Origin of the sequence: Streptomyces sp. NPDC051921 (assembly GCF_040680975.1) — a bacterium.
GTDB lineage: Bacteria > Actinomycetota > Actinomycetes > Streptomycetales > Streptomycetaceae > Streptomyces.
The window spans coordinates 1-54,567 of sequence record NZ_JBFAXU010000011.1; the positions used below are offsets into that span (position 1 = coordinate 1).

At 73.1% G+C, this 54,567-nt stretch carries 55 protein-coding genes and 2 pseudogenes (1 of these 57 only partly in view); 16 read left to right on the forward strand and 41 right to left on the reverse strand.

Annotation, left to right across the window (positions count from 1 at the left end; genetic code table 11):
• Window positions 1-204: 204 nt before the first annotated feature.
• On the reverse strand, window positions 205-1,296 hold the full coding sequence (locus AB0M16_RS16325; RefSeq protein ID WP_365343242.1) for a LuxR C-terminal-related transcriptional regulator: 1,092 nt from the start codon (window positions 1,294-1,296) through the stop codon (window positions 205-207).
• A gap of 134 nt (window positions 1,297-1,430) precedes the next feature.
• Here AB0M16_RS16325 and AB0M16_RS16330 point away from each other — a divergent pair, with 134 nt between their 5' ends.
• Window positions 1,431-2,135, forward strand: coding sequence for a helix-turn-helix domain-containing protein (locus tag AB0M16_RS16330; protein WP_365343244.1), 705 nt, complete (start codon window positions 1,431-1,433; stop codon window positions 2,133-2,135).
• 89 nt (window positions 2,136-2,224) lie between these two features.
• Here AB0M16_RS16330 and AB0M16_RS16335 read toward each other — a convergent pair whose 3' ends face one another.
• The 4 genes from AB0M16_RS16335 to AB0M16_RS16350 all read right to left on the reverse strand — a co-directional run bounded on the left by AB0M16_RS16335 (window position 2,225) and on the right by AB0M16_RS16350 (window position 7,382).
• Window positions 2,225-4,285, reverse strand: a complete 2,061-nt coding sequence (locus AB0M16_RS16335) for a LamG-like jellyroll fold domain-containing protein (RefSeq protein ID WP_365343246.1) — start codon at window positions 4,283-4,285, stop codon at window positions 2,225-2,227.
• A gap of 160 nt (window positions 4,286-4,445) precedes the next feature.
• Window positions 4,446-4,970 (reverse strand): O-acetyl-ADP-ribose deacetylase, encoded by a 525-nt coding sequence (locus tag AB0M16_RS16340; RefSeq protein WP_365343248.1) that lies wholly within the window; start codon window positions 4,968-4,970, stop codon window positions 4,446-4,448.
• A gap of 55 nt (window positions 4,971-5,025) precedes the next feature.
• Window positions 5,026-6,450, reverse strand: a complete 1,425-nt coding sequence (locus AB0M16_RS16345) for an NAD(P)/FAD-dependent oxidoreductase (RefSeq protein WP_365343250.1) — start codon at window positions 6,448-6,450, stop codon at window positions 5,026-5,028.
• Window positions 6,451-6,512: 62 nt separating this feature from the next.
• Window positions 6,513-7,382, reverse strand: a complete 870-nt coding sequence (locus AB0M16_RS16350; RefSeq protein WP_365343252.1) for an inositol monophosphatase family protein — start codon at window positions 7,380-7,382, stop codon at window positions 6,513-6,515.
• Between the two features lie 128 nt (window positions 7,383-7,510).
• Here AB0M16_RS16350 and AB0M16_RS16355 point away from each other — a divergent pair, with 128 nt between their 5' ends.
• A complete protein-coding gene (locus AB0M16_RS16355; RefSeq protein ID WP_365343255.1) occupies window positions 7,511-8,566 on the forward strand; it encodes a biotin/lipoate A/B protein ligase family protein in 1,056 nt (351 codons plus the stop codon).
• A 70-nt stretch (window positions 8,567-8,636) separates the two neighbouring features.
• On the forward strand, window positions 8,637-9,521 hold the full coding sequence (locus tag AB0M16_RS16360; protein ID WP_365343257.1) for a hypothetical protein: 885 nt from the start codon (window positions 8,637-8,639) through the stop codon (window positions 9,519-9,521).
• Between the two features lie 10 nt (window positions 9,522-9,531).
• On the opposite strand, the gene AB0M16_RS16365 is transcribed toward AB0M16_RS16360, so the two are convergent.
• Window positions 9,532-10,128, reverse strand: coding sequence for a class I SAM-dependent methyltransferase (locus AB0M16_RS16365; RefSeq protein WP_365343259.1), 597 nt, complete (start codon window positions 10,126-10,128; stop codon window positions 9,532-9,534).
• A gap of 182 nt (window positions 10,129-10,310) precedes the next feature.
• Window positions 10,311-10,771 (reverse strand): annotated as a pseudogene (locus AB0M16_RS16370) (cytosine permease); the annotation flags it as partial.
• Between the two features lie 209 nt (window positions 10,772-10,980).
• Between AB0M16_RS16370 and AB0M16_RS16375 the strand changes: the two are divergent.
• Window positions 10,981-11,868, forward strand: coding sequence for a metallophosphoesterase (locus AB0M16_RS16375; protein ID WP_365343261.1), 888 nt, complete (start codon window positions 10,981-10,983; stop codon window positions 11,866-11,868).
• Window positions 11,865-12,518, forward strand: a complete 654-nt coding sequence (locus AB0M16_RS16380) for a 4'-phosphopantetheinyl transferase superfamily protein (protein ID WP_365343263.1) — start codon at window positions 11,865-11,867, stop codon at window positions 12,516-12,518. The genes AB0M16_RS16375 and AB0M16_RS16380 overlap by 4 nt, the downstream gene beginning before the upstream one ends.
• A gap of 74 nt (window positions 12,519-12,592) precedes the next feature.
• Here the strand turns inward: AB0M16_RS16380 and AB0M16_RS16385 are convergent, their stop codons facing one another.
• The 8 genes from AB0M16_RS16385 to AB0M16_RS16420 all read right to left on the reverse strand — a co-directional run bounded on the left by AB0M16_RS16385 (window position 12,593) and on the right by AB0M16_RS16420 (window position 19,749).
• Window positions 12,593-13,606, reverse strand: coding sequence for a TIGR03842 family LLM class F420-dependent oxidoreductase (locus AB0M16_RS16385; protein ID WP_365343265.1), 1,014 nt, complete (start codon window positions 13,604-13,606; stop codon window positions 12,593-12,595).
• A gap of 11 nt (window positions 13,607-13,617) precedes the next feature.
• Window positions 13,618-15,021 carry a dihydropyrimidinase gene (gene hydA / locus AB0M16_RS16390; RefSeq protein ID WP_365343267.1) on the reverse strand — a complete coding sequence of 468 codons (1,404 nt, stop codon included), beginning with the start codon at window positions 15,019-15,021 and terminating at the stop codon, window positions 13,618-13,620.
• Between the two features lie 18 nt (window positions 15,022-15,039).
• The gene (locus AB0M16_RS16395) at window positions 15,040-16,320 is read right to left on the reverse strand and encodes an aspartate aminotransferase family protein (RefSeq protein WP_365343269.1); all 1,281 of its coding nucleotides are present in this window, start codon (window positions 16,318-16,320) and stop codon (window positions 15,040-15,042) included.
• Window positions 16,317-17,159: a nitrilase-related carbon-nitrogen hydrolase gene (locus AB0M16_RS16400; protein ID WP_365343271.1), complete on the reverse strand. Its 843-nt coding sequence runs from the start codon at window positions 17,157-17,159 to the stop codon at window positions 16,317-16,319. Before AB0M16_RS16400 ends, AB0M16_RS16395 begins: the two co-directional genes overlap by 4 nt.
• Before the next feature lie 248 nt (window positions 17,160-17,407).
• On the reverse strand, window positions 17,408-18,655 hold the full coding sequence (locus AB0M16_RS16405; RefSeq protein ID WP_365343273.1) for a UL36 very large tegument protein: 1,248 nt from the start codon (window positions 18,653-18,655) through the stop codon (window positions 17,408-17,410).
• Between the two features lie 69 nt (window positions 18,656-18,724).
• A complete protein-coding gene (locus AB0M16_RS16410; protein ID WP_365343620.1) occupies window positions 18,725-19,111 on the reverse strand; it encodes a PPOX class F420-dependent oxidoreductase in 387 nt (128 codons plus the stop codon).
• Between the two features lie 132 nt (window positions 19,112-19,243).
• Window positions 19,244-19,453, reverse strand: coding sequence for a hypothetical protein (locus tag AB0M16_RS16415; protein WP_365343275.1), 210 nt, complete (start codon window positions 19,451-19,453; stop codon window positions 19,244-19,246).
• 38 nt (window positions 19,454-19,491) lie between these two features.
• Entirely contained in the window at window positions 19,492-19,749 is a 258-nt protein-coding gene (locus AB0M16_RS16420) for a helix-turn-helix transcriptional regulator (protein ID WP_365343277.1), read from the reverse strand.
• A gap of 33 nt (window positions 19,750-19,782) precedes the next feature.
• Between AB0M16_RS16420 and map the strand changes: the two genes are divergently transcribed.
• A complete protein-coding gene (map, locus tag AB0M16_RS16425) occupies window positions 19,783-20,550 on the forward strand; it encodes a type I methionyl aminopeptidase (protein ID WP_365343279.1) in 768 nt (255 codons plus the stop codon).
• A gap of 52 nt (window positions 20,551-20,602) precedes the next feature.
• Here the strand turns inward: map and ggt are convergent, their stop codons facing one another.
• A complete protein-coding gene (gene ggt / locus AB0M16_RS16430; RefSeq protein ID WP_365343622.1) occupies window positions 20,603-22,411 on the reverse strand; it encodes a gamma-glutamyltransferase in 1,809 nt (602 codons plus the stop codon).
• A gap of 117 nt (window positions 22,412-22,528) precedes the next feature.
• Between ggt and AB0M16_RS16435 the strand changes: the two genes are divergently transcribed.
• Window positions 22,529-23,275, forward strand: a complete 747-nt coding sequence (locus AB0M16_RS16435; RefSeq protein WP_365343281.1) for a hypothetical protein — start codon at window positions 22,529-22,531, stop codon at window positions 23,273-23,275.
• Here the strand turns inward: AB0M16_RS16435 and AB0M16_RS16440 are convergent.
• Window positions 23,238-24,503 (reverse strand): cytochrome P450, encoded by a 1,266-nt coding sequence (locus AB0M16_RS16440; protein WP_365343283.1) that lies wholly within the window; start codon window positions 24,501-24,503, stop codon window positions 23,238-23,240. The genes AB0M16_RS16435 and AB0M16_RS16440 overlap by 38 nt on opposite strands.
• 121 nt (window positions 24,504-24,624) lie before the next feature.
• Between AB0M16_RS16440 and AB0M16_RS16445 the strand changes: the two genes are divergently transcribed.
• From AB0M16_RS16445 to AB0M16_RS16455, 3 genes and pseudogenes are all read left to right on the forward strand, one after another.
• A complete protein-coding gene (locus AB0M16_RS16445) occupies window positions 24,625-25,887 on the forward strand; it encodes a hypothetical protein (RefSeq protein WP_365343285.1) in 1,263 nt (420 codons plus the stop codon).
• 352 nt (window positions 25,888-26,239) lie between these two features.
• Window positions 26,240-26,512 (forward strand): annotated as a pseudogene (locus AB0M16_RS16450) (L,D-transpeptidase); the annotation flags it as partial.
• A 180-nt stretch (window positions 26,513-26,692) separates the two neighbouring features.
• A complete protein-coding gene (locus tag AB0M16_RS16455) occupies window positions 26,693-28,243 on the forward strand; it encodes a CocE/NonD family hydrolase (protein ID WP_365343287.1) in 1,551 nt (516 codons plus the stop codon).
• A 328-nt stretch (window positions 28,244-28,571) separates the two neighbouring features.
• Here the strand turns inward: AB0M16_RS16455 and AB0M16_RS16460 are convergent, their stop codons facing one another.
• The 6 genes from AB0M16_RS16460 to AB0M16_RS16485 form a co-directional block, all read right to left on the reverse strand.
• Complete coding sequence (locus AB0M16_RS16460) at window positions 28,572-29,009, reverse strand: DUF6278 family protein (RefSeq protein ID WP_365343289.1); 438 nt, start codon at window positions 29,007-29,009, stop codon at window positions 28,572-28,574.
• Between the two features lie 74 nt (window positions 29,010-29,083).
• Entirely contained in the window at window positions 29,084-29,863 is a 780-nt protein-coding gene (locus AB0M16_RS16465) for an exodeoxyribonuclease III (protein ID WP_365343291.1), read from the reverse strand.
• A gap of 87 nt (window positions 29,864-29,950) precedes the next feature.
• Window positions 29,951-30,583, reverse strand: a complete 633-nt coding sequence (locus tag AB0M16_RS16470) for an MBL fold metallo-hydrolase (RefSeq protein ID WP_365343293.1) — start codon at window positions 30,581-30,583, stop codon at window positions 29,951-29,953.
• A 9-nt stretch (window positions 30,584-30,592) separates the two neighbouring features.
• Window positions 30,593-31,858, reverse strand: coding sequence for an alpha/beta fold hydrolase (locus tag AB0M16_RS16475; RefSeq protein ID WP_365343295.1), 1,266 nt, complete (start codon window positions 31,856-31,858; stop codon window positions 30,593-30,595).
• A gap of 72 nt (window positions 31,859-31,930) precedes the next feature.
• A complete protein-coding gene (locus tag AB0M16_RS16480) occupies window positions 31,931-32,584 on the reverse strand; it encodes a class F sortase (RefSeq protein ID WP_365343297.1) in 654 nt (217 codons plus the stop codon).
• A gap of 72 nt (window positions 32,585-32,656) precedes the next feature.
• Entirely contained in the window at window positions 32,657-33,172 is a 516-nt protein-coding gene (locus AB0M16_RS16485) for a sortase (RefSeq protein ID WP_365343299.1), read from the reverse strand.
• A 390-nt stretch (window positions 33,173-33,562) separates the two neighbouring features.
• Here AB0M16_RS16485 and AB0M16_RS16490 point away from each other — a divergent pair, with 390 nt between their 5' ends.
• Complete coding sequence (locus tag AB0M16_RS16490; protein ID WP_365343301.1) at window positions 33,563-34,627, forward strand: right-handed parallel beta-helix repeat-containing protein; 1,065 nt, start codon at window positions 33,563-33,565, stop codon at window positions 34,625-34,627.
• A 72-nt stretch (window positions 34,628-34,699) separates the two neighbouring features.
• Window positions 34,700-35,731 carry a methyltransferase gene (locus AB0M16_RS16495; RefSeq protein ID WP_365343303.1) on the forward strand — a complete coding sequence of 344 codons (1,032 nt, stop codon included), beginning with the start codon at window positions 34,700-34,702 and terminating at the stop codon, window positions 35,729-35,731.
• 82 nt (window positions 35,732-35,813) lie between these two features.
• On the opposite strand, the gene AB0M16_RS16500 is transcribed toward AB0M16_RS16495, so the two are convergent.
• From AB0M16_RS16500 to AB0M16_RS16530, 7 genes are all read right to left on the reverse strand, one after another.
• Window positions 35,814-36,146, reverse strand: a complete 333-nt coding sequence (locus AB0M16_RS16500) for a TcmI family type II polyketide cyclase (protein WP_365343305.1) — start codon at window positions 36,144-36,146, stop codon at window positions 35,814-35,816.
• A 23-nt stretch (window positions 36,147-36,169) separates the two neighbouring features.
• Complete coding sequence (locus tag AB0M16_RS16505) at window positions 36,170-36,649, reverse strand: SRPBCC family protein (RefSeq protein ID WP_365343307.1); 480 nt, start codon at window positions 36,647-36,649, stop codon at window positions 36,170-36,172.
• A gap of 1 nt (window position 36,650) precedes the next feature.
• A complete protein-coding gene (locus AB0M16_RS16510; protein ID WP_365343309.1) occupies window positions 36,651-36,911 on the reverse strand; it encodes an acyl carrier protein in 261 nt (86 codons plus the stop codon).
• A gap of 26 nt (window positions 36,912-36,937) precedes the next feature.
• Window positions 36,938-38,185, reverse strand: coding sequence for a ketosynthase chain-length factor (locus AB0M16_RS16515; RefSeq protein WP_365343311.1), 1,248 nt, complete (start codon window positions 38,183-38,185; stop codon window positions 36,938-36,940).
• Window positions 38,182-39,450: a beta-ketoacyl-[acyl-carrier-protein] synthase family protein gene (locus AB0M16_RS16520; protein ID WP_365343313.1), complete on the reverse strand. Its 1,269-nt coding sequence runs from the start codon at window positions 39,448-39,450 to the stop codon at window positions 38,182-38,184. Before AB0M16_RS16520 ends, AB0M16_RS16515 begins: the two co-directional genes overlap by 4 nt.
• Entirely contained in the window at window positions 39,447-39,917 is a 471-nt protein-coding gene (locus tag AB0M16_RS16525; protein ID WP_365343315.1) for a cupin domain-containing protein, read from the reverse strand. The genes AB0M16_RS16520 and AB0M16_RS16525 overlap by 4 nt, the downstream gene beginning before the upstream one ends.
• 80 nt (window positions 39,918-39,997) lie before the next feature.
• Window positions 39,998-41,122, reverse strand: coding sequence for a SchA/CurD-like domain-containing protein (locus tag AB0M16_RS16530; protein ID WP_365343317.1), 1,125 nt, complete (start codon window positions 41,120-41,122; stop codon window positions 39,998-40,000).
• A 230-nt stretch (window positions 41,123-41,352) separates the two neighbouring features.
• On the opposite strand from AB0M16_RS16530, the gene AB0M16_RS16535 reads away from it, so the two are divergent.
• On the forward strand, window positions 41,353-43,011 hold the full coding sequence (locus AB0M16_RS16535) for an FAD-dependent monooxygenase (protein WP_365343319.1): 1,659 nt from the start codon (window positions 41,353-41,355) through the stop codon (window positions 43,009-43,011).
• Between the two features lie 173 nt (window positions 43,012-43,184).
• Here the strand turns inward: AB0M16_RS16535 and AB0M16_RS16540 are convergent, their stop codons facing one another.
• From AB0M16_RS16540 to AB0M16_RS16565, 6 genes are all read right to left on the reverse strand, one after another.
• Entirely contained in the window at window positions 43,185-43,694 is a 510-nt protein-coding gene (locus tag AB0M16_RS16540; RefSeq protein ID WP_365343624.1) for a hypothetical protein, read from the reverse strand.
• A gap of 83 nt (window positions 43,695-43,777) precedes the next feature.
• A complete protein-coding gene (locus AB0M16_RS16545) occupies window positions 43,778-44,983 on the reverse strand; it encodes an ROK family glucokinase (RefSeq protein WP_365343321.1) in 1,206 nt (401 codons plus the stop codon).
• Window positions 44,984-45,031: 48 nt separating this feature from the next.
• Window positions 45,032-45,835 (reverse strand): ATP-binding cassette domain-containing protein, encoded by an 804-nt coding sequence (locus AB0M16_RS16550; protein ID WP_365343323.1) that lies wholly within the window; start codon window positions 45,833-45,835, stop codon window positions 45,032-45,034.
• Window positions 45,832-46,887 carry an ABC transporter permease gene (locus AB0M16_RS16555; protein ID WP_365343325.1) on the reverse strand — a complete coding sequence of 352 codons (1,056 nt, stop codon included), beginning with the start codon at window positions 46,885-46,887 and terminating at the stop codon, window positions 45,832-45,834. Before AB0M16_RS16555 ends, AB0M16_RS16550 begins: the two co-directional genes overlap by 4 nt.
• The gene (locus AB0M16_RS16560; RefSeq protein ID WP_365343327.1) at window positions 46,884-47,903 is read right to left on the reverse strand and encodes a sugar ABC transporter substrate-binding protein; all 1,020 of its coding nucleotides are present in this window, start codon (window positions 47,901-47,903) and stop codon (window positions 46,884-46,886) included. Before AB0M16_RS16560 ends, AB0M16_RS16555 begins: the two co-directional genes overlap by 4 nt.
• 88 nt (window positions 47,904-47,991) lie before the next feature.
• Window positions 47,992-48,759 (reverse strand): GntR family transcriptional regulator, encoded by a 768-nt coding sequence (locus AB0M16_RS16565; protein WP_365343329.1) that lies wholly within the window; start codon window positions 48,757-48,759, stop codon window positions 47,992-47,994.
• Between the two features lie 101 nt (window positions 48,760-48,860).
• Here AB0M16_RS16565 and AB0M16_RS16570 point away from each other — a divergent pair, with 101 nt between their 5' ends.
• Window positions 48,861-49,865, forward strand: coding sequence for a Gfo/Idh/MocA family oxidoreductase (locus AB0M16_RS16570; protein WP_365343331.1), 1,005 nt, complete (start codon window positions 48,861-48,863; stop codon window positions 49,863-49,865).
• Here the strand turns inward: AB0M16_RS16570 and AB0M16_RS16575 are convergent.
• The 4 genes from AB0M16_RS16575 to AB0M16_RS16590 are packed head-to-tail and all read right to left on the reverse strand — an operon-like array spanning window position 49,857 to window position 53,403.
• Window positions 49,857-50,273, reverse strand: a complete 417-nt coding sequence (locus AB0M16_RS16575) for a PaaI family thioesterase (RefSeq protein WP_365343333.1) — start codon at window positions 50,271-50,273, stop codon at window positions 49,857-49,859. The two genes, AB0M16_RS16570 and AB0M16_RS16575, sit on opposite strands and share 9 nt — an antisense overlap.
• A 5-nt stretch (window positions 50,274-50,278) precedes the next feature.
• Window positions 50,279-51,460 carry a cytochrome P450 gene (locus AB0M16_RS16580; RefSeq protein WP_365343335.1) on the reverse strand — a complete coding sequence of 394 codons (1,182 nt, stop codon included), beginning with the start codon at window positions 51,458-51,460 and terminating at the stop codon, window positions 50,279-50,281.
• Window positions 51,461-51,469: 9 nt separating this feature from the next.
• Window positions 51,470-52,177, reverse strand: coding sequence for a response regulator transcription factor (locus AB0M16_RS16585; protein ID WP_365343337.1), 708 nt, complete (start codon window positions 52,175-52,177; stop codon window positions 51,470-51,472).
• Window positions 52,174-53,403, reverse strand: a complete 1,230-nt coding sequence (locus AB0M16_RS16590; protein WP_365343339.1) for a histidine kinase — start codon at window positions 53,401-53,403, stop codon at window positions 52,174-52,176. The genes AB0M16_RS16585 and AB0M16_RS16590 overlap by 4 nt, the downstream gene beginning before the upstream one ends.
• 155 nt (window positions 53,404-53,558) lie before the next feature.
• Here AB0M16_RS16590 and AB0M16_RS16595 point away from each other — a divergent pair, with 155 nt between their 5' ends.
• Window positions 53,559-53,777, forward strand: a complete 219-nt coding sequence (locus AB0M16_RS16595) for a hypothetical protein (RefSeq protein WP_365343341.1) — start codon at window positions 53,559-53,561, stop codon at window positions 53,775-53,777.
• 62 nt (window positions 53,778-53,839) lie between these two features.
• Here the strand turns inward: AB0M16_RS16595 and AB0M16_RS16600 are convergent, their stop codons facing one another.
• A complete protein-coding gene (locus AB0M16_RS16600) occupies window positions 53,840-54,328 on the reverse strand; it encodes a MarR family transcriptional regulator (protein ID WP_365343343.1) in 489 nt (162 codons plus the stop codon).
• 71 nt (window positions 54,329-54,399) lie between these two features.
• Here AB0M16_RS16600 and AB0M16_RS16605 point away from each other — a divergent pair, with 71 nt between their 5' ends.
• Window positions 54,400-54,567 carry the 5' end (the start) of an SgcJ/EcaC family oxidoreductase gene (locus AB0M16_RS16605; RefSeq protein WP_365343345.1) on the forward strand. Its footprint extends 369 nt past the window's final position, so 168 of the gene's 537 nt are visible here — the first part of the coding sequence; it begins with the start codon at window positions 54,400-54,402; its stop codon lies off the right edge, out of view.

Genomic DNA, 54,567 nt, shown 5'->3' on the forward strand with positions numbered 1-54,567 from the left:
TCCGACGGCACCCCTCGGGCCCGGTGACACCACCCCCCAGGTCATCCGTTCGACAGGGGGCAACAGTCATGCCGGGCCCGGAGGCCAGCGGCCCCGTTGCAGGATCGCGAAAAACATAACGGGGCCGACGCCTCTGGGGGCCGGCGCCGCCGGGGTGCCGGCGCCCTCCGGGGCCGGCCGGGGGATCGTGGGGCGGCCGACGCCTCAGGCCGGGGCGGCGGCCCCGGCCTCCTCCCGCGCCAGGTCCGGAAGGTAGTGCGGGAAGAAGATCTGGCCCACGAGCTCGCGGCGCGAGCGGACCCCGGTCTTGGCGAAGACCGCCTTCAGGTGGTCCTGCACGGTGAACGGGGACAGGGTGAGCCGGTCCGCGATCTGCGTCGTGGGCGCGCCGCTGACCACCTCGGTCAGGACCTGGCACTCGCGGGGTGTGAGCGCGTAGGCCTCCATCAGCGCGGCGATGCGGTCCGGCGGGGACGCGGGGCCCATGGACAGGGCGACCTGGGGCCGCTCCCCCGTCTCCAGCCGCCAGCCCTCGACGGCGGCCCAGCCGCCCGAGCGGGTCGGCACGCACACCCGGCTGCCGCCCGAGGGGCTGTTCAGGGCCGCGGCGGCGACCCCGTACGCGGCGGCCGGCAGTGCCGTGCCGCGGGCGGGGGTCTCGGACAGTTCGGCGCACCAGGCGGCCGCCGTCGCGGACCGGGTGACGATCTCGTAGTCCGCGCTGAGCACCACGAGCGCCCGGGCCTCGGGGGCGGGCGCCGCGGGCCGTTCGGTCAGGGCGTCCCGCAGCGCGCGGCCCAGGGGGGCGGACAGCCGGGCGGCGAACTCCGTCTCGGCGGCGGAGAACGGCGGCCGGTCGGCGGACCGGGTGAGCACCAGAGCGCCCCACACGCGTCCGGCGTCGCGCAGCAGCAGCCGCATCTCGTCGGCCATGCCGAGCGGGCGGTAGATGTCCTGGTAGCGCAGGCTCCGCTCCAACTCGCCGTCGAGGGCTCCCGCGAGGGTGCCGACGGGCCGCGCCTGGCGGGCGAGGGCGGGCATCGAGAGGGCGTCCCCCTCGCGGTACTCGATGTCCAGCATGCGGGGCAGCCACGCATCGCTGACGCCGTAGCGGTAGCAGCCGCCCACGTTGAGGAGGGTCACCGGGTCGAGCAGCACCCCGGCCCACAGTTCGAAGGGCACGGCGCCGGCGATCGCGGTGGCCGCGGCCTCCAGGACGGCGACGGAACCCCGCGCCTGCCGGGCCGCCCGGACGGTGCGGCCGTGAACGGTTTGCCAGTTGGTGGTGCGGGCCATGTGAAGAAGAGCCTCTCGCCGCCCGCTGAATGTCTGATAAACGCGCAGGTCGCCGTCGTTCACCGGCGGATGGGCCGGCACCCCCCAGATTCCTGGGATGGCGCCGCGGCCGACGGGTTCGCAGACTTCGCTGCATGTCGCACAGAACAACGGACACCACGGGGGAAGGACCCGCTGCCGGCAGAGGCGTGGTCGAGGGCGCGTTCGCGCTGCTCGACGCCCTGCGGCGACGGGGCGGGGAGGCGGGCCTGAGCGAGCTCGCCGCGGCGTGCGGGGTGCCCAAGGGGACCGCGCACCGGCTGCTGGACCAGCTCGGGCCCGTCGGCGCCGTCGAACGGCGCGGCCGCAGGTACGCGTTGGGGCCGCAGCTGTTCCGGCTCGGTCAGTCGTGGCAGCCGTATCCGGGCCTGACGGCAGCGGCCCGGCCGGCCCTGCACCGGCTGCGTGCGGCGACGGGAGCCAGCGTGCTGCTCGCCGTGCTCCGCGACGAACACGCGTTGACCGTCGTCTCGGTGCCGGGGCGCGCGGAGTCGGTCCTACCGGTACGCGACGGCATGGCGTTCCCGCTCGGTTCGGCGCCCGGGCGCCCGCTCGTGGGCCGGGACCCGGGGCCTTCCGTGGACCGGAACGGGCCGGCGGCGGGTCTGACCTGCGTGGCGCTGCCCGTCCGGGGACCGGACCGCCGGGTCGTGGCGTCGCTCGCCGCGCTGACCCCGGCCGACGGGAACGTCCCTGCGGTCGTCACCGCGGTGGCCTCGGCGGCGACGTCCGTCGCCGCCGGTCTCGCCCGGTCGGTCTCCGGCGAACGGGCGGGGCTCGCCGCCGTGTCGGCACGCTGACCCGGCCGCCGGGCTGCCCCGGCCCGTCCGTGGGCTGCGATGCCGTGGTCCGGCCGTCGGGGGGCGGCCGGACGCACGGGGGTCGCCCGCTAGTGCGCGACCGTGAAGTGGCAGACCGCGGCGGTCGGCGAGGGGGCCGAGGTGCCGTCGACCGTCCGGGCGTACCACCCGTATCGGTGTCCGGCGAGCAGCGTCGGCCGGACCGAGACCGTGCCGTTCCCCGTCACCTTGCCGCTCGCGGAACCCGGGCCGCCGAGCCGGATCGGCTGGGGCTGCTGCGGGTCGGTGTTGTCCCAGATGGAGAATTCGGCCCAGACCTCGTGGGAGGGATCCGGATGGGCCACACGGGCGGTCAGATCGGGCGTGGTGGTGGTGACGGTGCCGAAGTCCCCGGCGGAGTAGCTACCGACGTGGCATCCGGGACCGTTCGCCCCCGTCGCGGGGGAGGTGACGGTCCGGCCGGGGGCGGTGAGGGAGCGGGCCGCCGAAGCGGCCTGGGCGGCCGTCATCGGGTAGTCGTACACCTCGACGGACTGGACGGAACCCTTCCAGAAGCCGTTGGAGCGTCCGGCGACTTTGTCCCGGCCGACGGTGAAGGCACCCGTGGCCGCCCAGGTGGCCGCGTGGCCGGCGGAACCGGCCGGCTCGCCGTCGACGTACAGGTCGACGGCGCCGCTCAGCGCGTCGAACGTACCCGTGAGACGGGTCCAGCGGCCGGGTACGGCGGCCGTCCTGGAGATGGCCTGGTCCATGCTCCAGGTGGTGCTGTCGGCCTTCGGCAGGCCGAACCGCCAGGTACGGTCCGGCTGGTTGTACCAGAGCATCATGCCGCTGATGACGGACCCGTCCTGGGCCAGCGCCACCGAGGTGCCCGCGTCCGGGTCGACCTTGACCCAGGCGGAGACCGTGAAGCTCCGGGTGGTGTCCACGACGGGACCATCGGCGACGATCTCCCCGGTGGAGCCGTCCAGTACGGCCGTGCCTCCGTGGTCGGTGCTCCAGACGACACCGCCCTTGACGGTGCCGAAGTGCCCCTCGGCGTCCCTGAGGGGCCAGTTCAGCCGCGGGCCGCCCTTCACCGTGCCGAGCAGCGGGGCGTGGTCGGAGGGGGCGTTCGGCACGCAGGCCGCGCCGGTGTCCTTGGTGCAGTCGGGCTGGACCGCCTTGGAGTAGTCGGCGCTGTCCGCGTACTCGGGCCGGGAGTCGCAGGCCCCGAATCCGGCGGTCGCGAAGAGGTAATCGATCTTGGATGTCTCGGTCGCCCCCTGGACGAGGGAGCCGTCCGGTGCAGGGGTCCACTTGTTCGTGACCTTGGTGATCTCGTTCGGGACGTCACCTGCGTGGTAGGCCTGCTGATCGCATTCGGCCATCGTCCGGTGGAGCGGCTGCAGCAGGTCCCTCTGCCTGGTGTTGAAGTCGCCGCCGAGGATCACCGAGCGGAAGTCGTCGACCTGGCGGGCGACGGTGTCGATCTGCGCCTGGTAGGCGGTCACACCCTCCGGGGAGGCCCCGTAGTTGGTGAGGTGCGTCGTGCACAGATGGGTCTCCCACCCGGCCACCCCCGCACACAGCACCTTGCCCGGCTTCTGCTGCTTGCCCGCCGGCACGGGCAGCGGCGTCTCGCGGGACCACTCGACCTCGCCCTTGACCAGGATCGCCGTGCTCACGTCGCCCGACAGGGTGTTCCGACACGCCGACTCGCCGTCGGACGCGCGCGGGGTGGTCGCCGACACCGCCGTCCAGGCCCCCGTCGGGGTGAGCAGGCGGAGGATCTGGTCGAGCTGGCTGAGGTTGCCCGGCCCGCTGTTCAGCGTGCCCGCGCACACCTCCTGCAGCAGCACGGCGTCCAGGCCCTCGCCGTTGACGAGGCCGGCGACCTCGAACGCCTTCTTCAGGGTGTTCGTGTCGTCGGGCAGCCGCGTGTTGCGTTCCGGGCAGTATCCGGCATCCCATGGCCCGGGTCCGCCGGCCTCGCCGCAGACGTTCCAGGTCATCACGCGCAGCGGCTCGGTGGTGTGGGCGGTGTTCGTCGCGTCGCCGGGGGTGGTCTCCACGGCGGCGACCGGTTCGATCTGCCCGGCGCACAGGAGTACGGCCGCGAGGAAGATGCCCATGGCACGGCGCATCGGCTTCGATCTTCGTATGTGCATGCGTCGGAGAATAGTCATGCGAGCCTCCGGCCCCGCTGGTTGACGGCCCGTCAGAGGCCGGAGCCCGAACGAGGTCGTCGGCGGGACCCGGCCGGGATGCGGGGCGCTGAGCGGGGCCTGGCAGCAGGGGCAGGTCGGCCGAACCCGCGCGGCGCGATGACTACGAGGAGTGAATCCGCTCGGCGAACGCCCGGTACGCCTCCTCGTCGAAGAGGACGAACCTGACCTCTTCGACGTCGGTGTTCGCGTGCCGCACCGCCTCCACGGCGATGCGCGCGGCGTCCCCCATCGGCCACCCGTAGGCCCCGGTCGAGACGGCCGGGAAGGCGACGGTGCGCGCCCCCAGCCCGTCGGCGACCTTCAGGGCCTCCCGGTAGCAGGACGCCAACAGCGACGGGTCGCCGCCGGCGCCCTGATACACCGGACCGACGGTGTGGACGACCCAGCGGGCGGCGAGGTTTCCGGCGGTGGTGGCGACGGCCTGGCCGGTCGGCAGGCCGCGCCCGTAGTGCCCGGCGCGCAGCTCGCGGCACGCGGCGAGGATGGCGGGCCCGCCCTTGCGGTGGATGGCGCCGTCGACCCCGCCGCCGCCGAGGAGCGAGGAGTTGGCGGCGTTGACGATGACGTCGGTGTCCTGCTCGGTGATGTCGCCGCGGACGAGGACGATCTCGGGTCGGGTGCTCATGTCTCCATCCTCCCGCCGTCGGCCGCGTCGGACATCCGCATTCTCGCGCGCGGACTCAGGCCGCTGCGGGGGTGCGCAGCCGGCGCCAGACGGCCTTCGCCGCGTTGTGCCCGGACATGCCGTGCACGCCGGGGCCGGGCGGGGTGGCGGAGGAGCAGAGGAAGACCGCCGGGTGCGCCGTGTGGTACGGGAAGAGGGAGAGCTTGGGGCGGAGCACCAGCTGGAGGCCGCGGGCGGCGCCGCAGGCGATGTCGCCGCCGACGTAGTTGGCGTTGCGGGCGGCGAGTTCGGGCGGGCCGGCGGTGGCGCGGGCGAGGATCAGGTCGCGGAAGCCGGGCGCGAAGCGCTCGATCTGCCGCTCCATGGCCTCGGTGAGGTCGCCGCGCCAGCCGTTGGGGACGTGGCCGTAGGCCCAGAAGACGTGCTTGCCCTCGGGCGCGCGGCCGGGGTCGACCAGGCTGGGCTGGGCCGTGATGAGGAACGGGGTGTCGGGGGCCGTGCCGGAGGAGGCCTGGCGCAGGGCGGTGCCGATCTCGCCCATGGTGGGGCCGATCTGGACGGTGCCCGCCCGGCGGGCGGCCTCCGCGGTCCACGGCACGGGCCCGGACAGGGCGTAGTCGATCTTGAACACGCTCGCGCCGTAGCGGTAGGCGTCGTAGGCGGAGCCGAGGCCGGCGATCCGGGCGAGGGCGGTGGGCGAGGTGTCGAAGACGTAGGCGCGGGCCGGCGGCAGGTCGTCCAGGCGCTTGACCTCGAAGTCCGTGTGGACGGCGCCGCCGAGCTCCTTCAGGTACGCGGCGAGGGCGTCGGAGATCGCCTGGGAGCCGCCCCGCGGCATCGGCCAGCCGGCCGCGTGGGCGGCGAGCGCGAAGACCAGGCCGACGGCGCCGGTCGCGAAGCCGTCGAGCGGGGCGATGACATGGGCGACCAGCCCGGCGAACAGGGCGCGCGCCTTCTCGTCGCGGAACCGGCGCATGAGCCAGGTGGACGGCGGGATGCCGGCGAGGCCGAAGCGGGCCAGGGTGACCGGGTCGCGGGGCAGCGCGGTGAGCGGCAGCTGCATGAAGTCCCGTACCAGAGTCTCCCAGTGGGGCAGGAAGGGCGTGATCAGGCGTCGGTACGCGCCCGCGTCCCTCGGCCCGAAGGAAGCCGCGGTCTCGGCGACCGACCGGGACAGCACGGCCGCGGTGCCGTCGTCCCAGGGGTGGGCCATGGGCAGCCGCGGATGCAGCCACTCCAGGCCGTGGCGCTCCAGCGGCATGGTCCGGAACACGGGCGAGGTGACGCCCAGCGGGTGCACGGCGGAGCAGGGGTCGTGGCGGAAGCCGGGCAGGGTGAGTTCCTCGGTGCGGGCGCCGCCGCCGATCGTCGGCCGCGCCTCGAACACGGCCACGGAGAAGCCCCGCCGGGCGAGCTCCACGGCGGCGGTCAGTCCGTTGGGTCCCGCCCCCACGACGACGGCATCGAGCATCGACGGCACCTTGGACTCCTTCGTCAGCCGACGGCCAAGGATCCCAGCATATTCCCGGCCCGGTAAGGCACTTACGCCGCCCCGAGCAGGGAGCGGATCCGCGCCGCGGTGGCCGCGTCACGGGCGGCGGTGAACGGCAGCGTGTTCCCCCCGGTGATGCGGAAGGGCTCGCCGGTGAGGGTCAGGTCGGCGCCCCCGGCCTCCGCGACGAGGAGGAGACCCGCCGCGTGGTCCCAGGCGTACTCCCAGGAGAAGGCGACGGCATCGAGCCCGCCCCGGGCGATCGCCAGGTACTCGAGGCCGGCAGAGCCGCAGGGGCGGGGGGCGACGCCTTCGGTACGGAGTCCGAGCAGGGCGCGCTTCTGGTCCGGGGTGGTGTAGTCGGGGTGGGACGTGGCGACCTCCAGAACCGCTCCGGGGGCGGGCGCGCCCGCCCGTATCACCGTGCCGTTCAGGGTGGCGCCGCGGCCGCGCACCGCGATCGCGAGCTCGTCGAGGGCGGGGGCGTAGGTCCAGGAGGCGAGCAGCTCGCCGCCGCGGGCGAGGGCGACGAGGGTGCAGAACCCCGCCTCGCCGTTGACGAACTGCCGGGTGCCGTCCACAGGGTCGACGATCCACACCGGGGCGTCGCCCCGGAGGGCCTCGTACACGGTCGGGTCGGCGTGCACGGCCTCCTCGCCGACCACCACGGAGCCGGGCAGCAGGGCGGTCAGGGAGGCGGTGAGGTGGGCCTCGGCGGCACGGTCGGCGACGGTGACCAGGTCGTGCGGTCCGTTCTTCTCGACGATGTCGTCGGCGTCGAGCTGCCGGAAGCGGGGCATGATCTCGGCGGCGGCGGCCTTGCGGACCGCCTCCTCCACCTCGGTCGTGCCGCCGGCGAGGACGTGGGCGAGGAAGTCGGTTTCTCCGGTGGCGTGTCCGGTCGTGCGTCGTTCCGTCATGCGTCCATCCCACCACACCCGTCTGACATCCAGGGGTCCCCGCGGCGACCTGTGGACGACCGGCGGGCGACCCCCGGGCCGCGAGTACGCTTTGATCGACTTCACCCCTTACATCCAGGGAGGGTTCCGTGCACGGCGAGTACAAGGTCCCGGGCGGCAAGCTGGTCGTCGTCGACCTCGACGTGGAGGAGGGCGTGCTGCGCCGGGTCCGGGTCGCGGGCGACTTCTTCCTCGAACCGGACGAGGCGATCCTGGCGATCGACGGGGCCCTGGAGGGCGCCCCCGCCGACACGGACGCCGCGGGCCTCGCCGCCCGCATCGACCAGGCGCTGCCGCCGGGCACCGAGATGTTCGGCCTCACCACGGAGGGCATCGGGGTCGCGGTCCGCCGGGCGCTGGCGCACGCGACCGACTGGACCGACTACGACTGGCAGCTGATCCACGAGGCGCCGCAGTCCCCCGCCCTGCACATGGCGCTCGACGAGGTCCTGACGGCAGAGGTGGCCGCCGGCCGCAGGCCGCCGACCCTGCGGGTGTGGGAATGGGGTGCCCCGGCCGTGGTGATCGGCAGCTTCCAGTCGCTGCGCAACGAGGTGGACCGGGAGGCGGCCGAGCGGCACGGCATCGAGGTGGTCCGCCGGATCAGCGGCGGCGGCGCCATGTTCATCGAGCCCGGCAACACCATCACGTACTCGCTGTCGGTGCCCGACGCCCTGGTCCAGGGCCTCTCCTTCACCGACAGCTACGCCTATCTCGACGACTGGGTGCTGGGCGCGCTCGGCGACATGGGGATCAAGGCCTGGTACCAGCCGCTCAACGACATCGCGACCGACGCCGGGAAGATCGCGGGCGCCGCGCAGAAGCGCATGGTCGCGGGCGCGGGCGCGGTGCTGCACCACGTGACGATGGCGTACGACATCGACGCCGACAAGATGACCGACGTGCTGCGGATCGGGCGCGAGAAGCTCTCCGACAAGGGCACCACGAGCGCCAAGAAGCGGGTGGACCCGCTGCGCCGCCAGACCGGCCTGCCCCGCGAGGCCGTCATCGACCGCATGATCGCGTCCTTCCGGGGCCGCTACGGCCTCGCCGAGGGCCGCGTCACGGAGGAGGAGCTGGCGCTGGCCAAGGAGCTGGCGGAGACCAAGTTCGGGACGACGGAGTGGACGGCCCGGGTGCCCTGACCGGGGTCCGGCCGCTCTCACGGGCCCGCCGCCCCGACCAGGGCCGCCGGAGGTCTCGTAGGCTCCCCGCATGCGGATCGATCACCCGGTGCGGCCGGGGCTGCGGATGGAATGCGCGGACGGCGGACGGCTCGTCCTGGTGCAGGGCGGGCGGCCCGTCCTCTTCGCGCGGCAGCGGGCGAGCCACTACGGGGTGCACTACGCGCGGACCGGCGCCTACGTCTCGCCGCTCACCCCGCTGAAGGCCGCCACGGCCCGTTCCTTCGCCGCGTTCGCCGCTCCCGGTTCGGAGGCCTGGACGGAGCGCTGGGCCGCGCACGCGGAGGCGGAGCTGCGCGGGGCGGCCGACGGGCCACTGCACGCGGGCGACTGGAACCTGGGGCCGATGACGCCGGGCTGGTTCGTGGACGGCAACTGGCCCAAGCCGCTCGCGCACGATCCCGACCGGGGCCATCTGACCTGGTTCGGCTACGGCGACCCGGTCGAGGACGCCCGCGATCTGCTGCCGCTGCGGGCGCTGTCCGATCCCGCGGCGGCCCGGGTCAAGGCGTATCGCCGCCAGTACCGGGAGGGCGTGCTGCCGCCGGTCCTGCTGTGGTGGATCAGCGGACTGAACTCCCCGGTGGTGCTCGACGGGCACGACCGGCTGGTCGCGGCCCTCGCCGAAGGCGGCCGCCCGCCGGTCCTGCTGCTGTCGCGGGCGGTCGACGCCTCCTACGTGGCGCTGTGCTCCGCCCGTCCGGTCGAGGAGTACGAGCGGCGGACGGCCGCGGCCGACGGTCCGCTGGCGGCCGTGCACACCGCGGCGGCCGGCCGGTGGCTCGCGGACGTCCTGGGGTCGGTCGAACGGACCCCGGAGATCACCCGTGCCTGGCCGGTCCCCGGGGGTGTGGCCGGTTGGGAGCGCGCCGCGGCGACCCACGTACCCGGCTGGCGGCCGGACCCGCTCCCCTGATCGGTGCGGCTCAGGCGGCCGGGGTGCGGGCGACCAGGATGAACTCGTTGTACGGGAAGGCCTTGCCGACCGAGCGGGCGAAGGGGAACGAGTAGGTGCGCTCGACCTTCAGGCCGACCTTCTCCGCGTGGGCGCGCAGCCCGTCGAAGTCGACGAACCGCACGTGGGTGGCGTCCGTCTTGTAGCCGGCCTCCTGCGGGCAGATCAGGACGACCGAGCCACCGGGCTTCACCAGGGGCAGGTACTGCTCCAGGATCGTGTTGCCCAGGGTCTCGTCCATGTGCTCCAGGACGTGCGCGCACAGCAGGCTGTCGAAGGAGCCCGGGCCGCAGTCCGGGGCCTCGGCGAGCTCGTCGGGCGTGTACGCGGTGAGGCCGCGCTCACGACAGGTGGCGACGGAGGTCGCGTTGTGGTCGACGCCCACGCTGTCGGGGCCGCAGTTGAGCAGGTTGCGGCCGATGCCGCAGCCGACGTCCAGCACGCGTCCCAGACCCAGGCGCTTCAGGTTCCACCGGTACGGCGCCTGGGTGGGCAGCAGTCGCTTGATCCCCGAGTTCTCCAGCCGGGCGAGCCGCTGGGTGTAGTCGGAGGATTCCGTGCCGGACATCGACGACCGCCTTCTGTTGCTCTGTGTGAACGGAAAACGACACCGTGGGGGGCGGGTTGCGGGCAACAGGCCATGCGTCGACACATGACCGGAGTGGGGTGGATCGCACGCTACCCAGGTGGTCTGTGTCGCCGAGGCTATGTCATGGAGACGGACGGGTAAAGATCAGAGTGTCGCGTGTGTCACTCCGGCCCCCCGGCCGCGCCCCGGTCCCGGTGCCGCGCCATGAGGCCGGTGTGGAGGAGCAGCACGGCGGCGAGCCCGACCGCCCAGCCGTGGTCGGCGAGGGGCCTGAGCAAGGGGATCAGGCCGTCCTCGGGGAACGGGCCGGTGCCGGGCGCCGAGTGGGAGCCGCCGACCGCGAGGACCCCGCCGACGAGGAAGGCGAGGACGGCGGCCGGGTTCCAGCCGCCCCGGTACCCGTAGGGGCCGTCGGCGCGGTAGAGGCCGCCGAGGTCGAGGGCGGTGCGGCGGACCAGCCAGTCCTGCGGTCGGGGATGTCGAGGCTGAGCGTCGCCCAGGAGGCGGTCATGCCCATGAGGGCGGGGAAGAAGACGCGCCGGAAGTCCGTGCCCCAGCCGAGTTCGGACGGCTGGTCGAGGAGGGGCCCGGAGCCGCCCGCCTTGACCGCCATGCAGATCAGCTTGGTGCCCGTGCGTCGGTACGCGTCGGCGTTCGTCGACATTCCGGCCACCCGGGCGCCGGGGCCGGGCGGGCGCCCCGCCCGGCCCCCGGATTCCTGCCCCGGTCCCCGGGCGCGGGCCGGCGAGCGGCAGCGCGGTGCCCGCGTGCCCGGAGCGCGTCTCCCGATCCGCACCGAGCGCCGGCTCCCGCTGATCTAGGGTGAGAAGCATGTCGACACAGGGGGCTCTGCGAGCCATCAGTGACTTGCACGTCGGCTATGCCGACAACCGTGAGGTCGTCGAGGCACTCCGACCTTCGTCCCCGGACGACTGGCTGATCGTCGCCGGTGACGTCGGAGAACGCATGGAGGACATCGTCTGGGCGCTCACCCTGCTCAGCGAACGCTTCGCCCAGGTCGTCTGGGTGCCGGGGAACCACGAGCTGTGGACGCACCCTGACGACCCGGGGGCGCTCCGGGGCGTCGCGCGCTACGAGCAGCTCGTGGCCCTGTGCCGCCGTCTCGGTGTCCTCACGCCCGAGGACCCCTACCCGACCTGGACGGGTCCCGGCGGGCCCGTGCGCATCGCCCCGTTGTTCCTGCTCTACGACTACTCGTTCCTCACCCCCGGCACGACCACCGTGGAGGAGTCGCTCGCCGCGGCCCGCGAGGCCGGGATCGTCTGCACCGACGAGTACTTCCTCCACCCCGACCCCTACCCGAGCCGGCAGGCGTGGTGCGCGGCGCGGCTGGCCGAGACCGAGCGGCGGCTCGCCGAGACGCCGCGCGACCTCCCGCTCGTCCTCGTCAACCACTGGCCCCTGATCCGCCGCCCCACGGAAGTGATGACCCATCAGGAATTCGTCCAGTGGTGCGGAACGGTGCACAGCGCGGACTGGCACCTGCGCTTCGGGGTGACGGCGGTCGTCTACGGCCACCTGCACATCCCCCGCAGCGTCAGCTACGACGGCGTGCCCTTCCACGAGGTCTCGCTCGGCTACCCCCGGGAGTGGCGCCGCTTCGGGCTCCGCTCCGACCTGGCCCGGCAGATCCTCCCCGCACAGCCGGCCGCCCGACTCCCCTTCACCAGCGCCGGGTTCGGAGGCGGGTCCGCGTGATCGAGCGCATACTGCCGCCCGCGGTGCGCTGGTCGCACAGCTTCGACGACCGCGACGACCCGCTGTTCCCCGAGGAGCTCGCCCTGCTGGAGCGCGCCGTCGAGAAGCGACGCGCCGAGTTCACCACGGTCCGCGCCTGCGCCAGGGACGCCCTGGCCGCGCTCGGCCACCCGCCCGCACCCCTGCTCCCCGGCCAGCGGGGAGCGCCCGTCTGGCCGCGGGGAGTAGTCGGCAGCATGACGCACTGCGCCGGGTACCGCGCGGCCGTGGTGGCCCGCGGCGACGAGATCGCCCTGCTCGGCATCGACGCCGAGCCGCACGCGGCCCTGCCCGAAGGCGTCCTGGACACCATCGCCCGGCCCGAGGAGCGCACGTCCCTGGACGCGCTGCCGACCACCGGCGGCATCGCGTGGGACCGGCTGCTGTTCAGCGCGAAGGAATCGGTCTACAAGGCCTGGTTCCCGGTGACCCGCAGCTGGCTGGACTTCGACGAGGCCAGCATCGTCATCGCACCGGACGGCACGTTCACCGCGCGCATCCTGGTTCCCGGATTCGCCCCGTCCGGTGAGCGGCTGAGCGGCTTTCACGGCCGCTGGCTCGTCGACCGGGGCCTCGTCGTGACCTGCATCGCCATGGCGGACATCCCGTAGGTCCAACGTCCTCGGCGGCCGGTGCCCCCGTCGACGTACGACGGGGGCGCCGGCCGCTGCGAGGGCCCCGGGAGTCAGCTGAGCGCCGGGATGATCTCGGCGCCGTACGCGTCGATGGTGGCCTCCCGGTTGTCGTGCATGTCGTAGACGGCGAACTGGTCGACGCCGAGCTCGCGGAGGTGCCGGAGCTTGGCGATGTGGGCCTCGGCCGGGCCGAGGAGGCAGAAGCGGTCGACGATCTCGTCGGGGACGAAGTCGGTGGACGGGTTGTCGGCGCGGCCGTGGTGGCTGTAGTCGTAGCCGTGCCTGTCCTTGATGTACGTGGTGAGCTCGTCGGGGACCATGGCGGAGTGCTCGCCGTACTTGGCGACCAGGTCGGCGACGTGGTTGCCGACCATGCCGCCGAACCAGCGGCACTGCTCGCGGGCGTGCGCCAGGGCCTCGGCGGAGTCGTCGGCCGTCACGTACGCGGGGGCGGCGACGCAGACGGTGACGGCGTCGGGGTCCCGGCCGGCGTCCCGGGCCGCCTCCCGGACCGCCTTGATCATCCATTCGGTGAGGAAGGGGTCGGCGAGCTGGAGGATGAAGCCGTCGGCCTTCTGGCCGGCGAGGGCGAGGGCCTTCGGCCCGTACGCCGCCATCCACACGGGGAGCTTGCCCTCGCGCACCCACGGGAGGCGGACCGGGCTGCCGTCGACGAGGGCTTCGCGGCCCTCGGCGAGGTCGCGGATGACGTCGATGGCCTCGCCGAGCCGGGCGAGGGTGTTGGGCTTGCGGCCGGCGACGCGCATGGCGGAGTCGCCGCGACCGATGCCGCAGACGGTCCGGTTGCCGTACATGTCGTTGAGGGTGGCGAAGGTGGAGGCCGTGACCTCCCAGGTGCGCGTCCCGGGATTGGTGACCATCGGGCCGACGTGCATCTTGGTGGTGTGTTCGAGGATCCGGCTGTAGATGACGAAGGGTTCCTGCCAGAGCACGGCGGAGTCGAAGGTCCAGCCGTAGCGGAAGCCGTTGCGTTCCGCCCGGCGCATCAGGCCGACGACCTCCGAGGCGGGCGGGTCGGTCTGCAGGACGAGTCCGAAGTCCAAGGGGCGGTCTCCTAGTTCAGGTACTGGCAGGTGGAGCGGGGGACGAAGCTGCCGTGACCGGCGCGGCCGGTGAACTTCCGCTGCTCGATGACCGGTTCGCCGCGGGACAGGACGGTCTCGACCTGGCCGGTGACGGTCCTCCCCTCGTAAGCGGAGTAGTCGACGTTCATGTGGTGGGTGGTCGCGGACAGCGTCTGGGTGGTGTGCGGGTCGTAGATGACGACGTCGGCGTCGGCGCCGGGGGCGATCGTCCCCTTCTGCGGGTAGAGGCCGAACATCCGGGCGGGGCTCGCGCAGGCGATCTCGATCCAGCGGCGGCGTGAGATGTGCCCGTCGACGACGGCCTGGTGGAGCAGGTCCATGCGGTTCTCGACGCCCGGCAGTCCGTTGGGGATCTTGGAGAAGTCGCCGAGGCCGAGGTCCTTCTGGCCCTTGAAGCAGAAGGGGCAGTGGTCGGTGGAGACGACCTGGAGGTCGTTGGTGCGCAGTCCGCGCCAGAGCGCCGCCTGGTGCTCCTCGGGCCGCAGCGGGGTGGAGCAGACGTACTTGGCACCCTCGAAGCCGGGCTCGGCGAGGTTGTCGGTGGACAGGAACAGGTACTGCGGGCAGGTCTCGCCGAAGACGGGCAGCCCCTTGTCGCGGGCCGCGGCGAGCTCGGCGACGGCCTCCTCGGCGGAGACGTGCACGACGTACAGCGGGGAGCCGGCGACGCGGGAGAGCTGGATGGCGCGGTGGGTGGCCTCCGCCTCGAGGAGTGCCTTGCGGACCTCTCCGTGGTAGCGGGGGTCGGTCTCGCCGCGGGCGAGCGCCTGCTCCACCAGGACGTCGATGGCGATGCCGTTCTCCGCGTGCATCATGATCAGTCCGCCGTTGGCCGCGCCGCGCTGCATGGCGCGCAGGATCTGTCCGTCGTCGCTGTAGAAGACGCCCGGGTAGGCCATGAAGAGCTTGAACGAGGAGATGCCCTCCTGGACGAGCCGGTCCATCTCCTTCAGCGTGTGCTCGTTGACGTCGGAGAGGATCATGTGGAAGCCGTAGTCGACGGCGCAGTTGCCGTCGGCCTTGGCGTACCAGGTGTCGAGTCCTTCGCGCAGGGAGTGGCCGACGCTCTGGACGGCGAAGTCGACGATGGTGGTGGTGCCGCCCCAGGCCGCGGCGCGGGTGCCGGTCTCGAAGGTGTCGGAGGCGAAGGTGCCGCCGAAGGGCAGCTCCATGTGGGTGTGGGCGTCGACGCCGCCCGGGATGACGTAGCGGTCGGTGGCGTCGATGACACGTTCGGCGGTCCAGCCGGCGGCGACGTCGGAGCCGTGGGCGGCGAGGGCGGCGATCCGTCCGTCCTCGACGAGGACGTCGGCGTGGAGCTCGTCGGCGGCGGTGACGACGAGACCGCCGCGGATGAGGGTGCGGGTGCTCACGGAACTTCTCCCTGCGAACTAGAGGGACCGGAGGGCCTGTTCGAGGATCGCCGCGCCTTCCTCGGCCTCGGCGACGGTGAGCGACATGGGGGGCGCGATGCGCAGGGCACTGGTGTTGTGCCCGCCGCCCTTGCCGATGAGCAGGCCGTTCGCCCGGGTGGCCTCCAGGACGGCGGCCGCGGCGTCAGGGGCGGCGCGGTCGGTGCCGGGCTCGGTGAGTTCGACGCCGATCATGAGGCCGCGGCCGCGCACCTCGCGGACGGCGTCGACACCGGCGGTGATGCCGCGGAGCCGTTCGAGCAGGAGCCCGCCGACGCGACGGGCGTTGCCCTGCAGGTCGTGTTCCAGCAGGTAGGAGAGATTGGCGAGGCCTGCGGCCATGGTGACGGGGGAACCGCCGAAGGTGGAGATGGAGTTGGCGTCGAGGCAGTTCATGATCTCGGCGCGGGCGACGACGCCGCCGATCGACATGCCGTTGCCGATGCCCTTGGCGAAGGTGAGCATGTCCGGGGGGCCGGCCTGGTCGTGCGCCTGCCAGCCCCAGAAGTGTTCGCCGGTGCGGCCCCAGCCGGTCTGCACCTCGTCGGCGATCCAGAGGATGCCGTGCCGGTCGAGGACGCGGCGGAAGGCGGCGTAGAGGCCGTCGGGCGGGGAGGTGAAGCCGCCGACGCCCTGGATGGGTTCGGCGATGAGGGCGGCGACGTCGCGGGTGTGCCCGAGCAGGTCTTCCAGGTCGGCGACGCAGGCGTCGATGAACCGCTCGTCGGTGTACTGGGCGAAGGGGCCGCGGGTGCGGACGCCGCCGTGCACGTACAGGGTCTGGAGCGGGGAGAGGCCGGTGGGCGACCAGGCGCGGTTGCCGGTGACGCCGACGGTGGAGAAGGAGCGCCCGTGGTAGCTGTTGCGCATCGCCAGGATCTGGTTGGAGCGGCGGTACGCGGTGGCGAGGAGCAGGGCGGTGTCGTTGGCCTCGGTGCCGGAGGTGGTGAAGAAGACGCGGGCGTCGGGGATGCCGGAGAGGGTGGCGATCCGCTCGGCGAGCTCGACCATGGGCCGGTTGAGGTAGAGCGTGGACGAGTGGATGATCCGCCCGGCCTGTTCGGCGACCGCCTTGGTGACCTCGGGGAGGGCGTGGGCGGTCATCGTGGTGAGGATGCCGCCGAAGAAGTCGAGGTAGCGGTTGCCGTCGGAGTCCCAGACGTGGCGGCCCTCGCCGTGGGTGAGCTCGACGGGGTCCTTGTAGTAGAGGGCGACCCAGTCGGGGATGACGGCGCGGTGGCGGTCGTGGAGGCTGCTCACGGCTGCACCAGCCCGTCGTAGGCGTCGGGGCGGCGGTCGCGGTAGAAGGCCCACTGCCGGCGCACCTGCTCGATGAGCCCGAAGTCGAGGTCGCGGACCAGGAGCTCCTCCTCCTTGTCGGAGGCGACGTCGCCGACGAACTGGCCGCGCGGGTCGACGAAGTAGCTGGTGCCGTAGAAGTCGTTGTCGCCGTACTCCTCGATGCCGACACGGTTGATGGCGGCGACGAAGTACTCGTTGGCGACGGCGGCCGCGGGCTGCTCCAGCTGCCACAGGTAGGACGAGAGGCCGCGGTGGGTGGCCGAGGGGTTGTAGACCAACTGTGCGCCGTTGAGTCCGAGTTGGCGCCAGCCCTCGGGGAAGTGGCGGTCGTAGCAGATGTAGACGCCGACCTTGCCGACGGCGGTGTCGAAGACGGGCCAGCCGACGTTGCCCGGGCGGAAGTAGTACTTCTCCCAGAAGCCCTTGACCTGGGGAATGTGGTGCTTGCGGTACTTGCCCAGATAGGAGCCGTCGGCGTCGATGACGGCGGCGGTGTTGTAGTAGAAGCCGGCGCCCTCGACCTCGAAGACGGGCACGACGATCACCATCCCGGTCTCCCGGGCGAGCGCCTGCATCCGGCGCACGGTGGGCCCGTCGGGCACGGGCTCGGCCCAGCCGTAGTGCTCGGGCTCCTGCACCTGGCAGAAGTAGGGGGCGTTGAACACCTCCTGGAACCCGATGACCTTCGCCCCCTGCCGGGCCGCCTCGTGGGCGTGCTCCTCATGCTTGGCGATCATGGATTCGGTGTCGCCGGTCCAGGTCGCCTGGACGAGCGCGGCACGTACGACGTCGGTCATGAGCTACTCCTTCGGCGCGGCGTCAGAGAGCCTCTACGCACGTAGACGCGATGCGTAGGAGGAGAACGTAAGCCCCGTCACACCCCGGAGCAAGACCACTGCCGTGAAGTAGCGGAGTCGATCATGTTTCATACCCGAGTGGTCCACGTCGGACACGTACCGACACGTCCGTGAGCGTACCGATCTGCCGAGGATGGCCGAAGGTGACGGCTGCGCGACGGCAGCGCGACGGCAGCGGAGCGACGTCCTCAGGCCAGGCCGGCGACGCGCAGGGCGTGGAGCAGGTCGCGTTCGCGCGTCGGGGAGAGGGCTCGGGCGGCCGCGAGGAGCGCCGGGGCGAGGGCCGGTGGGTCCGTGGCGGCGAGACGGGCGGCCTCCTCGGGGGTGCGGGCCCGCAGGAAGGCGGCCAGCAGGGCCCGGGCCTCGGCATGGTGCCCCTCGGCGTGCAGGGCCGCGCAGGCTCCGGCCAGCTCCTCGACCGGGCGGGCGACGCCCTGGCGCAGCAGCTGGTCGCAGTCGTACGGGCGGCCCGCGTCGGCCAGGGCGCCCGCGACGGCGGCGAGCCGGGCCGGCGGCAGGGAGGCGGCCTCCCAGAGCAGGGTGGCCCAGTCGGCGCCGAGCCCCGCGGCGTGCAGCTCGGCGGCGAGCGCGGGCAGCCAGGCGGGGGGCCCGGCCAGGGCCTCGCAGAGCAGGGCGTGCGCCTCGCCGCTGCGGCCCTGGGCGCGCAGCCGGCGGAGTGCGTAGACCGCGTTGCCGGCGGCGCGGGCGGCCTGGTCGGCGGCGGGGGACGCGGTCGGCTCCGGCTCGGTGGGGGGCGGGGCGAAGCGGGCGCCTCTCGGCGGCGGGTGCGGGGTCCCGGGCAGGTCCGGCGTCGGCACCGGTGCGAAGCGGGCGCCGCGCGGAGCCGTCGCCGGGGCCGACGGCAGGTCCGGTGCCGGGGCCGGTTCCGGGTCCTCCAGCCATGCGTAGCGCGCCCCTCGCGGGCGGCGCCCGGGCCGCCGGGTCGGCGGGTCCGGCGGTGTGGCGGCGGTGCCGGCGGTCAGCCGGGCCAGGCGGGTGGTCAGCTCGGCGACCCGGGCGCTCGCACGGGCCAGGTCGTCCTGGGCCCAGGCCAGTTCGCCGGTGGTGTCCGGCGCCGTGCCCAGCTCCTGGACCCGGGCCTCCGCGAGGCGGGCCTCGCGTCGCATCAGCTCGCGGCGTCCGGCGAGGGCCGCCGCCCCGCCGGGGGTGCGGTCGTGGGCCGTCGACGCCGCCTCGTGCAGGGCGCGGCCCCGGGCGGCCCAGGGACCGTCGGGAGGTTCGGCCAGGTCGTGGAGGAGCGATTCCACGACGTCCCAGGGGAGGATGTCCGTCCCCTCGAAGCAGGCGCGCATCCCTTCCGGGTCGCGGGTGGCGAAGACCCCGTACCAGCCCTCGCCCGGGTCGAGACGGCCGGCCAGGTCGCTCAGCCAGCCCGCGAAAGCCGCCACTTCCGCCGGGAGTTGATGCACCGTCATTCCACTGCCTTTCGGTCCACCGGCATTGGACCGCAGTCGTGTTACGGGACGGCTACACAGAGTTTTCGGTCAGGGGGCCGTGAAGCTCACGACGATGCCCGTGTGGGGGCGCTTCCCGAGGCGGGCGAGGGTGGCGGGCCAGTCGACGGCCCAGTACTGCCACGTGTACTTGCGGGAGAGCAGGCGGCGGACCCGGCGCAGCTCCTCGCCGGTGACCAGCCGGGCCGTACCCTCCACCCGTACGGCGTCCTCCGCCACGTTCCCGCGCATGTCGCAGACCGCCGCCACGACCCGGGGGTCGCGACGCAGCCGCTTCACCTTCCAGGAGTCGGTGCGGGTCCAGGCGTACAGCTGCTCGCCCTCGACCGCGTACCAGACGGGTGTGGCGACCCCGGTGCCGTTCTTCCGGAAGGTGGTCAGGCTGACGTAGCGGCCGTGCCGCAGCTCTTCGGGCATCACGAGCGCCGAGCTTACGCAGGGGCCGCCCGGCCCGCGCGCGCGAGGGTGTCCCCCGTCACGGACGGGGGCGGGCGGGCCACCGTCGGGCGCGGCTCGCGGTGTCGGCCCGAGGACCGGGCCGGGGGTGCCTCAGGCTTCGCGGCGGGCCGTCCGGTCCCGCCACGCGAGGCCCGCCCCCCGGAGGGAGCCGAGCAGCCCGATCACCAGGACCGGCCACATGAGCCAGCGCCACGGGGCACCCTCGATCACCGGGTGCGTCACGTGGACGTACACGCCCGTCGCGTACAGGACCGCGAGGACGGCGTTTCCCAGCAGACGCAGTTCAGGACTCGGCTTCATGTTCTGTACCCCCCTGGGCAGTTCCCCTTGCGGCGATCCTAGGTGGCCGCGGCGACGAGGGCACACCGCGCCACCAGCTCGTCCATCGACAGCCCGAGCACACCCGCGAGCGCGGCCACGGTGAAGAAGGCGGGAGTCGGGGCGCGGCCGGTCTCGATCTTGCGGAGGGTCTCCGCGGAGAGCCCGGCCGCGGCGGCGATCTCGGCCATCGAGCGGTCGCCTCGGGCCACGCGCAGCAGGTGGCCGAGCCGTTCGCCGCGCTCGCGCTCTTCGGGGGTCAGGGGGGTTCGCACCATGGAACCCATTCTAATACCGGTATAGTAATTGGCATGGTGGAGATCAAGACGGACGAGAACCTGTTGCTCATGCGCGAGGCGGGGCGGGTGGTGGCCCAGGCCCTGGACGCCGTACGGGAGAAGGCGGCGCCCGGTGTGACGCTCGCCGAACTCGACCGGGCCGCGCGCGAGGTGCTCACGGCGGCGGGCGCCGGCTCGCCGTTCCTCGACTACCACCCGCGCTGGGCCCCGGTGCCCTTCCCGGCGGTGGTCTGCCTGTCGGTGAACGACGCCATCGTGCACGGCGTGCCGGACGGCACCCGGCTCGCGGACGGCGACCTGCTGAGCGCGGACTGCGGGGCGGTGCTCGGCGGCTGGGTCGGCGACTCGGCGGTGAGCTTCACGGTCGGCCGGGCACGCCCCGAGGACACCCGGCTGATCGACACGGCGTACGAGGCCCTGGAGGCAGGCATCGCGGCGGCCGTGGTCGGCAACCGCGTCGGGGACATCGCGCACGCCGTCGGACGGGTCTGCCGGCGGGCCGGGTACGGCATCCCGGACGGCCTCGGCGGGCACGGTGTGGGCCGCACCATGCACGAGGGCCCGGACGTCCCCAACGAGGGGCGCCCGGGCCGGGGGATGCCGCTGCGGCACGGCATGGTGGTCGCGATCGAGCCGATGCTGATCGGCGGCGGCCGCGACCACCACTACACGGCCGCGGACGGCTGGACGATCCGCACGGTCGACGGCTCACGCGCTGCCCACACCGAGCACACCGTGGCGATCACGGACGCCGGTCCGCGCGTCCTGACGGCCCTGTAGCCGCCGCCACGACCCGCACGGGGCGCGGTCCCCGGCCGCGGACCGCGGTCCTTCAGCCGGCGTCCGGTCGCACCACCATCGCCGAACCTCCGCCCCTGCGGACGGTCTCGGCGGCGGCCAGCCAGCGCCCGTCGGGCAGTCGCTGGACGCCGGTGGCAGCGCCGATCTCCGGGTTCTGCCGGAAGCCGTGCCCGATCGCCTCCAGCTCGGCCTTCAGCGGGCTGTTCCACAGGGCCGGTTCGAGCTCCGTGGTCGCCTGGTTGCGCTGGCTCGCGCGGGGCGCGGCGATGGCGTCGACCAGCGGCAGGCCACGGTCGACGACCCCGGTGAGGGTCTGCAGGACGGTGGTGATGATGGTGGCGCCGCCCGGGGAGCCGAGCGCCAGGACCGGCCGGCCCGCCTTGTCGAGGACGATCGTCGGCGAGATCGAGGAGCGCGGGCGCTTGCCGGGGCCGGGCAGGTTGGGATCGTGCACGGCGGGGTTGGCCGGGGCGAAGGAGAAGTCGGTCAGCTCGTTGTTGAGCAGGAAGCCGCGCCCGGGCACGGTGATGCCGCTGCCGCCGGTGGACTCGATGGTGAGGGTGTAGGCGACGACGTTGCCCCACTTGTCGCCGACGGTCAGGTGGGTGGTGTTCTCGCCCTCGTACGTGGTCGGGGCGGCCGTGCCGCCGCTCGCGCAGGGCTTCGGGTCACGCGGGTCGCCCGGCGCCAGCGGGCTGGTGAGGGCGGCGTCGTCCCGGATCAGGCAGGCCCGGGAGTCGGCGTACCGCTGGGAGAGCAGGCCGCGGGTGGGCACGTCCTCGAAGGCCGGGTCGCCGACCCAGCGGCCGCGGTCGGCGAAGGCGATCCGGCTGGCCTCGATGAAGCGGTGCAGGTAGCGGGCCTGGCCGGCGCCGGCCAGGTCGGTGCCCTCCAGGATGTTGAGGGCCTCGCCGACGCTGGTGCCGCCGGAGGAGGAGGGCGCCATGGAGTAGACGTCGAGGCCGCGGTACGAGACCTTCGTGGGCCGCCGCCGGATCGTGTCGTAGTCGGCGAGGTCGTCCTCGGTGAGGTCACCGGAGCGCACCACCCGGGTGGCGCCCTCGCGCACCGGCGGGTGCTGGACGGTGTTGACGATGTCGCGGGCGAGCGGGCCCTTGTAGAGCGCCCCGACGCCCTGGCGGCCCAGCTGCTCGTAGGTGCGGGCCAGGTCGGGGTTCTTGAAGGTCGAGCCGACCACGGGCAACTGCCCTTGGGGCAGGAAGAGTTCGGCGGAGGCGGGGAAGTCGCGGAAGCGGGCCTCGTTGCCGGCGGTCTGGGCGCGGAAGGTGGCGTCGACGGTGAAGCCGTCGCGGGCGAGGCGCTCGGCCGGCTGCAGGAGCTTGCGGAGCGGCTTGCTGCCCCAGGCGTCGAGGGCGGTCTCCCAGGTGGCGGGGGTGCCGGGGGCGCCGACGCCGCGGCCGCTGGTCATGCCCTCCTCGAAGGGGATGGGCTTGCCGTTCTCGACGAAGAGGTCGGCGTCGGCGGAGCCGGGCGCGGTCTCGCGGCCGTCGATCGTGTGGACGGTACGCGTCTTCGCGTCGTAGTAGACGAAGTAGCCGCCTCCGCCGATGCCGGCCGAGTACGGCTCGGTGACGCCCAGGGCCGCGGCCACGGCGACGGCGGCGTCGACGGCGTTGCCGCCGTTGCGGAGCACCTCGACGCCGGCCGCGGAGGCGTCGGCGTCGACGCTGGCGACGGCTCCGCCCCAGCCGGTGGCGACCGGCGCCTTCGCGGGTGCCGGACGGGGCGGCGCGGCGGTCGGCGGCGCGGCGGCGCCCACCGAGAGCACCGTCGCGGCGACGGCCAGGACGGAGCCGTTTCGGACGGCTGAACGCCGCAACTGAGACTGCATCACTACCTCCAGTCGACGACCGTCCGCGCAGCGTAACCGCTGTCCCCGCCTCCCGTCAGGACCGCCTCTCGAACAGTCGACCGGTGCCCAGTAGCATGCGCGCCCATGAACGAAGACGTGCGCAACGTCGTCCTGGGCGTGCTCGCCACCGGAGTCAGCGGCTTGCTCGGCTGGCTGACCCGCACCTACCTGTGGCGGCGCAAACTCCGCAGGAAACAGGCCTTCTTCGGGCTGCCGAGTCACTCCGAGTGCCTGCTCGTGGTGCACCGGGAGGCGGGCAGCGACAGCGCGGTGCACCGCTACGACGTGTCGGCGCTCCTCGAACTGTCCGCACTCGTCAAGGACTGCGGGGCGCACGCGCGGATCGTCCAGCACGATCTGGCCCAGCAGGGCTTCGGCGAACGCACGGAGTTCTGCGTGGGCGGGCCCGGCGCGAATCGGCGTATGGGCGCCCACCTGGCCAGCCTGCTGCCGGGGCTGCGGATGAGCGTGGACCGGGAGCCGGCCGAGGAGCGGGGCGCGATACGGATCGGCGACGACGTCTACCGCATGGAGCCGGGCGTCGTCGAGTACGTGCTGCTCGCGCGGCTCACGGCCGGCGAGGGGGGCCGCCCGGTCTTCCTGTTCTGCGGGCAGCGTGCCATCAACAACCAGGCGGCGACCCGCTATCTGGCCCGGCACCACGAGAGGCTCGCCCGACGCCACCGGGGCGGCTCCTTCGTCCTGCTCCTGAAGGTGGTCAACTCCCAGGCGTACGGCCCCGATGTGGTCGAGCTGGTGGCGGACGTGACCCGGCAGGCGCGGACGGCGCCGGTCAGTCCCGCCAGCCGGCCCGCACGGGCAGCGTCTTGATGCCGTTGATGAAGTTGGAGACCAGCCGCCGCGGCCGGCCGGCGAGCTCCAGGTCCCCGCAGGCATCCCGCAGCTCTTCGTGAAGGAGGCGGAGCTGGAGCCGGGCGAAATGGGCGCCGAGGCACACGTGCGGGCCGTCACCGAAGGAGACGTGCGGGTTGGGGGTGCGGGCGAGGTCCACGCGGTGCGGATCGGCGAAGACCCGCTCGTCGTGATTGGCCGAGGCGTGGAGGACGACGACCTTGTCCCCGGCGGCGATCGGCACTCCGGCCAGCTCCGTGTCCCGGGTGGCGGTGCGCCGGAACGAGAGCACGGGCGGGTGGACGCGCAGCAGTTCGTCCACGGCCGTGTCCATGCCGACCTCGCCGCGCCACAACCGGGCCCGCTCGTCGGGGTGTCCGGCGAGGGCGAGCAGTCCGCCGGGGGCGGCGCTGCGCACCGTGTCGTTGCCGGCGACGGTCAGCAGGAAGAAGAACATCTCCAGTTCCGCGTCGTGGAGTTCGGACTCCGCGAGGACGGTCATGATGTCGTCGGCGGGGTGCGCGCGCTTGTGCGCGGCGAGCTCCTGCGCGTAGCGGAACATCTCGGCGAGCATCGCGGGTGAGCGCGGGTTGACCGGTCGGCCCACGGTGTCGAGGACGGGCGGCTCGTCGGGGTCCTGGTAGGCGATGACGCGCTCGGTCCAGGTGTGCAGCAGGCCGCGGTCGCTCGCGGGTACGCCGAGCAGGTCGGTGAGATTGAGCAGCGCGTAGTCGTCGGTGACGGCCCGCACGAGGTCCACCTCGTCGCCTCCCGACTCCCGTGCGGCGGCGAGGAGTTCACGCGCGCGGCCGCGTGCGGTCGCGGCGAACCGCTCGATCCGGCCGGGTGTGAACGCGCGGCTGACGAGCCGCCGCAGCCGGCCGTGGCCGGGAGGGTCCTGGTTGAGCATCATGCGCCGGATGAACGGCAGGTCGGCCGGGTCGGGGTCCCGGATCTGGGTGGCGCCGAGGTACGAGGAGAACCCGCCGGCGTCCTTGAGCACCCGCACGACGTCGGCGTGCCGCGTCACGGCCCAGAACCCGGGCCCGGCGGGCCAGCCGAGGACCTCGTACTCCGCCTGGCGGGCGACCGGGTGGTGGTCGCGCAGGGCGCGGTAGCGGTCGTGCGGAATCCCCGCGGCGTAGATCCGCGGGTCGAAGACATCGGGGACGTCGGTGACGTCAGGTGTGTCGCTCGCGTTCCCCACCGGCCCTCCCGTCGAGGTGAAGACGTCTCCATCATGACAGGTCAGAGGCCGTTTTCGTAGGACGGAACGCACAGTTCGCGCGCCTTGTCCGGGCTGTCCTCCGACTCCCAGAATCTCCGTCGTGCACCACGTGGAGAACACGTGGATCACGGAGAACACGGAGAGCACGGAGAGCACGGAGAACAGGGGGAGCATGGGGAAGATCGATCGCGACGCCGTGGTGCGGGCGCAGGTGTTGCTGCTGGGGACGCACGAGCCGCCCTTGAGGCAACTGATCGACGCCTACCGGATCCTGGCGGAGGTGGGCCCGCTGACGTATCTGCCCAAACTGTCAGGCGCGCTGCACTCCTTGGGCTGCCAACCGGAGTTGCGGGCCCGGCCGGACCTGAGGCTGCGGTCCTTCGCCGAGGCGCTGGCCATCGCCCGGCTCCTCGGGGAGGACGAGCCGAAGAGGGAGCGGCTGTTCCGGCAGGCGTTGAGCGGTTACGAGCGCACCCTGTTCGCCCTGGGGCGGCGGGCGGAAGGGCTCGTGGCGTGCGAGGAGCTGGGCGCGTTCGCTCCCTCACGGTTCGCCGCCGTCCTGGCCGAGGAGGGACGCCACGAGGAGGCGGCGGAGCTGCACGAGGCCGCCGCGCGGGCCGAGCGGGCGCAGTGGCCGCACCGTCCGGACGCCGCGGAGATCGCCTGGGCGGCGGAACTGGACGCCGCCGGGCGGCACGAGCAGGCGCTGACGGTCTTCGCCGGACTCGTGGAGGCGTACCGGCGCGCGGTCGGAGCGGGCGAGACTCCGCCGGGCGGCCTGGCCCAGCGGCTCTCCCACCACGCGTGGATGCTGGACGCGTCCGGGCGGCACGCCGAGGCCCGGTCGAGCCGGCGGGAGGCCCTCACCGTCGTCGGCGGACTGACGCGGAGCGATGAGGCCAAGCGGTGGAGCCGCGACTACGAGACGTGGGCCGGTCTGCTCGCCCTTTCCGGGCGCGCCGACGAACCCGCCCCGACACCTGACGCGCCGATGCCCGCCCTCGGCACCGAGGTCCGCCACTGGTCCGCCGACGCGAGGGAGGCGTTCGCGGGGTCCGTCCCCGCGCTGGAGGAGGAGGCGGTGCGCCTCCGTGACGCCGGGCTCCCGCGCGAGCTCCTGACCGTCCACCGCCGGCTCACCGTGCGCAGGGCGTTGTTCCGGTCGAACCACTTCTACCGCTTCGCGGAGGAGATCGGGCCGCTCGTCGACGAGGGCGTGGCCCTCGCCCGTCGCCTTCCCGACGGGGAGGTCCGGCTCGGCCGGGCGCTGACCGACCGCGCCATGTTCCGTCTCGCCGCCACGCGGTACGCCGAGGCGCACACCGACCTCGTGGAGGCCGTCGCGCTCCTCGACGGCTCCTGACGTCGCCCATCTCGCATCCGACATCCCGGAAATAGTCCACATGTACGGAACCGTCTCCGGTCGCCGGGACTCTCACCCTCCGTAAGAGATCACCGCCGGAGGTCGTTCCCGTGAGCCGTCTATCCGTGCCCGCCGCCCTGCTCGTCACCACCGCACTCGCCGTCACGCTCGGGGCGTGCGGTGGCGGGGCGGGGGCGCGGGTGACGCCGAGGGGTCGGCGGGGGACGCGCCGCGTACGCGGATCGCGGTGAATCCGACGGGGGAACGGGCGCAGGCGGGCTCGCCGGTGGTCGTGACGCTCACCGAGGGGCCGCGGCTCCAGCAGGTCACGGTGACGGACGACAAGGGCGGGGAGATGGTCGACCACTCGATGCGGCTGACCTGGTCGGACATGTGTGCCCACGCGGCGCCGTGGAACGCGGCGTACTTCGGCAACGCCAACAAGAGCTCCGGCTGCATCGGGATGAGCGACGCGGACGCCCGCTCGGTGTACGACCAGGTGCAGGTCGGGGACCCGTTCGAGATCACCGGCTCCGACGCCAAGGGCACCCAGGCGCTGAACAACGGCTACGGGGAGTGGAACCTGAGCTGGGCGGACTGGCAGGCGAAGAGCGCTCTGCGCTGAAGTCGCGGAAGCCGCCGAAGGCGTGGAAGCCGCGGAGGTCGCGGGAGGCCACTGAAGTCGGCATTCCGCCAATCGTTACCCTTGCGTAACTTACCGATCAGTTACCTTCGGTAAGCCGCCGACGTTACCGTCGGGTCACTTCACTGCCCCCCATCAGTGACATCCAGTGAGGAGTGACCCGTGCGCACAGCCCTGGCCTACGCCGTCTCGGCCGCCCTCGTCGCCGGGGCGGCCCTCGGGCTCGCCCCCGCCGCCCACGCCGAGACCTCCGGCTCCCTCCGCTTCGTCGACATCACCGGGGACGGCGGCACCGTCCTCAAGGCCAACGTCGTCACCCCGGCCGGTTCCGACGGCGGCACCCGTTTCCCGGTGATCGTGCTCCCCACCAGCTGGGCCGTGCCCCAGATCGAGTACCTCGCACAGGCCCAGAAGCTCGCCGACTCCGGCTACGTCGTGGTGAGTTACAACTCCCGCGGCTTCTGGCAGTCCGGCGGCGAGATCGAGACCGCGGGACCCAAGGACATCGCCGACGCGTCCCGGGTCATCGACTGGGCCCTCGCGAACACCCCCGCCGACCCCGCCAAGGTCGGCATGGCGGGCGTCTCGTACGGCGCAGGCATCAGCCTGCTCGCCGCCGCGCACGACAAGCGGATCAAGGCCGTCGCCGCGCTCAGCGGCTGGGCCGACCTCATCGAGTCCATCTACAGCGGGCGCACCCAGCACCTCCAGGCCGCCGCGCTGCTCGGCGGCGCGGGGTACCTCACGGGCCGCCCGGGCCCCGAACTCCAGCAGATCCTGGGCGACTTCCTGTCCTCCGACCTGACCAAGGAGGACGAGATGATCGCCTGGGGGCGCAAGCGCTCCGCGGTCACCTACGTCGACGCGATCAACGCCAACCGGCCGGCCGTCATGCTCGGCAACGCCTGGGGCGACACCATCTTCCCGCCCAACCAGTTCGCGAGCTTCTACGAGAAGCTGAGCGGCCCCAAGCGCCTGGAGTTCCGGCCCGGCGACCACGCCACCGCCGAGGCCACCGGCCTGCTCGGACTGCCCAACGACACCTGGACCAACGCCCACCGCTGGTTCGACCACTACCTGAAGGGCGTGGACAACGGCGTCGACCGCGAGCAGCCGGTCCAGCTCAAGCCGCGCTCCGCCGCCGGCTACGAGGGCTACCCGGACTGGAAGGCGGTCAACGCGCACCAGCACCGGTTCGCGCTCGGCGGCTCCGAGCACCTCTGGGCGAACGTCGACTCGGGCGCCAACGGCGGCGTCGTCATGCTGTCCAACCTCCTGGACCAGTTCTTCCAGGCGCCGCCCACCGCCTCGATCCCGCTGCTCCCCCGCGCCTTCGCGGGCGTCTGGCAGTCCGAGCGGTACGCCACCCCGCAGCGGGTACGCGGCACGGCCCGGCTGCACACCACCGTCACCCCGACCGCGGAGAGCGGCACCTTCGTCGCGTACCTCTACGACGTCGGCCCGCTGGGCATCGGCAAGCTGATCAGCAACGCCCCGTACACCTTCCACGGCAAGGCTCCGGGGAAGGCGTTCTCCGTCGATCTGGAGCTGTTCTCCACGGCGTACGACGTGCCGGCCGGTCACCGGCTCGCCCTGGTCGTGGACACCGTCGACCCGCTGTACATCGAGCACAACCCGACCGGCGCGCAGCTGACCTTCTCCTCCCCCGCGGCCGACCCGAGTTACGTGTCGGTACCGCTGCGGGCGGAGTGATCACCGGCTGCTGCCGGGCGGGCAGGGCCCGTGCCGGGCTCCCGGGGACGCACGAGGCTACTCCCGGCCCGGCAGCAGCGTGGGCGGTTCGGGGAGAGCGATGTCGGAGGAGGCGCGGGGCACCGGGTGCTTCCCGCCCGTTCAGGACCGGCCCTCCTTGGCCGTGACGGTCATGTGCTGCCTGCCCCCGTGTCTCTCGGCCGATGTCGAGCTCAGCGTCGACTATCCCCGGGAAAAAGGGACTTCACGGCCGACACGCAGGACGGCGGGATAAGCCGTATTTACGGCAGGACGCGGCGGCAGGGACGGGGCGGCGCCGGGGCCGGGGTCAGAACTCGGCCGACTCGGCATAGATCTGGGAGAGCTCGGGTGCCCCCGTGGCGGCCCAGTCGAGACCGGCGGCGACCACGTCGATCTCCCGCCCGGAGGCGAGCCGGACCACCGGCTGCCCGTCCGGCCGGAGCTGCCAGCCGGCCCCGGGCACGGTCCGCACGAGGACCGTGCCCAGGTACAGCCCCGCGTCGTTGCCGATCCAGGGCAGCTCCTCGGGATCGTCCCGCCAGCGCGGCGGGATCTGGTCGAGCGCCGCGAGGGAGCGGGGCGTGTCGTCGAGCGACACCCCGGCCACCTGGGCACGGGCGCGCAGCAGCTCGCACTCGGCGAGCAGTTCGGCCACCCCCTCCGGGTCCCGGTCGAAGGCCGAGACCAGCGGGGACCGTTCGGCGTCGTGCCGCTTGCGCCAGTTGTCCAGGAAGGGGATGTTCATCCGACCAGCGTCGCATCCCGCTCCCACGGGCACCACCCGGCGCGCGGAGATCGTCCCGATCCCCGGGCGGTGTGTCAGACGTCGAGATCGACGACGACCGGGGCGTGGTCGGAGGCGCCCTTGCCCTTGCGCTCCTCGCGGTCGACGTAGCTGTCCTTGACGGCGTCCGCGAACGGCTTGTTGCCGTACACCAGGTCGATGCGCATGCCCCTGTTCTTCGGGAAGCAGAGCTGGCGGTAGTCCCAGTACGTGTACGGGTGGGCGTACTTCAGCGGGCGGGGCACCACGTCGGCGAGGCCGGTCTCGCGCAGCCCGGCGAGCGCGGCCCGCTCGGGCTCGGTGACGTGGGTCGCGCCCTCGAACACGGCGATGTCCCAGACGTCCTCGTCGGTCGGCGCGATGTTGTAGTCGCCGAGCACGGCGAAGGGGCGCTCGCCCGCCGCGTCCTCGGCGACGGCGGCCTTGAGCGCCTCCAGCCAGCGCAGCTTGTACGCGTAGTGCTCGTGGGCCACCTCACGCCCGTTCGGCACGTACACCGACCAGACGCGGACCGGGCCGCAGGTCGCGGAGACGGCCCGCGGCTCCGGCACGCCCTCGTACTCGGGACCGCCGGGCAGGCCGGTGACCACGTCCTCCAGGCCGACCCGGGAGACGAGGGCGACCCCGTTCCACCGGCCGGTGGCGTTGACCACCGATGCGTACCCCAGCTCGCGCAGCTCCTCGGTGGGGAACTGCTCGGCCGTGCACTTGGTCTCCTGGATGCACAGCACATCGGTGCCGGTGCTCTCCAGCCAGGCCAGGAGCCGGGGCAGCCGGGCGGTGATCGAATTGACGTTCCAGGTGGCGATGCGCATGACCGCAAGCCTAACGGCGGGGTGTGACAGCCGGCCGGATCCGGCGCGGGCACGGTCGGAGCGCGGTCGGATCCGGCGCGGGGACGGTCAGAGCTCGGCCGAGTCGCCGGGGGTGAGACGCCGGTGGTCGGTGCCGCCGAGGGCGCCGATCTGGCGGTCGTAGATCGGCCGGGCCAGGTCGGTGAGCAGGGCGTCGTGGATGTCGTACGCGCGGACCGGCCCGACCTCCCGCACGTAGTCGATGACCTCGGAGATCTTGTTCCACGGGGCCATGACCGGCAGGAAGAGGGTCTCCACCGGGCGGTCGGGCACGGTCAGCGCGTCGCCGGGGTGGAAGACTGCGCCGTCGATCAGGAAGCCGATGTTGGTGATCCGCGGGATGTCCGGGTGGATCACCGCGTGCAGCTCGCCGTGCACCTGGACGTCGAACCCGGCCGCGGTGAAGGCGTCGCCGTCGCCGACGGTGTGGATCCGGCCGGGGAACGCCGCCGCCAGCTGATCGGCGACGCTCCGCAGCGTCCACACCTCGACGGCCGGGTCGGCCTCCAGGGCGGCCCGCAGCCGCCCCTCGTCGAAGTGGTCGGGGTGCTCGTGGGTGACGAGGAGGACGTCCGCGCCGAGCGCGGCGTCCTCCTCGGTGAACATCCCCGGGTCGATGACGAGCGTCCGGCCGTCCTTCTCCAACCGGACGCAGGCGTGGGTGTTCTTCGTCAGCTTCACGGGCGCAGCCTACGCCTGCGGGGTGGTGTCCTCCTTGATCACGCGGCTGACCACGCGCAGCGCGCTCTCGGCGGCGGGGAGCCCGCAGTAGACGGCGGTCTGGAGCAGGATCTCGCGGAGCTCGTCCGGGGTGAGGCCGTTGCGCAGGGCGGCCCGGGTGTGGTCGGCGAGGGCGTCGTGGTGGCCGCCGGCGATCAGCGCGGACAGGGTGACCGCACTGCGGGTGCGCCGGTCGAGGCCGTCGCGGCTCCACACCTCGCCCCAGGCGAAGCGGGTGACGAGGTTCTGGAAGGCGGCGCCGAAGCCGTCGGCGAGCGCTTCGTCGACATGGGCGTCGCCGAGCACCTCCCGGCGCAGCTTGAGCCCGCTCTCGTACGGATCGGGGCGCGGCCCCTCCTCCGCGTCCTCGGCGCCCGCCGGGGCGATCTCGGCGACCGGGACGACGGGTGCCGAGGCCGGCGGCATCGGCGGCACGGCCAGGGTGCCCGAGGGCTCGTGGGCGAGGGGGGCGAAGTGGCCGGTGAGCAGCTCGGTGACGGCGGCGGGCTGCTCGACGGGCGCGAGGTGGGAGGCGCTGGGGACCACGGCCAGCCGGGCGTCGGCGATGCCGGCGACGAGGGTGCGCGCCTCTGCGGGACCGGTGATCTCGTCCTCGGAGCCGACGAGGACGAGGGCGGGCACGCCGATGCGGTCGAGTGCCTCGCGGACGTCGAAGACGGCGAGCGCCTCGCAGGCGGCGATGTAGCAGCCGGGGTCGGTGGTGCGGACCATCTGCACGGCCCAGTCGACGATGGCGGGCTGGGCGGCGGCGAAGGTGGGCGTGAACCACTGCTCGGGCGCGGTGCGGGCGATCGGTTCCAGGCCGTTGGTGCGCACGATCACGCCGCGCCGGCGGAACTCGTCGGCGCTGCCGAAGCGGGGCGAGGTGGCGACGAGGGCGAGCGAGGCGACCCGGTGCGGGGCGCGCAGCGCCAGGTCGAGGCCGATGGCGCCGCCGAAGGCGCAGCCGGCGTAGCCGAAGCGCTGGATGCCGAGCTCGTCCAGGGTGGCGAGCAGCCGGTCGCCGAGCTCCGCGACGGAGGCGGCGGGCTGGGCGGGGGCGCCGCCGTGCCCGGGCAGGTCGAAGCGGACGACCCGCCAGCTGCGGGTGAGCTCGGGTATCTGGCGGTCCCACATGTGCCAGGTGGTGCCGAGCGAGGGGCCCAGGACGAGAACGGGAGCATCCTCGCGGCCGTCAGTACGGTATTGCAGGGTGTTCGTCGGTGTCTCACTCACCCGCAAGACCCTCTCATCCCCGGCTGTGCGCCGGGTAGCCGGGTCGCACCGGGCGGTGACCGGGCCGGACGGTCACCTCGTCCCGGTCAGGGTGGCGTACACGACCGTGTTGGCCTGATAGCCGGTGCTTCGGGACCAGTCGCCGCCGCAGGTGATCAGCCGGAGCTCCGGGCGGTCGGAGCTGCCGTAGACCCTGTCGTCGGGGAACCCTTCCTTGGCGTGCTCCTCGACCACGTCGACCGTGAAGAGGGCGGTGCGGCCGTCCTCGCGTTCGACCGCGATCTCGGTGCCGCGGGGCAGGCCGTCGAGCCGGTGGAAGACGGCCGGTCCGGCCGGGGTGTCGACGTGCCCCGTCACGACGGCGGTGCCCCGTGCCCCGGGCGCGGTGCCGTCGGCGTACCAGCCGGCGAGGGTCGGGTCCGAGGCGGGCGGGGGTTGCAGCGCCCCGGTCCCGTCCAGCTCCAAGGGCGTGAGACGAGCGTCGACGCCGATGGCCGGGATCCTGATCCGCGTCGGGTCCGCGTCGGGCAGCGGCCGCGCGGCGGGGACGACGGGGCGGGTGGAGGACGGCCGGGCCCGGGCCGCCGTCGTGCCCCGCGGGCCGTCGTCGGGCAGGGCGTGGGCCAGCAGCAGGGTGCCGGCGAGCGCGGTCCAGGCGAGCGCCGTGATCGAAGGGGCGCGCCGCGGTGGCGTTCCGGTGGCCCTCGGGCCGTGGCCGTTCCTCATGGTGATGGTGCCTCTGGTCGGTGCCTGGCCCCCGGGCGCGGTTCCTCGCGGTGCGGCGCCCGGGGGGTGCGGTCACGCGGAGGTCCGGCGCAGCCTGATCACCCCGCCGACGACGGCGCCGCCGAGCAGCAGCCCGCCCAGGGCGAGCTGGAGGCCCTTGTCGTCACCCTCGGCAGCCCCGGCGGCCCAGCCGAAGCCGGCTTCGACGGCTCCGTGCGGACGGCCGGAGATCTGGTAGGTGACGGTCTGCTTGATCCGGGGCGGGCACTTGAGGGTCACCGTGTCCGTGCCGGAGACGGCGTCCTCGGGCAGCCGGAACTCGCCCACCAGGACGCCCTTCCGGTCACCCGGCAGGAGGTGGAACGAGCCGGCCGCCTCGGACTCGCCCTTGCCGTACGTCTCGTTGCCGCAGGCGGACGTGGTGACGGTGACGGTGGTGCCGGGGGCCGCCTTCCCCGGGCTGATCCGGACGTCGCCGGCGGCCTCACCGGCCGCCGGCTCCGCCACGGCGGCGACGGCGGTGGGGGCGGACAGAACGAGGGCGCCCAGGACCAGGGCGAGCTGTGAACCGGTACGCGCGAGGCGCATGCTTCTCTCCTTCGGCGGAGCTTTCCTGGCCGGCTCGTCCGCGCGGCGCCTGTGCTGTGCTCCGAGCACGAGGGAAACCCCGGCCGGTGGTCACCGCAACGGGACGGACGGGCCCGGGTGTCCCCCGGTCGGGTCCTTGATCGTCCGTTCCGTGATCATCACCGCAGGTCACGGCGGATCGCCCGGCGCACGGAAAGGGTCGGCGCCCGGCGTGCGAACGGGCTAGGGAGCGGTGTCCGGCCGGTCAGGGCCGGCCCCCGCCTGAACGCCGGAAGGTCCCCGGTGCCCGTCCGGCGTCACCCGGACCGCGTTCCTCCGCCGGTGGACGAGCGCAGCCCACCCGGGCGATCAGCGGTGGCCGGGCCGAACTCGCGCTCATAGCTTCGCCATATGACCAAACGACAGATCGCCCTCCTGGCGTGCACCGCGGTCCTCGCGGCGTCGGGCGTGGGCGCCGCCGCACCGTCGGCGAGGAGCGTCAGCGTGCACTGGGTCGGCCCCGGTGCATCGATCCAGAAGGCAGTGGACGCCGCCCGGCCGGGGGACACCGTCCTGCTCTCCCCCGGCACCTACCGGGAGAGCGTCCTCATCACCACACCGAACCTGACGCTGCGTGGGACCGGTGGCCTGCCGACCCTGATCGTGCCGGGCCCGGCCGGTGCCGACAACGCGTGCGCGAAGGCCGGCCACGGCATCTGCGTCACCGGGACGAAGGACCGTCCCGTCGAGGGCGTCACCGTGCGCTCGCTGACGCTCCGGGGCTTCACCAAGTCCGGCCTGTGGGCCTCGTGGACCGACCGGCTGAGGGTGCAGCGGGTGATCGCCGAGAAGAACGGCACCTGGGGCATCGCCCAGCAACGGTCCGCGCGCGCCGAGCTCAGCCACAACATCGCCCGGGACAACGGCGACGCCGGGCTGTTCCTGGCCAACACCGTCGACGAGGAGGGGGGAGCCACCGACGCCCAGGGCACGGTGGTCACCCGCAACCGGGTGTCCGGCAACCGGATCGGCGTCACGCTCCGGCGGCTGCGGAACCTGACGGTCGACCACAACGACGCGACCGGGAACTGTGCCGCGGTCTTCGTCGTGGGCGACGAGTCCACGCCGCGCGCCGGGGCGATGACGCTGCGCCGGAACCACATCCACGCCAACAACAAGCTCTGCCCGAAGACCCCCCGGCTGCCCTTCCTGCAGGGCTCGGGAATCGTCCTGACCGGCACCGAGAACACGGTCGTCGCGGAGAACAGGGTCGTGGACAACGTGGGCGACTCCCCGCTGTCGGGCGGCATCGTGCTGTTCAAGAGCTTCGTGGGCGCCGTCAACGAGCGCAACGAGATCCGCGACAACGTCGTGCTGCGCAACGGCAAGGCCGACCTGGCCAACCGCGACACCGGCCAGGGCAACACCTTCCGCGGCAACACCTGCAAGGTCTCCGAGCCCGCGGGCATGTGCTGACCGGTCCCTCCCCGTACCGGCCCCCACCCCCCCGTTCCCCACGGGGCACGACAGCAAAGGCAAGGCGAACACATGACGACTGTTGATCCCGCTCCCCCGCCGCCCATGCAGCTGCGGGAGCTCGTCTTCGGCGCGGCGGTCGCCGCCGCCGTGCGCGCGGCCGCGCGCCTGGGCGTGGCGGACGCCCTGAACGACTCGCCCATGACCGTGGAGGCGCTCGCGGCCGAGGTGAAGACGGAGCCGCGCACGCTGCGCCGGCTGCTGCGCGCCCTGTCCTGCAGGGGCGTCTTCACCGAGCTCCCCGACGGCACCTTCGCCCACACCGAGATGTCCCGGCTGCTGCGCGAGGACGACCCGCACAGCCTGCGGTACATCGCGCTGTGGTGCACCGAACCGTGGACCTGGGACGTCTGGCCGAAGCTCGACGAGGCGGTGCGCTCCGGCCGCAACGTCTTCCAGGACGTGTACGACCGGGAGTTCTTCACCTACCTCAACGAGGACGCGCCCGAGTCCGCGCACGTCTTCAACCGGGCCATGACGACGTCGAGCCGGCAGTCCGCCGAGGACGTCGCCGAACTGCTCGATCTGCGCGGGGTGTCCTCGGTCGCCGACATCGGAGGCGGTCAGGGGCACGTCCTGGTGAGTCTGCTGGACAAGCACCCCGGCCTGCACGGCACGCTGCTCGACCTGCCGGGAGTGGCGGGGAACGCCGATCCGCGGCTGCGGGCGGGCGGCTCTCTGGCCTCGCGGGCCCGGGTGGTGGCCGGCGACTGCCGCGAGGACATCCCCGTCGAGGCGGATGTGTACATCATCAAGAACATCCTGGAGTGGGACGACGACAGCACCCGCAGGACGCTGGCCAACATCCGCAGGGCGGCCCGTCCCGGCGCCCGGGTCGTGGTGATCGAGAACCTGGTGGACGACACCCCGTCCATGCGGTTCACGACGGCCATGGACCTGCTGCTGCTCCTCAACGTGGGCGGTGCGAAGCACACCCGGCAGAGCATGGTCGACCGGCTGACGGACGCGGGCCTGGTCATCGGCGAGATCCGCCCGGTCAACGCCTATCTGCACGCCTTCGAGTGCACCGTGCCGCCCCGCTGACGGGGAGCCGCGGAGGAAACCCGAGGCCGCCCGCTCCGCGTCTGTCGCGGGGCGGGCGGCCTCGGGTGTGTCCGCCGTTCGCTCAGGAGCGGGCGTCCCGCTCCCAGCGGTAGAAGCAGTGCGCCATGGCGTCCTTGGGGCTGCGCCAGGTCGCCGGGTCGTACGCGCTGACGTACGCCGACAGCTTCTCACTGGTGCTGCGGAACTCCGGGTGCCCGGTGAGTCTGGCGATGGCGGGCGCCGGGTCCTGCTCGGACTCGATGAGGTGCAGATAGACCTCGCCGAACTGGAAGAGGCTGCGCCGGTTGACGCCGACCAGGTGCGGGAGTTCGCCGCTGTCGGACTCGGCGAACACGTCGGCGATCGCCGGCGCCGAACCGGGCGCCATGCGGGCGACGATCAGGGCGTGGTGCATCGCTCTCCTTCCTCGGGGTGCGGTCAGCCGGGCAGGACCGGCGCGCGTCCGCTCTCGCGGTCCGCCTGCACGACGCGGTCCCTGATCAGGGCCATCTGGACGCGGGAGTTGCGGTTGATGTTGTCCGTCATCCAGTCGTCGTCGACCGGTGCGTCGGGCTTCATCGCGAAGTCCTGGACCCAGCGCATCTGGACGCCGCCGGGCAGTTCCGTGTACTCCCACCGGATGTTCATGTGGGCGAACGGTCCGGTCTCGACGCGGCGGGCCCGTACGGTCCGGTTGCGGCGGTCCACGGTGCGTTCCGACACCCAGCTCCAGACCTTCCCGTTGTCGTCCGGGTGCATGGTCAGGCGGAACGTGGTGGTGTCGCCCTCGCGGGAGAGCACCTCGACGGAGGCGTACTCGCTGAAGAGCTGCGGCCAGTTCTCGATGTCGTTGGTCATGTCCCAGACGAGATCGATGGGGGCGTTGATGGTGATGCTGTTGTCGGTGTGTCCTGACACGTCAGACTCCGGTCCTCAGGGTGTTGTTGACGAGGTCGACGAACTCGGCCGGGGTCTTGCAGCGCTCGGCGTCGGTGGGCAGCGCCACGCTGTACCGGTTCTCCAGCTCGCCGACGATGCCCAGCAGGCCCAGCGAGTCGACGCCGAGGGTGCCGAAGGGCGCGTCCGGCGCCTCCTCGAGCTGCCGGGGGTCGACGGTCACGCCGGCCGACTGCTTCATCAGCGTGGCCAGTTCGTCGAAGGTCAGTTCGGTGGTGATCATGTCTGTCTCTCCTTCCCCGCCCGGCGCTACCGGGCGGATTCGCCACCGCGGCGCAGCACCAGCGCCGCGGTGGATCCCATGAGTCCCCGGCTGAGGACCAGGGCCGTGCGCAGCTCGGCGGGGCGAGCGCGGGACACCACCAGGTCGAGGTCGTAGGCGATGTCGAACACGTGGGGGGTGGGGGGTACGAGGCCGTGCTCCATGGCCAGCACCGCGGCGGCGGTGTCGAGCACGGGCGCCCCGCAGTAGGCGCGCCCGAAGCCGGTCTTGGGGGCCGTCACGGGCACCCGGGCGGCGTGGGTCCCCAGGGCGTCGGCGAGTGCGAGCGCCTCGGCGCGATCCGCCTCCGGTACGCCGAGGGCGTCGGCGAACACCACGTCGATCTCCTCGGGGGCGCAGCCGGCCTCGTCGAGGGCGACCCGGATCGCGCGGGCGAGTCCCTCCCGGGACTCCGCCCAGCGCGAGGCGCCGGTGAAGGTGGCGCCGTGGCCGGCGACGGTGGCCCGGACCTCCGCGCCCCGGTCGTGGGCGCGGCGCTCGTCCTCGACGACGAGCATGGCTCCGCCCTCGGCGGGCACGAATCCGCGGGCCGCCGTCGTGAAGGGGCGGTAGGCGCGGTCGGGCTCCTCGGCGGTGCTGAGCTCCCGATAGCCGAGCTGGCACACCGTCGAGTACGGGGCGAGGGGCGCCTCCGCGGCGCCGACGACGATGGCCCCGGTGCCGCGCCGTACGGCCCGGGCCGCGTGGGCGAGGGCGTCCAGGCCGCCCGCCTCGTCGCTGGCGACCACCCCGCACGGCCCCTTGAAGCCGTGCCGGATGGAGATCTGGCCGGTGCTCGCCGCGTAGAACCAGGCGATGGACTGGTAGGGGCCGACGAACTTCGAGCCCTGTCCCCACAGCTTCTGCAGCTCGCGCTGGCCGAACTCGCCGCCGCCCGACCCGGCGGCGGTGACGACACCGATGGAGAAGGGATCCTCGGGGTCCTCGTCCGGGCCGAGGCCGGCGTCGTCGAGGGCGAGCCGGGCCGCCGCCATGGCGTAGTGGGTGAACCGGTCCGTCTGGACGACGAAGCGTTCCTCGATGAGGGCGGTGGCATCGAAGCCCTCGACCTGGCCGGCGACCTTCAGAGGCAGGTTCTCGCACCCCTCGCGGGTGATCCGGTCGAGGAAGCCGAGGCCTTCCCGTACGGATTTCCAGTACGCGTCGGCGTCCAGTCCGTTGGGGGCGATCACCCCGATCCCGGTGACGGCCGCCGGCCGTGGGCGTGTGCTCATCGTGTCCTCCCGCCCGGCCCGGTCATGAGCACCGCGGACTGGAAGCCGCCGAATCCGCTGCCCACGGAGAGCACGTTCCTCAGCTTTCGCGGGCGGGCGGTGCGCGGCACGTAATCCAGGTCGCACTCGGGGTCGGGGGTCTCGTAGTTGGCCGTCGGGGGCACCACCTGGTGCTGCAGTGCGAGCACGCAGGCGGCGACCTCTATCGCCCCGATCGCGCCGAGCGAGTGCCCCACCATGGATTTGATGGAGCTCATGGGCGTGTCGTAGGCGTGGGCTCCGAGGGAGCGCTTCACGGCGGCGGTCTCGTGCCGGTCGTTCTGCCGGGTGCCGGAGCCGTGCGCGTTGACGTAGTCGATCTTCGTCGGGTCGAGTCGGGCCTGGCCGAGCGCGGTGTCGATCGCCCGGGACATCTCGATTCCCTCCGTGGTCAGACCGGTCATGTGGTAGGCGTTGCCGTAGGTGGCGTAGCCGCTGATCTCGCAGTAGATGTGCGCGCCGCGGGCCCGCGCGTGCTCGTACTCCTCCAGGACGAGGACCGCCGCGCCCTCTCCCATGACGAAGCCGTTGCGACGGTTGTCGAAGGGCTTGGAGGCGTGCTCGGGGTCGTCGTTGTCGGGGGAGGTCGCCTTGATGGCGTCGAAGCAGGCCATCGTGATCGGCGATATCGGCGAGTCCGAGGCGCCCGCGATGCAGACGTCCGCCCGGCCCTCCTCGATGGTGTGGAAGGCGTAGCCGACCGCGTCGAGACCGGAGGTGCAGCCGGTGGAGACCGTCTGCACGGGGCCGCGGGCCCCGAACCGTTCGGCCACGACCGCGGCGAGGGTGCTCGGCTGGAACGCCGTGTGCAGCTGCGGACCGGCCAGTCGGTGGTCGACGTCCCAACGCCGGCCCGCCTCGCTGACCAGGACGTAGTCGTGCTCCAGACGGGTGGTCCCGCCCACGGCACTGCCCAGGGAGACCGCGACGCGCCACGGGTCCTCGGCGCCGGTGTCGAGTCCGGAGTCGCGTACGGCCTCGCCGGCCGCGACGACGGCGAACTGGACGTACCGGTCCGCGTGCTCGGCGATCTCCGGGTCCAGGCCGTGCGCGGCCGGGTCGAAGTCGCACTCGGCGGCTATCCGCGAGCGCAGGCCGGCCGGATCGAACAGGGTGATGCCGCGGGTGGCGGTACGGCCGTTGGCGAGAAGGTCCCAGAACGCCGTCGCCCCCGTGCCGCCGGGAGCGACCACCCCGATTCCGGTGACCGCGACACGCCGGGTCACTCGATGGCCCCGCTGCGCTCGGACACCTGTCCGGGGTCGCCCACGGACAGGTGCGGCCCGGTGCCCGCGAGCTCGCCGCTCTCGTCGTCCTCCGTGTCGACGTGGCCGAGGCTCGGCCGCGGGGCGAGCGGGCCCAGGTGGAACACCATGCGGGCCTCCACGTCGCCGACGTTGCGGAAGCGGTGGCGGACGTCGATGGGGATCAGGAGCCCCTGGTCGGACCGGAGCGCGTACGTGTCGCCGTCCAGGTCCACCTCGAGCGCACCCTGGACGACGTACACGAACTCCTCGGAGTACGGGTGGTAGTGCTCGCCGATACGCTCGCCCGGCTGCACGATGGCCAGGCCCATGAAGCCGCTGGTGGAACCCACGGTGGCCGGCGTGAGCATGGCCCGCAGGTCACCTCCGCGCCTGCGGTTGGGCTCCGTGTCGCTCAGGTTCACGATGCGGGGACGCTGCTTGAGCATGGTTGGTACCTCCGAGTGGGGCAGTTGCGTGCGGGGGGAACGGTCGCGGCCCGGCACGACGGTCCGGCCGCGACCGTCCGTCAGGATTCCGCCGAGCTACGGTCGGTGACGGGCAGCATGTCGGCGTGCGACAGGAGCCGGTGGATGTTGCGTTCCGTCTCCAGGGAGCCCTCGACACCGATCGCGGCACCGTCGAGGAGGGGCTCCAGCTCGGCGGCCTTCCCGGCGCCCTTGAGGCCGAGCGAGGCGGCCGGGTCGAGATCGAGGTCGCCCGTGATGTCGACGAGGCGCACCACGATGTCGTCGCGCTGGAAGACGGTGCTTCCGTACACGGGGCTGTCCGGGTCCTCCGCCGCGGCCTGGTCCTGTCCGGCCAGCAGCCGGGCCAGCTCCATCCCGCGGCCTTCCTTGGCCGGGTAGTACAGGGCGTGCCGCGTCAGGCGGGCCGGGGCCGGCCCGTCGGACACCACATGGTGCACGGCCGGGAGCGCCGCCCGGGTGAAGAAGACCCGCGCCGACTCGGGGTCGGTCAGGTCCCGGTCCTGCTCCAGGTACGGGTTGATGGCCTCCTCCACCGCGCGCACCTCGGGCTGGCGGGCGACGTGCCGCAGGGCCGCGAGGAGGTCGCCCTCCACCTCCACGCAGCGCACGACGCGGTTGCCGTGCATGAAGAGCGACGTGCGGCGCAGCCGGGTCTTCTCGTCCACCTTGGCCTGGGGCGACTCGTACCCGGCCAGGAGCTCCGCGACCTTCGACTCGGAGCCCGGTTTGACGGTGAAGGTCAGGGCGTGGCGGGCCACGCCGTCGCCCACGCGGGCCGCCACCTGTGCGCCCTTGGACCGCGGGTCCGGCGTGAGCGGCTGACGCTCGCCGGTCTCGCGGAGGATGCTGTAGCGCATCGACCGGGTGTCCCGGACGCAGCTGTGCATCGGCTTCACGGTTTCGACGTGCTCCTCGCTGTTCACCCAGGCGAGGAACGGCGGGGCGCTCTCCCACTCGCTGGTGATGAGCCACTGCGAGGGGTTCTCGATGGACTGGCAGAGCTGGTCACTGATGTGACCGGGGACGGAGGCGACCTGCTTCCGCATGAGTTCGTACGCCTCCAGGAACTGCTCCTGGGCGCCTTCGTACAGGTCGAGCAGCAGGATCACCCGCAGCCTGGAGCCGTCGAAGGCCGACTGCGACACGCGTCCCGAGGGGGTCATCCGACGCACCTCTTCTCTTCTTCCGGGGGTCGGGGGGACCGCCGTGCCATGAGGCCGGGGGTCGTCATGAGCCGATCGTTGGCGGGCGGACGGATCCACGCGACTCCCACGGGGCGGATGAGTGAACCGTGCGTCATTCGGGTGCCCCGAACACAGGAACCGGTCCTCGGCGGGCATGAATCTGCATCCCAATCCCTGACGCGCGTCGTGGGCGACGCTGGAGGCGATCAATGAACCGATTCGAAGAGGCCGGGGAGGTCGGTCACCGCACGCCCGTCCTCATCGTCGGCGGCTCTCTGGTGGGCCTGTCCACCTCGCTGTTCCTGGGACGGCTCGGCGTGCCGCACACCCTCGTCGAACGCCATTCGGGCACGTCGATCCATCCGCGCGGGCGCGGCAACAACGTCCGCACGATGGAGCTGTTCCGGGGCGCCGGTGTGGAGCGGCGCATCGAGGAGGCCGCATCGGTGCTGGGCGGCAACAACGGCATCCTGCAGACCCCGACCCTCGTGGGGGACGCCGGGGAGTGGCTGTTCCGGGAGATCGACCCGGGCGGCGGTGTCGCCCGCTTCAGCCCCGCCGGGTGGTGCCTGTGCAGCCAGAACGATCTGGAGCCGGTGCTCCTCCAGGAGGCCCGGGAGCTCGGCGGGGACCTGCGCTACTCGACGGAGCTGATGTCGTTCGAGCAGGATGCCGACGGCGTGACGGCGCGGGTCAAGAGCCGCGAGACGGGCGAGCACACCACCATCCGGGCGGACTACCTCGTCGCGGCGGACGGCCCGCGCAGCCCCGTGCGCGAGCGCCTCGGCATCGGCCACACCGGCCCGGGCGACCTGTTCCACAACGTCAGCATCACCTTCGTCTCCCGCGACCTCGCGGACGTCGTCGGCGACCGGCGCTTCATCATCTGCTACCTGACGAACCCGGAGGCGGACGGGGCACTGCTGCCGGTGGACAACCGGGAGCGGTGGGTGTTCCACGCGCCCTGGCACCCCGAACGGGGCGAAACGCTGGAGGAGTTCACCGACGAGCGGTGCCGGGAGCACATCCGCAGGGCCGTGGGGGTGCCGGACCTGCACGTGGAGATCACCGGCCGGGCCCCTTGGCACGCCGCCGAGCGGATCGCCGAACGGTACGCGGACGGGCGGGTGTTCCTCGCCGGCGACTCCGCACACGAGATGCCGCCCACGGGGGCGTTCGGCTCCAACACCGGTATCCAGGACGCCCACAACCTGGCCTGGAAGCTGGCCGCCGTCCTGAACGGCTGGGCCGGCCCCGGGCTCCTCGCGTCCTACGACGCGGAGCGCCGGCCGGTCGCTGAGGCGACGAGCGCCCGCGCCTCGTCGCGTTCGGTCGAGCACAGCCACCCGGGCTACTCCCCCGGCCCCGAGGCGGGCGGCCCCGGCCGCAAGCCGAACGGCATCCTGGGGGTGGCGCTCGGCTACCGCTACCCGCGGGGCGCGGTCCAGGGCGCCGACCCGGCCCAGCCGGTGGTGCCGGACCGGCTCAGCCTGGTGGGCGAGCCCGGCAGCCGGGCGCCCCACATGTGGCTGAACCACGCCGGCACCCGGGTCTCCACCCTCGACCTGTACGAGCGGCACCTGGTGCTGCTGAGTTCCGCCGGGACGACGGGCGGCTGGCACCACGCCGCCGCGCACGTCGGGGAACGCCTCGGGGTGCCCGTCGACTCGTACCGCATCGGTGAAGGGGCCCACGCGGAGCTGACCCCGACCGACGGGACGGACTGGGCGGAGCTGCACGGCGTGACCGCGGACGGCGCGGTGCTGGTCCGTCCCGACGGCTTCGTGGCGTGGCGCTCCGAGGGGTCCTCGGAGGACCCCGAGACGGTGCTGCGGGCGGTCCTCACGGCCGTCCTGGGCCTCTCCTGACGGCTCGCCCCCCGGCCTCCCCGTAGCCGGAGGCCGTACGGAAAGGCCGCCCTCTCCTCGGAGGAGGGCGGCCTTTCGGTGCGTCGTGGGACCGGGCGCCGTGGGACGGGGCGCCGTGGTCCCGGGCGTCGTGGTCCCGGGCGTCGTGGTCCCGGGCGTCGTGGTCCCGGGCGTCAGGGAGACGTCGTGGAGACCACGTAGACACGGGGGAAGGCCGGGTCGGCCATGCTGACCACGATGTCGCTGGTGGGGCGCGGCTTCTCGCGGCTCACGCTGGTGCCGGACCAGCCGCGGTCGGGGCGGAAGTCCCAGCCGACGATCTCGGCGTCGTGCGCGCTGACGGTGACGTCGCCGGGCACGAGGGCGGCCCGGCTGGTGCCGCTGTCGCGGAGGTAGGCGTCCAGGCCGGCCGCGGTGGTCGTGAACTGGACGTAGAGCCGGCTGGTCTTCCAGTTGCTGGTCTCGTAGTAGGCGACGTGCCAGGCGTCCGAGGGGATCGGGATCTCGAAGACCCGGCGCTTCATCTGGGAGGGCCGGTTGTCCTGCAGACCGACGACGGAGGACTCGCGCTCCTTGTCGATCCCGCTGTCGCGGCTCTGCCCCGCGGAGATCACCAGGTAGCCGGCGGGCACGCCGACGAGCAGCACGATGGTGAGCAGGGTGAGGAAGCGGCGGCGCAGCATGTGCCGCCGGTCCTCGGGGAGCCTGCCCTCGGGGGGATCGGGGTGCTCCGGGGAACCGGTGGGGTGGGGCAGGGTGGGCACGGTCATGAATCTGGGTCCTGGGTGGTGCGGGAGCTCCGGTCGGCGGCGGTGCCGCGCAGGGCCTGGGTGTAGCGCCCGTACCGCTCGTAGCGCTCGACGCGGCGCCGGTTGGCCCGGCGGAAGCGGCGGGCGACCAGCCGGGCGAGGTCGGCGGCGCCGACCATGCCGGCCTCGGGGCCGAGCTGGGCCCGGGCGATGCGGGCCTCGGGGCGGTAGCCGCGGCCGGTGAGGTGGCGCCGGAAGGCGTCCCGGGCGGGGCCGATGAGCAGGTCGTCGGCGGCGGAGACGCCGCCGCCGATGACGAAGCAGGAGGGGTCGAGGGCGGCGGCGAGGTTGGCGAGGCCGACGCCGAGCCACTGGCCGATGTCCTGGAGCAGCTCGACGCACATGGCGTCGCCCTCGCGGGCGAGCTCGGTGATGAGGGGGCCGCTGATGTCGGGGACGTGTCCCTTGACGCGCTCGATGATGTTGTACGCGACCGGGGAGTCGGCGGCGGCGAGCTCGCGGGCCTCGCGGACCAGGGCGTTGCCGGAGCTGTACTGCTCCCAGCAGCCGCGGTTGCCGCAGGGGCAGCGGTGGCCGCCGGGGACGACCTGCATGTGGCCGAACTCGCCGGCGACCCCGTACTTGCCCCGCTTGACCTGGCCGTCCTCCAGGATGGCACCGCCGATGCCGGTGCCGAGAGTGATCATGACGAGGTGGTCCTCGCCGCGTCCGGCGCCGAAGCGCCACTCGGCCCAGGCGGCGGTGTTGGCGTCGTTGTCCACCATGACGGGGACGGCGAGCCGGTCCTGGAGGGCGTCCCGGAGCGGCTCGTTGCGCCAGGCGAGGTGGGGGGCGAAGAGCACCCGGGCCCGGTCGGCGTCGACCCAGCCGGCCGCGCCGATGCCGACGGCGTGCACGTCGTGCCGGTCGGAGAGGTCCAGGACGAGCTCGACGATGGTGTCCTCGACGACCTTGGGGCTCTTGGACTTGTCGGGGGTCTCGGTGCGGACCTTCTCCAGGATGTTGCCGTCCGCGTCGACGACACCGGCCATCACCTTCGTACCGCCGATGTCGATGCCGACGGTCGGCACGCGGGGCGCGGTCAGGTGCGAGCGCCGCTCCCGGGTGCCGACGGTCCGCAGGACCGTGCCGCGGGCCGAGCCACTGGTGGTCACCCTTGCTCGGAGAGCAAGGGGGAGCGTGAGGTCTCGGTAGGTACTCATCGGGTCGATTCTGCCAGGTGGGGTGTCAGCGGCGCGTGACGAAAGCACCTACGGGCCCGGCTGTCGTTCCAGCTCGTGCCGCAGGTCCTCCAGCTCGCTGCCGCCGGCCATCTGGCGGGTCAACTCGTCCAGGGTGATGGAGCCCTTGGTGTGGCTGCCGGCCATGACGCCGCGCTTGAGCAGCACGAAACGGTCGCCGACGAGGTAGGCGTGGTGGGGATTGTGGGTGATGAGGACCACGCCGAGGCCCTGGTCACGTGCGGCAGCCACATATTTCAGGACCACCCCCGACTGCTTGACGCCGAGCGCGGCGGTCGGCTCGTCGAGGACGAGGACCTTGGCGCCGAAGTGGACGGCGCGGGCGATGGCGACGCACTGGCGCTCGCCGCCGGACAGGGTGCCGATGGGCTGGTCGACGTCGCGCAGGTCGACGCCCATGCGCAGCAGCGCCGTACGGGTGGTCTCCCGCATCAGTCCGACGTCGAGCCGCTTGAAGGGCCCCGTGCCGCGGGTGGGCTCGGAACCGAGGAAGAAGTTCCGCCACACGGGCATGAGGGGGACGACGGCGAGGTCCTGGTACACGGTGGCGATGCCGCGGTCGAGCGCGTCGCGCGGATGGGCGAGGGTGATCTCCTCGCCCTCGATGCGGAAGGTGCCGGCGTCGTGCCGGTGCAGTCCGGCGACGATCTTGATGAGGGTGGACTTGCCGGCGCCGTTGTCTCCGAGCACGCAGGAGATCTCGCCCGCGTTCACCTCCAGGGAGACCCCTTCGAGGGCGCGGATGTTCCCGTAGTACTTGCTGACGTCGTCGAGCTCGACGAGCGGGCTCGCGGTCTTCGTCCCCGTGGTCACTTGGTGGCCTCCACGCGCTTGCGGATCCAGGCGTTCAGGAGCGTCGCGAGCAGCAGCATCGCGCCCAGGAAGAACTTGAACCAGTCCGGGTTCCACTCCGCGTACACGATCCCCTTGCCGGTCATGCCGAAGATGAAGGCGCCGACCGCGGAGCCGATGGCGGAGCCGTAGCCGCCGGTGATCAGGCAGCCGCCGATGACGGCCGCGATGATGTAGATCAGCTCGTTGCCGACGCCCTCGCCGGACTGGACGACGTCGAACGAGAAGAGCAGGTGCTGGCCGGAGATCCAGGCGCAGAAGGCCACGCCCATGTAGAGGCCGATCTTGGTCTTGTGGACCGGGACGCCGACCGCGCGGGCGGCGTCGGCGCCGCCGCCGACCGCGAAGATCCAGTTGCCGGACCGGGTGCGCAGCAGGATCCAGGTGGCGACCGCGACCAGGGCGAGCCACCACAGGATGGTGACCTTGAGCTCGACGCCGCCGACGGTCCAGGTGGAGGCGAAGACCTTGTGGGCGGAGGGGAAGCCCTCCATGTCGGCGATCGACTTCGTGGAGACGGTGCCGCTGATCAGCTTGGTGAAGCCCAGGTTCAGGCCGGTCAGCATCAGGAAGGTGCCGAGGGTGATGATGAAGCTGGGGAGCTTGGTGCGGGTCAGCATGAAGCCGTTGAACGCGCCGATGGCGAGGGTGACGAGCAGCGAGACGCCGACGCCCACCCACACGTTCGCGGTCATCTGGTAGCTGAACATCGAGGAGATCAGCGCCGAGCTGGTGACCATGACGCCGGCCGAGAGGTCGAACTCTCCGCCGATCATCAGGAGCGCGACCGGCACGGCCATGATGCCGATGGTGGAGGCCGCGTAGAGGACCGTCCCGAGGCTGGAGGCCCGCAGGAAGCTGTCGGCGACCACCGAGAAGAAGAGGAAGACGGCGATCGCGCCGACGATCGAACCGAGCTCCGGGCGGGCGAGCAGCTTCTTCAGCGGCGACGTGCGCAGCAGACGTTCGTCGACGTGGTCGAGCCCGTCCGAGGGCGGGGAGGCGGCACTCATCGGGTACCCCGCTCCGTGTAGTCCTTCAGCGCCGCGGCCTGGTCCTCGGTGATGATCTGCGGACCGGTGAGGACCGGCTTGCCCCCGCCGAGGACGTCGGCGTTGTACTTGTACAGCCAGAGCAGGTCGACGGCCTCGTAACCCTGGAGGTAGGGCTGCTGGTCGACGGCGAAGCCGAGGGTGCCGGCCTGCAGGCCGGCGGCCACCTTGGCGTTGAGGTCGAAGGTGTCGACCTCGGCCTTGCTGCCGGCGCTCCGCTTCGCCTGGACGGCGGCGTCCGCGAAGGGGGCGCCGAGGGTCACGACGGCGTCGACGGACGGGTCGGACTGGAGCTTGGCCAGGATGGAGGCCTGGACGTCGGGCATGTTGGTGCCGTCGACGTAGAGGTTCTGCAGCTCCCCGCCGAAGGCCTTCCTCGCGCCGGCGCAGCGCTGCTCGTGGCCGACGTTCCCCTGCTCGTGCAGGACGCACAGGGCCTTCTTGCGGCCGCGCTTGTCGAGCTCCTCGCCCACGGCCTCGCCGGCGACGGTCTCGTCCTGGCCGATGTGGGTGAGCGCGCCGAAGGCCTTGGAGGCGTCGGCGCCCGAGTTCACCGTGATCACCGGGATGCCGGCCTTCACGGCCTTCTGGACGGCCGTCTTCATCGCGTCGGGCTTGGCGAGGGTGACGATGATGCCGTCGACCTTCTTGGCCACGTACGAGTCGATGAGCTGGGCCTGCTGCTGCGCCTCGTCGCTGTGGGCGTAGAGGAAGTTGATGTTGTCCTTGACCGCGGCCTGCTTGGCGCCGTTCTGGACGATGTCCCAGAAGGTGTCGCCGTCGCCGGAGTGGGTGACCATGGCGAAGGTCCAGCGGGGGGTGTCGACGGCCGCCCTCCCCTGGGCCGCGGCCGCCTTGCGGGCGTCCTCCGCGCGCTTGCCGCCGGTGCTGCTGCACCCCGCGAGCGCGGCGGTCAGCGCCACCGCGAGCACGGCGCCGACGGCCGCGCGTACCCCTCCTGTGGGAACCCTGGTCACGAGACCGTGCCCTCCTTTGTGTCCTTCTGCGTGCATTGCAGTATCGGTCATGGGGGTCGCGCCGATCTCCAGCGGGTCCTGTGGGGGCCTACCCGCGGACGAGCAACTGGAACTCGAAGGAGTACCGGGAGGCCCGGTAGAGGTGGGAGGCGAACTCGACCGTCCGGCCCGTGGGGTCGAACGTGGTGCGTTCCATCGTGAGCAGCGGGGCGCCCTCCGGCTCGTCGAGTGCTGCCGCCTCGCCGGGGGCCGCGGCGCGGGCGCCGACGGTCTGGCGGGCGCTGTGCAGGGTGGTTCCGGCGGCGCGCAGCAGCCGGTAGAGGCCGGTGGCCTCCAGCTGTTCTGCGTCCGCGTCGAGCAGTCCGACGGGCAGGTGGTTGCGCAGGTACGCGAGGGGCTCGCCGCGCGCGGAGCGCAGCCGCTCCAGGTAGCGCACCTCGGTGCCCTCGGGCAGTCCCAGGGCCGCCGCGACCTCGGCGCGGGCCGGTTCGAGCCGGTCGACGAGGAGCCGGGTCTCCGGCCGCAGCCCGGAGGCCTCCAGGTCGTCGTGGAGGCTGCTGAGCGCCGCCGGCCGCCGGACCCTGCTGTGCACCACCTGGGTGCCCACTCCCCTGCGCCGTACGAGCAGCCCCTTGTCGACGAGCGACTGGATGGCCTGCCGCACGGTGGGCCGGGAGAGCCCGAGCCGGGTCGCGAGGTCGATCTCGTTCCCGAGCAGGCTGCCGGGGGGCAGCGCGCCGCCCTCGATGGCCGCCTCCAGCCGCCGGGCCAGCTGGAAGTAGAGCGGCACCGGGCTGCCGCGGTCCACGGACAGCTCGGGGACCGGCGGGTGCGGGGGCGGGGCCTGCGCGGACACGGTGGGGAGGGTAGCCCCGGGGGCGGGAGACGGGAAGCGGGGACGTCCTGTTGTCCTGACATTTCCTTGACACCCGACCCGTTCCGCACCACCTTGGGGCCATGCGGATCGGACTGGTCGGGACGGGACGGATCGGCGCCTTCCACGCGGGAGTGCTCGCGCGGCACCCGGAGATCGAGGCACTGGTCCTCGCGGACGCCGACGGGCCGCGGGCGGCGCGGGTCGCCGGAGCGCTGGGCGCGGAGGCCGCGCCGTCGGTCGACGCGCTGTTCGGGCACGCCCTGGACGCGGTGGTGATCGCCTCGGCGACGGCCGCGCACGCGGAGCTGATCGGGCGGGCCGCGGCGGCCGGGCTTCCGGCGTTCTGCGAGAAGCCGATCGCGCTCGACGTACCGGGGACGCTCGGGGCCCTGCGGGCGGTGGCGGAGGCCGGGACCGAGCTGCAGCTGGGCTTCATGCGCCGGTTCGACGCCGGGTACCGGGCCGCGCGGGAGGCCGTCGGGGAGGGCAGGCTCGGGCGGCTGCACACCGTACGGGCGGCGAGCTCGGACCCGGCGCCGCCGCCCGCCGGATACCTGCCGCTGTCGGGCGGGCTGTACCGGGACTGCATGGTGCACGACTTCGACATGGTGCGCTGGGTGACCGGCCGGGAGGTCGTCGAGGTGTACGCCGCCGGGTCGGACGCGGGGCCCGCGATGTTCCGGGAGGCCGGTGACGTGGACACGGCCGCCGCGCTGCTGACCCTGGACGACGGCACGCTGGTCACCGCGACGGCGACCCGCTGCAACGGCGCCGGGTACGACGTACGGATGGAGCTGGCCGGGGAGCTCGCGCAGCTCGCCGTCGGCCTGGACGAGCGCACGCCGCTCGAGTCGGTCGAGCCCCTGGGCCCGCCGCCGCCCGGCAAGCCGTGGCCGGGTTTCCTGGAGCGCTTCGCACCGGCGTACGAGGCGGAGCTGGACGCCTTCGTCGGCCTGGTGCGCGGCGAGCGGGACAACGCGTGCGACGGGGGCGAGGCGCTGGAGGCGCTGCGGATCGCGGAGGCGTGCGAGCGGTCGCGCCGCGAGCGGCGCCCGGTGCGTCTCGCGGAGATCACGTCAGCCTGAGTTCAGCACGGTCCCCTGGGCGACGGCGCACAGCGTCTCGACGCCCTCGGCGTCCACGGTGAGGACGTCACACCGCACCACCGCCTGCCTCCGCCCGGCGTGCACGACGCAGGCGCGGGCCCGCAGCACCACGCCGACGGCCGGGCGGACGTACTGGATGGAGAACCCGGCGGTCAGCACGGCGGGCCCCAGGGCGGCGCCGGCGGCGAAGGTCAGTGCGTTGTCGGCCGCGTACGAGAGCACGCCGCCGTGCACGTACCCGTTCTGCTGACGGTGCTCCTCCCGGACGTCGAGCTCCAGGGTCGCCGCACCCTCGCCGAAGGCGGTGATGCGGGCGCCGAGGAGTCGGCTGAAGGGCTGGGCGTCGAGGACCTTCCGGGCGAGGCCCGGGTCGAGTTCGGAGGACATGGGGATCACCATACGACCGGCAGGCGGCGCGTGCCGCGGATCAGCATGCCCGGGAGCCATTCCAACGGCCCTGCCTCGGGGTCGAGTTCCAGCCGCGGGAAGCGCCGGAGAAGTGACTCGATGGCCGTCTTGCCCTCCAGGCGGGCCAGCGGTGCGCCCAGGCAGTAGTGGATGCCGTGGCCGAAGGCGAGGTGGCCGCGCGGGTCGCGCCGGATGTCGAAGCGGTCGGGTTCGGGGAAGCGGCCCGGGTCGCGGGCTCCGGAGGCGAGGGCGACGAGGACGACGGCGCCGGTCGGGATCTCGGCGCCGCCGAGGGTGATCGGCTCCTGGGCGAAGCGCAGGGTGGCGTTCTCGACCGGTCCGTCGTAGCGCAGCCCCTCCTCGACCGTGGCGTCGAGCAGACCGGGATCGGCTCGGAGCGCTGCCAGTTGTTCGGGGTGGGTGAGCAGCGCGCGGACCGTGTTGGCGATCAGGTTGACGGTGGTCTCGTGGCCCGCGATGAGCAGCAGGTAGGCGAGGGCGCGCAGTTCGGGCAGCGAGAGCCGGTCGCCGTCCTCGGCGCGGGTGGCGATGAGCGCGGACAGGAGGTCGTCGGCGGGGCCGTGGGCCCGCTTGTCCTCGATGAGTTCGTCGAGGTAGGCGCCGAAGCCGGCCACGGCCGCCTCCTGCTCGGCGGGGGCACCGGTCGGCGCGACGAGCTCGTTGGACCAGGCCCGGAAGCGGTCGCGGTCGGCGGCCGGGACGCCGAGCAGTTCGCAGATGACGGTGATGGGCAGCGGGAAGGCGAAGGAGTCGACGAGGTCGGCCCGGCCGGCCGGCTCCATCGCGTCGAGGAGTTCGTCGGTGAGGCGCTGGACGCGCGGGCGGAGCGCCTCCACCCGGCGGCCGGTGAACTCGCCCGCGACGAGCTTGCGCAGCCGGGTGTGGTCGGGCGGGTCGACGATGAGCAGGTTGGGCCCGATGACCTCCTCTTCCGGCAGGGGTATGCCGAAGGCGGAGAAGGACTTGGACAGGCGCTGGTCGGCGAGGGCCGCGCGGGCCTCCTCGTAGCCGACGACCAGCCAGGCCGGCATGCCGTCCGGCGTCACGACCTCGTGCACCGGGCCGGCCTCGCGGAGCTTCGCGTAATACGGGTACGGGTCGGCGGTGAAGTCCGCGCCGTATTCCCCCAGATCGATGACGGACATCGGCCCAGGCTACGCGTCGCCTTCCTGGTCGGGGAGGTCGAGCAGGCCCGCGTCGTGGACGAGGAGCGCGATCTGGACACGGTTGTTCAGCCCGAGTTTGGCCAGAATCCGCGAGACGTGCGTCTTCACGGTCGGCACGCCCATGTACAGGGCTGCGGCGATCTCGGCGTTGGACCGGCCCTGGCCCACGGCGAGGGCGACCTCCCTTTCGCGGTCGGCGAGTTGGGCGAGGCGTGCGCCGGCGGCGGCACGCCTCGGGGGCTCCTGCGGGGTCGTCGGCTCGCCGGGGGCGGGCTGTTCGGCGACGTGGCTCATCAGCTGACGCGTGACGGCCGGGGAGAGCACCGGGTCGCCCGCCGCCACCCGGCGCACGGCGGCGACGATCTCGGCGGGCGGGGTGTCCTTGAGGACGAAGCCGGCGGCCCCGGCCCGCAGGGCGCGCAGCACCTGCTCGTCGGCGTGGAAGGTGGTGAGGACGACGACCTCGGGGGCGCCGGACCGGGCGCGCAGCCGCTCGGTGGCGGTGAGACCGTCGACCTTCGGCATGCGGATGTCCATGAGGACCACCTCGGGGGCGTGCCGGTCGACGAGCCCGGGGACGTCGGCGCCGTCGGCGCCCTCGCCGACGATCTCGATGTCCTCGGCGCCGCCGAGCATGAAGGAGAGGCCCGCGCGGACCAGGGGGTCGTCGTCGACGACGATCAGCCGAATGGTCATGCGGGCCACGGTAGCCAGGCGTGGAGTGCGAAGCCGCCGTCGGGGTCGGGGCCGTGCTCCATCCGGCCACCGGCGAGGGTGGCGCGCTCGGTGAGCCCGATGAGGCCCTGCCCGGAGCCGGGCACGTGCGGGACGGGACCGACGGGGGCGGGGTTGCGCACGTCGACGGTCAGTCCCTCGCCGGGGCGGCCGCGCAGGGTCACCGTGACCTGCGCGCCCGGGGCGTGCTTGCGGGCGTTGGTGAGGGCCTCCTGGGCGATTCGGTAGACCGTGCGGCCGGTGGAGGCGGGCACGGAGTCCGGGTCCGTGACCGTGGAGTCGAGGACGACCTTCATCCCGGCCTCGCGGACTTCGGCCACGAGGCTGTCGAGGGTCGCGAGGGTGGGCTGGGGGCGGTCCTCGGCGCCCTCGCCCGGGGAGCGGAGCACGCCGATGATCTCCCGCAGGTCCTGGAGGGCCTCGTGGGCGCTGTCGCGGATGACGCCGGCGGCACGGGCGACCTGCTCGGGCGGGGCGTCGGGCCGGAACTCGAGGGCTCCGGCGTGCACGCTGAGCAGGGTGAGCCGGTGCGCCAGGACGTCGTGCATCTCGCGGGCGATGGCCTCGCGGGCGAGCCGCTGGGCCTGCTGGGCGCGCAGCTCGGCCTCGGCCTCGGCACGCCGGGCGCGCTCGCGGAGCGCCTCGACGAGCAGCCGGCGGGAGCGGACGAGCATGCCCCAGGCGGTGACGAGGAGGATCAGGACGATGCCGATGCCGATGGAGAGGACGGCGTTGGTCGTGGGGTCCGGGCGGACGAAGACCTGGACCGTGGAGGCGACCATGGCGAGCAGCCCGATCCAGGCGATCTCGCGGAAGGGGCGGCGTACGGCGACGCTGAACAGGGCGGCGAGGACGGCGCCGCCCGCGGTGGGGGCGACGACGCTGACGACGGAGACGGCGACCGCGAGACCCGCGGGCCAGCGACGGCGGAACCAGAGCGCGCAGACGGCCAGTCCGCCGAGGACCTGGTCGACGAGGGCGACCGCCTGGCTGTTGTACTCGGCGCTGGCCTCGGCCGCGACCATGCCGACGAACGCGGCGAGCAGGAACAGGGTGGTGTCGACCACCCAGTCCCGCACGGTGCGCCGGGGCCGCCGCTCCGGCCGGTCGTGGCCGGTCCGGGCGGCCTCGACCAGGTGGGAGGGGAGCAGCCAGGTGTGCCGCTCCTGGCGGGCCGTGCGTGTCATACCGGAAATGTACGCAGGTGAACGCGGGGGCGCCGGGCCGGAGCGGCCGCCCGATACCAAAGTCGCGCGGGACGGGACTTCGGTCGTACAGAGCGGCGCGGGACGGATACCGGCGGTCGACGCGGGCCGGGCGGCCGGGGGCTCATGCTCGGGGCATGAAGAGGGTTCTTGAGGTCACGGGCTTCCTGGTGATGGTGTTCGGCGTCTGCGGAGTGATCCGCGAGCTGACCGACGGCTGGTTCAAGCTGATGGGGGTGACCCGCTTCCTGACCGACGGCGTCTGGTTCCTCCAGGGCCACGAGCTGTTCGCGAACATCGTGATCGCGGTGCTCGGACTGATCGTCCTGGTGGTGTCGGACCGGGTGCGCGCCTGACCGGCCGAGGGGGCTGTGGCCAGGCCGGGGGGGCAGGGGGGCGCCGGGCGGGCCGGGGGCGATCACCCCTCCGGGTCCTCCGCCCCCGCCACCGGCTCCGTGAGGGCTCGGGTGGCTTCGCGCTGGATTCCCGCCGAGCGGTGCAGGAAGTCGAGGATCACGGCGAGGTCCGCGTCCGAGTACTCCGCGTAGAGGCCGGCCAGTCGGGCCGCGAAGGGGGCGAAGAGCGGCGCGAGGCGGGCCTCGATGGACGGATCGATCTCCACGTTGGTCCGCCGCCGGTCGTGCGGGTCCTTCACCCTGCGGGCGAAGCCCTTGCGCTCCAGCCGGTCGACCAGGCCGGACACCGAGGCGGGGGCGAGCCCGGTCCGCTCCCCCAGCTCGCCCGCGCTGAGCGCGCCCGAGCGCTGCAGCAGGTCGAGCGTCTTCTCCTCGACCGGAGTCAGCCCCATCCGGGCGCTGATCGCCGCGTGGTACATCACGGCCGCGTTGCTGTGCACACGGCCCGCCTCCCCGAGCTCGACGAGGAGTTCGCCCCTTGACCTCTCCATGACCCGCCTCCTATTATTTCGTTCGGACGAACGAAATATATCACGACAGGGAGCGAGAGCGAGGTAACGCCATGCACACCCAGGAGACCGACGAGGCGCGGGACGTACGGGAGAGCCTGGTCCGCGAGCTGTTCGCGGAGTACTGCAGGACCTGGACGGAGGCGGACGCCGCCGGGTTCGGGCGCCTGTTCACCGAGGACGCCGACTACGTGTCCTACGACGGCAGCTGGGCCGCCGGC

Bases quoted from the DNA above. Each gene is read 5' to 3' on its own strand.
- AB0M16_RS16325 (WP_365343242.1), bottom strand. From the start codon at position 1,296: ATGGCCCGCACCACCAACTGGCAAACCGTTCACGGCCGCACCGTCCGG.
- AB0M16_RS16330 (WP_365343244.1), top strand. From the start codon at position 1,431: ATGTCGCACAGAACAACGGACACCACGGGGGAAGGACCCGCTGCCGGC.
- AB0M16_RS16335 (WP_365343246.1), bottom strand. From the start codon at position 4,285: ATGCACATACGAAGATCGAAGCCGATGCGCCGTGCCATGGGCATCTTC.
- AB0M16_RS16340 (WP_365343248.1), bottom strand. From the start codon at position 4,970: ATGAGCACCCGACCCGAGATCGTCCTCGTCCGCGGCGACATCACCGAG.
- AB0M16_RS16350 (WP_365343252.1), bottom strand. From the start codon at position 7,382: ATGACGGAACGACGCACGACCGGACACGCCACCGGAGAAACCGACTTC.
- AB0M16_RS16360 (WP_365343257.1), top strand. From the start codon at position 8,637: ATGCGGATCGATCACCCGGTGCGGCCGGGGCTGCGGATGGAATGCGCG.
- AB0M16_RS16365 (WP_365343259.1), bottom strand. From the start codon at position 10,128: ATGTCCGGCACGGAATCCTCCGACTACACCCAGCGGCTCGCCCGGCTG.
- AB0M16_RS16375 (WP_365343261.1), top strand. From the start codon at position 10,981: ATGTCGACACAGGGGGCTCTGCGAGCCATCAGTGACTTGCACGTCGGC.
- AB0M16_RS16400 (WP_365343271.1), bottom strand. From the start codon at position 17,159: ATGACCGACGTCGTACGTGCCGCGCTCGTCCAGGCGACCTGGACCGGC.
- AB0M16_RS16405 (WP_365343273.1), bottom strand. From the start codon at position 18,655: ATGACGGTGCATCAACTCCCGGCGGAAGTGGCGGCTTTCGCGGGCTGG.
- AB0M16_RS16410 (WP_365343620.1), bottom strand. From the start codon at position 19,111: ATGCCCGAAGAGCTGCGGCACGGCCGCTACGTCAGCCTGACCACCTTC.
- AB0M16_RS16415 (WP_365343275.1), bottom strand. From the start codon at position 19,453: ATGAAGCCGAGTCCTGAACTGCGTCTGCTGGGAAACGCCGTCCTCGCG.
- AB0M16_RS16420 (WP_365343277.1), bottom strand. From the start codon at position 19,749: ATGGTGCGAACCCCCCTGACCCCCGAAGAGCGCGAGCGCGGCGAACGG.
- map (WP_365343279.1), top strand. From the start codon at position 19,783: ATGGTGGAGATCAAGACGGACGAGAACCTGTTGCTCATGCGCGAGGCG.
- AB0M16_RS16435 (WP_365343281.1), top strand. From the start codon at position 22,529: ATGAACGAAGACGTGCGCAACGTCGTCCTGGGCGTGCTCGCCACCGGA.
- AB0M16_RS16460 (WP_365343289.1), bottom strand. From the start codon at position 29,009: ATGAACATCCCCTTCCTGGACAACTGGCGCAAGCGGCACGACGCCGAA.
- AB0M16_RS16465 (WP_365343291.1), bottom strand. From the start codon at position 29,863: ATGCGCATCGCCACCTGGAACGTCAATTCGATCACCGCCCGGCTGCCC.
- AB0M16_RS16480 (WP_365343297.1), bottom strand. From the start codon at position 32,584: ATGAGGAACGGCCACGGCCCGAGGGCCACCGGAACGCCACCGCGGCGC.
- AB0M16_RS16485 (WP_365343299.1), bottom strand. From the start codon at position 33,172: ATGCGCCTCGCGCGTACCGGTTCACAGCTCGCCCTGGTCCTGGGCGCC.
- AB0M16_RS16490 (WP_365343301.1), top strand. From the start codon at position 33,563: ATGACCAAACGACAGATCGCCCTCCTGGCGTGCACCGCGGTCCTCGCG.
- AB0M16_RS16495 (WP_365343303.1), top strand. From the start codon at position 34,700: ATGACGACTGTTGATCCCGCTCCCCCGCCGCCCATGCAGCTGCGGGAG.
- AB0M16_RS16500 (WP_365343305.1), bottom strand. From the start codon at position 36,146: ATGCACCACGCCCTGATCGTCGCCCGCATGGCGCCCGGTTCGGCGCCG.
- AB0M16_RS16510 (WP_365343309.1), bottom strand. From the start codon at position 36,911: ATGATCACCACCGAACTGACCTTCGACGAACTGGCCACGCTGATGAAG.
- AB0M16_RS16515 (WP_365343311.1), bottom strand. From the start codon at position 38,185: ATGAGCACACGCCCACGGCCGGCGGCCGTCACCGGGATCGGGGTGATC.
- AB0M16_RS16525 (WP_365343315.1), bottom strand. From the start codon at position 39,917: ATGCTCAAGCAGCGTCCCCGCATCGTGAACCTGAGCGACACGGAGCCC.
- AB0M16_RS16530 (WP_365343317.1), bottom strand. From the start codon at position 41,122: ATGACCCCCTCGGGACGCGTGTCGCAGTCGGCCTTCGACGGCTCCAGG.
- AB0M16_RS16535 (WP_365343319.1), top strand. From the start codon at position 41,353: ATGAACCGATTCGAAGAGGCCGGGGAGGTCGGTCACCGCACGCCCGTC.
- AB0M16_RS16540 (WP_365343624.1), bottom strand. From the start codon at position 43,694: ATGCTGCGCCGCCGCTTCCTCACCCTGCTCACCATCGTGCTGCTCGTC.
- AB0M16_RS16545 (WP_365343321.1), bottom strand. From the start codon at position 44,983: ATGAGTACCTACCGAGACCTCACGCTCCCCCTTGCTCTCCGAGCAAGG.
- AB0M16_RS16555 (WP_365343325.1), bottom strand. From the start codon at position 46,887: ATGAGTGCCGCCTCCCCGCCCTCGGACGGGCTCGACCACGTCGACGAA.
- AB0M16_RS16570 (WP_365343331.1), top strand. From the start codon at position 48,861: ATGCGGATCGGACTGGTCGGGACGGGACGGATCGGCGCCTTCCACGCG.
- AB0M16_RS16575 (WP_365343333.1), bottom strand. From the start codon at position 50,273: ATGTCCTCCGAACTCGACCCGGGCCTCGCCCGGAAGGTCCTCGACGCC.
- AB0M16_RS16580 (WP_365343335.1), bottom strand. From the start codon at position 51,460: ATGTCCGTCATCGATCTGGGGGAATACGGCGCGGACTTCACCGCCGAC.
- AB0M16_RS16585 (WP_365343337.1), bottom strand. From the start codon at position 52,177: ATGACCATTCGGCTGATCGTCGTCGACGACGACCCCCTGGTCCGCGCG.
- AB0M16_RS16590 (WP_365343339.1), bottom strand. From the start codon at position 53,403: ATGACACGCACGGCCCGCCAGGAGCGGCACACCTGGCTGCTCCCCTCC.
- AB0M16_RS16595 (WP_365343341.1), top strand. From the start codon at position 53,559: ATGAAGAGGGTTCTTGAGGTCACGGGCTTCCTGGTGATGGTGTTCGGC.
- AB0M16_RS16600 (WP_365343343.1), bottom strand. From the start codon at position 54,328: ATGGAGAGGTCAAGGGGCGAACTCCTCGTCGAGCTCGGGGAGGCGGGC.